This is a genomic window from Micromonospora sp. NPDC005710 (assembly GCF_040630995.1).
GTDB lineage: Bacteria > Actinomycetota > Actinomycetes > Mycobacteriales > Micromonosporaceae > Micromonospora.
In genome coordinates this window covers 1-57,088 of the sequence record NZ_JBEXYP010000008.1, presented here as the reverse complement: position 1 = coordinate 57,088, position 57,088 = coordinate 1, and the positions used below count along the sequence as shown (strand labels likewise).

Here is a 57,088-nt window from a genome sequence, read left to right as displayed (position 1 = left end):
TATGGACCCCTCGGACGCCGTCGGTTTGGCTCTGCCCATCGGACCATTGTGGCAGCAGAGTGAGCAGCAGTCAGAGCTGCCCACTCGCCCGGAGGATCGTCGTGACCATTCCGTTCCTGATCACCACGCTGATCGTGGTGGTCACCCCCGGCACCGGCGTGATCTTCACGCTCTCCGCCGGCCTGTCCCGCGGTGCGCGGGCCGGGGTGCTTGCCGCGTTCGCCTGCACGCTCGGCACGTTGCCGCACCTGCTGGCGGCGATGACCGGGCTGGCCGCGCTGATGCAGACGAGCGCCACGGCGTTCGAGACCGTCCGCTACCTCGGCGTGGGCTACCTGCTCTACCTGGCCTGGTCCATGGCACGGGACCGCGACGCCTTCGCGGTGACCACCGACGCGCCACCCCGCTCGGCGATCCGGGTGATCGTCTCCGGGGTACTGGTCAACCTGCTCAACCCGAAGCCGACGATGTTCTTCGTCGCGTTCCTGCCCCAGTTCGTGGACACCACGGCGCCGGGTTCGACCCGGGCGATGCTCGGCTGCGGCGCGGTGTTCATGCTGCTCACCTTCGTGGTGTTCAGCGGCTACGGCATCTTCGCGGCCCGCGTCCGCGACCGGGTGCTGACCCGCCCCCGGGTGACCGACTGGCTGCGCCGATCCGCGGCCGGCACGTTCGTCGCGCTCGGCGTGACCCTCGCCCTCGCCGAACGATAGGGACCACGGTGCAGGTCGACCGGGCTCCGCGACGCGCCCAGGGGGTCGTGGTCAGGCGGTGTCGCCGGGCATTAGGTGACGGTAGCCGGGGATCGTCTCGGCGAACCAGCCGGCGACACTGGCCAGACCACGGTCGTTGAGCTGAGCGTCGTGGATCGGGTACGCCGCCTCCGCGCCCACGGCCCCGGCGAACCGGATCGCCTCGTCGAGGCGCAACCAGGAGCCCTGCGCCGGGACGAGCAGGGTGCCCACCGGCTCGTCCGGCACGTGCAGAGCGTCACCCGGGTGGTAGAGCTCACCGCCGATCAGATAACCGAGGTTCGGGCAGTCGGGCTGCCCCGCGTGGATCGCGGCGTGTCGGCCGCCGTGCGCGCTGACCGGGATGCCGGCCGCCGTGAAGCGTTGCCCCGGGCGGACCCGGATCACCGGCAGTGCAACGAGATCCGGCAGTCGGGCGCCAACCGGTGCGTACACGGGGACACCGAGACCGGCGAGCCGCAACACGTCCACGTGGTCGGTGTGCTCGTGGGTGACCAGAACGGCGTCCGCGCCGAGCAGGGCCCGCGGCTCGCTCCACGTCCCGGGGTCGACGACAAGCACCCCACCGTCGTGTTCCACCCGCACGCACGAGTGGGTGAATCGGGTGATCAGCACCAGGCGACGGTACGCCGCCGGTGGGCTCTCAGCGCATCCGTGCGGCCGACGTCCGGACGATGTACGCGAACTGCACACCGGACGCCACCACCGCGACCAGCACCCCGATCACCACCGTCACCCCGACACCGACGCCGACGCTGGTGGCCAGCAGCGCGATGCCGAGCCCGCTCAGTACCGCGTTGACCGCCCCCACGAGGGCGGCGGTGGTCAACAGGAACTCCCACCGCCCCGGACGCGTGCCGACCATGTTCCAGGCCGTGCTCATGTCATCGTCGGCCGCCACGGCGTCGGCGAAGAAGTCGTGCTCACCGGCGAGTTGACTGTGGTAAAAAGCCCGGATCCGCTGGATGCGCAGCAGGTCCAACGCGTTCTCCACGGTGGTCTCCACCAGCCGCAGGAACGTCAGCACCCCGATGATGACCAGGGTCGGCAGCACCGCGGCCAGGTACGGCCGGACGACCTTGTCGTTGCTGGCGACGAAGCCGAGACCGATGAGCGCCGCCGACAGGACGGACAGGAAAATGGTGGCGCGGCCGGTGGCCTCGGCGATGGTGCCGGCCCGGGACGTCTGCAACGCGTAGTGCTCGGTGGTCAGGACGGTGAGAAGCGCCTGCTCGCGTTCACTCTCGTCCACCCGCCACCCTCCGTGCTCGCCTGACTCCGTTACCGTCACCCTATGAGCGGCGGAGCGGGTTCGGGCGGCGAACCGACCGCTCGGAGAACGGGACAGCGCCCGGCAAAGCGGGCAGATATCCTCCGAACTCCGGTGCTCAGCAAGCGGCGGTGGGGCAGACCGACGGCGTAAAGGGGACCGGATGTCCGGGTGGGCTGGTCGGGGCGGGCGGCAACGGCGCGCCTTCGTCGTCGGCGGGGCGCTGTTCGCGATCGCCGTCGTCATGCTGCTGGCCGCCTGGCGCAGCACCGGGTTCCTCAGCGACCTGCTGCTCAACCTCGGGGCCAGCGTGGTCCTCGCGGCCATCTCGTACCTCATCTTCGACCCGTTGTTCGAGGAGGCCCGCAAGGCGCGGGTGCAGGAGCACCTCAGCTTCGACCAGCAGGCGTTCGTGACGCGGCTGCACCGCTCCGGACGCCGGGTGCGCATCCTCGACACCTGGACGATCCTGCTGGAGCAACGGCACCGCGAGGAGACCCTGAGCGCGGTGCGAGCGGCACTCGCCAACGGCGCCCAGGTGCAGTTGCTGCTGCTCGACCCCGACTGCACCGCCGCCCAGCAACGCTCCGAGGAGCTGGAACGACAACGGGTGGACGTGCCCCGGCAGATCCGCACCAACCTGCGCCACCTGGCCGCGTTCGCCGAAGCGCTCGACGCCCCACTGCGACACCGCCTACAGGTCCGGCTCTACGACGCGTCCCCGTCGATCCAGCTCTACCAGTGGGACGGGCGAGCACTGATCTCGTTCTTCCCGATCGGGAAGCTGTCGTTCAACGTGCCGCAGCTCGAGGTGGACATGGACAGCCCGTGGGGCGGCTTCGTGCACGCCCGGTTCGAGGAGCTGTGGGAGCACGAGCAGGCCACCCTCGACCTGGAGCGGTACTGGTCGGTCATGGTGACGCTGCGCCACGACGAGTCAGACGTGGTCGAGGTCCGCGTGCCGTACGTGACTGTGGACGGGCAGCACTACGTCGACTGTCGGGGGTTCCGGGTCACCGGGCCGCTCACCGTGCGCGCCGTGCTGCCGCCCCGCGCGCACGGGGCCGCCCCGGGCGTGTTCGCCTTGGCCGAGCCCGCCGACGGGGACCGCACCCCGGCCGCCGTGGTGAAACGGCACTTCGACCAGAAGTACGGGCACGGCGACGGCGAGCGGGACATCCGCCGACTGGTGCCGCCGCCGGGCGACGCCCGTACCCCGGCACCACGCCCCGCGACGGCCGGCGACACGCACGCACGGTGACCCCCGCACGGAGCACCGGATCGGCCCGGGAAACAATTGAGGTCCACCCCTGACCACCGGGAGGACCGTCGACGTGTCGGACCGCACCGCACCGCCGTCCGGGTCGGCGCAGCTTCGCGCCGACTGCGGGCGCTGCTTCGGGCTGTGCTGCGTGGTGCCCGCCTTCGCCGCCTCGACGGACTTCGCCATCGACAAACCGGCCGGCTCACCCTGCCCGAACCTGCGCCCCGACCACCGCTGCGGCATCCACACCGAGCTGCGGCAGCGGGGGTTTCCCGGCTGCACGGTGTTCGACTGCTTCGGGGCCGGTCAGCAGGTCGCCCAGGTGACCTTCGGCGGGAGGGACTGGCGGGACGCGCCGGAGACGTTGCCGGCGATGGCGGAGGCGTTCGCGGTGCTGCGACCGCTGCACGAACTGCTCTGGTACCTCACCGAGGCGGTGGCGCTGGGCCCGCCGGCCGACCTACGCGCCGAGCTGGAGCGCGCCAGCGCCGAGACGCTGACGCTCACCGAGGGTGACCCGACGCGGCTGCGCGCGGTGGACGTCGCCGGCCACCGGATGCGGGTCAACCCGCTGCTGTCCCGGGCCAGCGACGCGGCCCGCGCCCCCGGCGGTGCCGACCGGCGGGGAGCGCACCTGCTCGGGGTGGACCTGCGTCGTGTCGACCTGCGCCGGGCCAACCTGCGCGGGGCGCTGCTCATCGGCGCCGACCTACGCGGAGCGGACCTCGGCCTGGCCGACGTCACCGGCGCGGACCTGCGCGGGGCCGACCTGCGGGGCGCGGACCTGCGGGGCACCCTCTTCCTGCACCAGACCCAACTGGACGCCGCCCGGGGCGACACCCGCACCGCGCTGCCACACACGCTCACCCGGCCGGCGCACTGGACGGCGCTGCCGCTCACCCCGGTCCGCCAGCCGGACCGGGCCCCGGCCCGTCAGCGCCGCCGCCGCTGAGGTTCCGGCCAAAGCCGGCCGCGAGGTTGAGGTCGCCACCGCTGCGGTTTCGACCGCCGCCGCCGACCGTGCGGTCGGGGCCGCCGCCGCTGACCGCGAGGTTTCGGCCGGGACGGCGCCGGGTAGCCAGCGCCGACGCGGACCGGCATCGACGGGAGGCACGGCATGGGCTACCGAAAGCGCGACGGTGAGCTGCCGGGCGACCCGCAGCACAGCGAGGACGAGGCCGGCCAGGTGCCACTGGTGCAGGTCGAGGCGGACACCGAGGTACCCGCGCCGGCGGACACCGACGTCCGGCCGGACATCGTGACCGAGCCCGACAACTCGGGCGTCGCCGGTGGTTCGTCAGGCAGCAGCGGCGGCGGCTCCAGCATGCCGGGGCACCCCGACGCGTCCCGCTGACCCGGGCTCAGCGGCTGGTCAGCGCGCCCCGCGCCTCGGTCATCCCCTTGTTGGCAAGCCGGTCGGCCCGCTCGTTCTCCGGGTGCCCGTTGTGCCCCTTGACCCACAGCCAGGTGACCTCGTGTCGTTCGCAGGCCGCCTCCAGCCGCTGCCACAGGTCGGCGTTCTTCACCGGCTGCTTCGCGGCGGTCCGCCAACCGTTGCGCTTCCACGACGCCAACCAACTGGTGATGCCGTTGCGGACGTACGTGCTGTCGGTGTGCAGTTCCACGGTGACCGGCCGGTTCAGGCTCTCCAACGCCTGGATGGCCGCCATCAGCTCCATCCGGTTGTTGGTGGTGGGTGTGGCCTCACCGCCGCACAGCTCGCGCTCGTGATCGCCGTACCGCAGCAGCGCACCCCACCCACCCGGCCCGGGGTTGCCACTGCACGCCCCGTCCGTCCAGATCTGCACGCCCCTGCCGGCCGCCGCGTCCACCATGCCCGGCAACCTACCGGGCGCGGACGTCGTCCTCCCCGGTCGGGGGGCCGCCGCGCCGAGCCGTCGGAGCCGCACCCACCACCGCGGGTGGGATGGCCGGCACCGGACGGGTGGGGCGCAGCCGGTCACGGACCCGGTGTACGGCGTCACCGGCGGTCGCGGCGATCATCGGCACCAGCCGGGTCGAATTCATGATCGCGACCTCCTCGGCCGGGGTGGTGCCGCCGTCGAGGAAGCGCAGCACCCGCTCGGCCGGGTTGCGGTCGAAGAGCCTGTCGAAGAACTCGGGACCACCCACCCCGCCCCGGTCCAGCGCCCGCAACGCCACCGCGTCCATCCAGCGGTGCCGGCGCGGGTACGCCGGCGCGGGCACCGGCGCGCCTCCCGCGGCGAGGGCGCGGGCCACCTGGTCGGCCTGGCGGTACATGGCGGAGAAGGTGAAGCCGGTGGAGGGGCGGGTCGCGCCACCGGCCGTGCCGAGCCGGACCACGCGGGGGGTGGGCCGGGCCGGGAACGGCGCGTCGGTCATCGGGATAACCCCGTTCTCCACCTCGCGTACCCGCAGCCCGGACGGATCCAGCCCGAGCAGATCCCGGTAACCGGCCAGCGCCGCGTCGTACCCGGCGTCGGTGAGCAGGTCCGGCGAGAACTCGGTGTACTCGACGAGCGCGTAGCGGTCGCTGACCGGCAGCACGTACCCGAAGGAGACACCCCGGGGCGGCTGCGGGGTGCGGAAATCCATCAGCACCGCCCGCGTCGGGTCGAACACCGGCCGATCCGCCTCCAGCCACCACCCCCGAAAGTGCTGCAACCAGGTGGTACGCCCCGGGCGCGCCGGCGGGCGGGGGCGGGAGTCGAGCACCCACCCGGCCCGTATGCCGCGCCCGTCGCCGGTGCTCACGAGCACCCGGGTGCCGTCGTCACGCACCGTTTCGGCGGGCGCGACGATCCGGGTGGCGTCGAGGCGACGCTCGGCATCGGCAGCCCGGTCGTAGACCGGGCCCGAGCGGAGCATGGCGTACCTCAGCGGGGTGAGATCCAGGACGCGGCGTCGCGCCGCCGTGGCCACCTCGACCTGTTGCCAGCTCGCGCTGAGCAACGGGTCCAGGTCGCTGTCGGGGTGGCCCCAGAACGCCCAGGTGCGGTCCTGGCCGCGTCGGCGCACCGGGTCGACGATGGCGATCCGCAGGTCCCGGACGTTGTGCCGGTCCAGTGCGGCGAGCAGCAACGACGCCGCGCCGCCGCCACCGAGCAGCGCGAGGTCGACGTCGAGCGGCGCGGAGTCGGTCACCCGCACCACGCTGCCACACGACCCGGCCGGCCTGCGCGCCGCCACCGGGTCGGGTGGACGGCGCTCAGGCCACCGGGTGGGCGACGCGACATCCGCGCCGTCGCCGGCAATACCTCACCATCGGCCCAGCGGCGACAGCCCGCAGCTCACCCCGCCTTCGGGTGGACACGTGACGGCAACGAGGATTTCTCATTTTCACCTGATCGAGGACCCAACCCACCTAGTGTTGGGCACACCGGTGCTAGTCACGGAGTTGGCCACCCGAACGACGTCCCACGCAGTCAGCGGACGAAAAGTGAGGGAAGACGCGTATGAAGGTCTCAACAGCACTCTGCTCGGCGGCGCTCGGCGTGGGCCTCGGCACGCTCCTGCTGCCAGGCGCCGCACTGGCCGACACCACAGTGTCACCGGCCACCACCCCGGTCGGTGGGACCGTCGTGCTCACCGCGACGACCTGCAACCCGAAGTCGGGTGACGCCATCTTCCGGGTCACCGGCCCCAACCGCGACCAGAACGTCCGCTCCACCACGGCCGCCGCCGGCGGCGGGCTGAGCGCCGAACTGTTCACCGCCGGATTCACCCTGGGCACGTACACGGTGGCGGCGACCTGCGGCGACGGCAGCTCGGCCGGCACCGCCACGTTCGCCGTCACCCCGATCGGTGGCGCGCCCGCCGGCTCCGGCGGCGACAACAGTGACACCGGCGCTCTCGCCGCCGGCGGCACGCTGCTCGGCACCGCCCTCGCCGGCGCGGTGATCCTGATCCGCCGGCGCCGTCCGGTCTCCACTGTCGCCTGATCGGCGACCGTTCCATCCCTGAGACGGGTGCCCGCGCCGGTGACACCGGTGCGGGCACCCCGACGATCCGGCACGGAGGTGCAGACGTGTGGTGGCGGCGGACCCTACCGGCAGTGGTCGCCCTGCTCGGCGTGACCGGGCTCGGGCTGATCACCGTCGGCCTCACCGCCGACCCGGCGCGCCCACCACTACCGTCCGCCGACGCGCCGACCCGCACCCACCCCGCCCCGGACCTGGCACCGCTGCCACCCGCCACGCCCGTCCGGGTGCAGATCCCCGCCATCGACGTACGCGCCGACATCATCCCCGTCGGCGCCGACGCCTCCGGGGTGCTGGAGGTGCCGCCGCTGGACCGGCCCACCCTCGCCGGCTGGTACCGGCACGGCGTCAGCCCCGGCGAGACCGGCAACGCCGTCCTGGTGGGACACGTCGACGCACCATCCGGGCCGGCGGTCTTCTTCGACCTCGGTCGGCTCCGCGCCGGGCAACAGGTGCAGGTCACCCGCGCCGACGCACGGGTCGCCACGTTCACTGTGGACGACGTCCGCGCGTACCCCAAGGAGCACTTTCCCACCGCCCTGGTCTACGGCCCGGCGGACGCCGCCGGGCTGCGCCTGATCACCTGCGGCGGGCGGTTCGACGCGGCGACCGGCAATTACGTCGACAACGTCGTCGTCTTCGCCACCCGCACCGCCTGAACCGAGCCGCCAGTCAGCGGCCAGCCGCAAACCCCGCGTCGCCCGCGCCACCGCCCCGCTGTCGGGAGCCGGACCCTGCTCGGCAGAATGCGGTGGCACCATCCCCTGATCGGGACGGGACGCCGGCGACGGGGAGGCACGCGGTGGATCAGCGACCGGCACGGGACCGGGCCGGGCGGGGCGTACTCGCCCTGGCCCGCCGACTGCTCGGACGGGTCGAGGACGGCTCCCCCACCCCCCGCCGGTCCAACCCGGACGCCGTCGTCGACTGCGCCGTCTACGTCAACGGCCACCGGGAACCCGGTCGACCGCACTACGCCGACGCGTACGCCCGGGCGCGGCACCGCCGCGACGCCTTCGTCTGGCTGGGACTGCACGACCCCGGCCCGGCCGTACTCGCCGCCGTCGGCCAGACCTTCGGCCTCGACGAGCTGACAGTCGAACAGGCGCTCGCCGACGGGCACCGGCCCACCGTGCAACGCCACGGACCGGTCACGCTGCTGGTCCTGCGCACCGCCGGCTACGTCGAGCACGACGAGCTGACCGACACCTCCGAGGTGATCGACACCGGGGACGTCATGGTGCTGCTCGGTGACCGCTTCGCCATCACGGTGCGACACGGAGCCGCCGGGGCGCTCGGCAGCGTCCGCGCCGACATCGAACGCCGCCCCGCACTGCTGGCCGCCGGCCCGTGGGCGGTGGCGTACGCGGTCTGCGCCCGCATGGTCGACACCTACCTGGAGGTGGCCGGGCACGTGGAACGGGACCTGGAACGGGTCGAGGAGGCGGTGTTCGCCCGCGACCGCACCGCCGACATCCAGCACATCTACCAGCTCAAACGGGAGGTGGTGGAGTTCAAGCGGGCGGTCCTGCCGTTGCAGGCGCCGATGCGTAGGCTCCTCGAACCCGACGGCCCGCCGCGCGCCCTGCACCGCTGGTTCATCGACGTCGACGGGCGGCTCAGCCGGGCGGTGGACCGGGTGGCCGCGTACGACGACCTGCTCACCTCGATCGTCCAGTCGCGACTGGCACAACTCGCCGTGGAACAGAACAACGACATGCGCAAGATCGCCGCCTGGGCGGCCATCGCTGCCACCCAGACCGGCATCGCCGGCATCTACGGCATGAACTTCGACCACATGCCCGAGCTGGCCTGGCGCTACGGCTACCTGGGGGCCCTCACCCTGATGGCAGCGGCGGCCCTGTTCCTGCACCGCCTGTTCCGCCGCTCCGGCTGGCTCTAAGCAAGATCGACGAAAGCTGAGGCGGGAGCGAAGGCCGGGGCGGGAAGGGCTGAGGCGAGGGCGGGGAGGGCTGGGGCGGGGCAGGCTGGGGCGGTGCGGGAGGATGGGGGCGTGGGTAAGGGTGGGGGGCGTCGGCGGGGGAACGTGACGACGGGGAAGGTGTGCCCGTGCGGCTCCGGCCGGGCGTACGCGGACTGCTGCGCCCCGGCGCACGGGGGTGACGCCCCGGCGACGGCCGAGGCTCTGATGCGCTCCCGGTTCAGCGCCTTCGCCCTCGGTGACACTGGTTACCTGCTGCGGACCTGGCACTCGTCGACCCGGCCCGACTCCCTGGAACTCGACCCGGGGCAGCGGTGGACCCGACTGGAGATCGTGGAGACCGAGCGGGGCGGCCTTCTCGACGCCGCCGGCACTGTGACCTTCCACGCCCACTACCGGGACGCGGGCCGGCCCGGCACCTTGACCGAACACAGCCGGTTCGTCCGCGAGGACGGTCGCTGGGTCTACCTCGACGGTGACCAGCCCTGAGGGCTGTGGTGGCACAGGGTGACCTTCCCGGCCGACTGGGCCCGGTGGCCCCACCCGGATCGTCGTCGGCATCGACGCTGTCGGCGAGTCGAAGGCCCGGGTGAACGTCGTGCACGAGAAGCTGACCGGAGCGGAGCGGCCGCGGAGCTGACGTCGTACTGGCGGGAACGCCTCGCCGCGCTGAAGGCGCTTCTCGAGTCGGACGGAGACCACCGATGACCATCACGTTCATCAACCTGCCGGTGCGCGACCTGACCACCGCCACCGAGTTCTACCGGGCGATCGGCTTCACCAGCGACCAGGCCGAGCCGGACGGCGACAGCATGGTGCTCACCGTTTCCGACACCACCCGGTTGGTGCTGCATCTCCGCGCGGGCTTCGAGGCGTACACCGGGGTCGCCGCGACGGACCCGGCGACCAGCCGGGAGGTCATCGTCGGGTTGTCGGCGTCGAGCCGCGAGCAGGTCGACGAACGTGTCGACCGGGCGGCGGTCGCCGGTGGGGAGTCGCTCGGCCCGGGGATGGCCAACGGGCCGATGTACATGCGCGGCTTCCGGGACCTCGACGGCCACCAGTGGTCGTTCCTCCACCTGGCCGGTTGAGCGTGCCGCCCGGCGGCGGCCTCCTCGGGCCGCCGCCGGGCCCCTGTCAATCCGGGGCGGTCGTCACCACCGCGACGACGCCGGCCGGTGCGGCCGTCCGACGCCGTCTGGTCAGCAGCACCAACGCCACCACGAGGTACGCCCCAGCGGTCAGCGCGAACGCCACCGCGTTGCCGGCCGCCGTGGCGAGCAGGCCGTAGCCGGCGTACGTCACGATGATCAGCACGTCGGTGGCCATTCCGGCCAGCGAGGTGACGGTGGCGCGGCTGGTGCCCGTGATCCGCGCCTGGAGCCTCGCGTCGGCCAGCACGGTGGCCAACTGCGCCGCGCCGAAGGCCACCGCGAGCAGCACGAACCCCGCCGGGTGCCGGAGCAGGGCACCGCCGGCCAGCGCGACCCCGACCAGACCCAGCAGTGCGGCGTACCCTCGGCCGCCCAGTCGCTCCCCCGCCGGGGCGAGCAGCCCGCCGACGGTCACCCCGGCCCAGAGCACCAGGAGCAACAGGGGTACGGCCTGCGCGCCGACGCCGGTGTCCAGGGCCAACAGCGGCGTGTACTCGTCCAGGGCACCCCAGTCGGCGGCGACCACTGCCACCAGCAGCACTGCCGACCGGACCGGCGGGCGGGTGCGGACCTCGGTCACCCCGGCCCGCAGCGTCTCCCACCACCCCCGGTCACCATCGTCGTCCGGGTGCACGGGTGGGGCGGCGTCCGACTGGTCCGGGCGCGGTGGTGCGGTATCGACGGACCGAGCGGCCGACGCCGGCCCGGCGAACGGAACGCGCGCGGAGGCTGGCGCGCGGTGCTCCGGGAACCGGGTGGCGACGATCGTGGCGAGCAGGCAGGCGAGCACGCTCGCCGCGCCGACCGCCGGGTACCCGCCGGCAGCGAGCACCGGGCCGGCGAGCACTCCGGAGAGCACGACGCCCAGCACGCCCGCCGTCCGGGCCCGGCCGAGCACCCGCGCGTACCGGCCGACCGCGCCGAGCTGGTCCAACTCGGTCCAGACCAACGCCTCCAGGGCGCCGGAGACCAGTGCGCCGCCGGCGCCCCAGAGCAGGAAACCGACAGCGAACGCCGGGTACGACGGCAGCAGCACCCAGAGCGCGAACCCGGCGGCGGCGACCAGTGGGGCGAGGCACAGCAGCAGTCGACGGGACAGCACGTCGGCCCAGGCGCCGGAGGGCACCTCGAACAGGATGCCGGCGGCCGACCAGATGACGAAGAGCGACGCGATCTGCCCCACCGACAGCCCGGTATCGGCGAAGAACACCACGTACAGCGGGTAGAGCAGGACAAGGTCACTGAGGAACGTGTACCCGTAGAGGGTCGCCGTCAGCCGACGGACCCTCGGGTCGGGCACACGCGAGGCGATGGGGATCATGGGGCCTTCCCGTGGGAGTGGGTCACGGACACCGGACGTGCGGTGCCCGTGGAGGCCCACGGGATCGGCTGATGCTGCTGGATCAATGTCGCCAGGTCATGCCCGCGATGCTAGACAACCGGCGCGGCGGCGGCCAGCGCTTTCGGCGTGCCGGGCGAACGAGGGTGCCGGGGGCAAACGAGGCGTGCCGGGCGAACGAGGCGGGGGCGAGCGAAACGCGGCGCGGGGCGGGATCAGCTCGATCCCGCCCCGCGCCGTACCGCTGGTGTCAGCGCCGGTCCACCGGCGGAATGACAGTGGTGGTCTCACCGTCGTCGCTGGTGCGCTGACCGGGCACCGCGCGGTCGGTGCCACCCGAGACCACCTGGGTCGCATCGGGGTCGACACTGTTCGCCTGCGTGACGTCCGAACCGGCCGAGCCGCTGACGATCTGGGTCGTGTCGTCGGTCGCCGAGGGCCGGACCGGCGTCGGCGACGTGTCGTCGTCGAGGGTGCCGCGGTCGACCACCTGGGTGGTGTCGGAGCTGACCGGGAAGTGGACGACCTGGGTGGCGTCCGGGTCGGCCGGCCGGGTCACCACCTGGGTGGCCTCCACGTCGGCCGGCCGGGTCACCACCTGGGTGGCCTCGGCGTCGGCGGGCTGGGTGACCACGTGGCTGGCCTGTGGTTCGCTGGTGGTGGTCGACCGGCGGGCCAGCTCGGCCTCGGCGTCGCGGCGACTTGCCCGGTACGCCTGGGCGTGCTCGGCGATCAGCTGCGACTCCTGCTCGGCACGGGTCAGCCACGACTCCCAGCGGTTCTGCATGGGACGGATCAGACCACCACCGACTCCGACGACGAGGATGCCACCGATCGTGGCCAGCACGGCGATCAGCACCGGCGTGGTGACCGCGGTGGCCACGCCGATCTGGTTCAACGCGGCGATCACACCGAGGCCGAGGATGAACACCGAGGCGATGGTGGCCAGCACCCGACCGTACGACAGACCACCGAGCGCGCCGCTGATGATGTCCTTCACCGCGTTGGCGATGGCGGCGGCGACCACGACGATGACGATCGCGACGAAGGCGCGGGGCAGCCATGAGATGACCGCGCCGAGCAGGTCGGAGATCGGGTTCGGCCCCCAGATGCCGAAGGCGAGCTGAAGGGTGAACAGCAGCACCGCGTAGTAGGCGAGCTTCGCGACGATGTCGCTGGCGTCGTACCGGGAGCGGCTCAGCGCGCGGCGGATGCCGCCGCGTTCGACGGCGCGGTCGAAGCCCACCCGTTCGAGGACCTTTTCCACGATCTTCAGTACGGCCTTGGCGATCAGCCATCCGGCCACCAGGATCGCCAGGAAGGCGACGGCCTTGGGCAGGAAGAGCATCACCGAGCGGAGAGCGTCGCCCACCGCGTCGCTGACGTTGTCACTCATCTGGTCATTCCTTAAGGGGCTGCCGGAACGGTCAGCCCCGGACCTACCCTCGACCCGCCGCGCGGAAACGCCGACCAGGCGGGGTCACCCTTCGGGCGGGTGCCCGTCGGGGGGTCGGGCGCCCCCTGGCGCGGGACGTGTCTTGGCAATATTCTCCGGAGTACGTGCGGCCACTGGAGCTACTTTTCATCCCCCCGCCGTCGGCCGCAGGAGGAGATGCAATGCACGTCGACCATTCCGAAGTGGATCGCCGGACGCTGCTGCGAGCCGGTCTCGGCGCCGCCACTGTCGCTGTCGTCGGGAGCGAACTCGCCTTCCCGGGTGCGGCGCAGGCCGCGCCGGGCACCGACCTGGACTGGATCATCAGCTGCGACGAGTGGGCAGCCCGCCCGCCGAAGGACCCGCTGTCGGTGAGTGCCATCGCCACCAACAAGATCATCGTGCACCACATGGCGTTCCCGAACGTCACCGACTACTCCCAGGAGCAGGCGGTCAAGCTGGCCCACGACTGCCAGGACCTGCACATGGACGGCAACGGCTGGTCGGACACCGGCCAGCACTTCACCGTCAGCCGCGGCGGCTACGTGCTGGAAGGCCGCCGGGGCAGCCTGGAACGACTGGAGGCCGGCGACCGGCAGATGATCTCGGCGCACTGCCCGGGTGAGAACGGCCGGGCCATCGGCATCGAGAACGAGGGCACCTACGTCACCGAGACGCCGCCGAAGGCGCTCACCGACTCGCTGGTGAAACTCTGCGTCGCCGTCTGCCGCCAGTACGGGCTGCACGCGTACGACATCTTCGGCCACTGGGACTTCCGCACCACCGAGTGTCCGGGCGCCGCTTTCTACAGTCAGTTCCCGGAGCTGCGGCGGCGGGTGCACGCCGCCCTGGGCACCGCGCTCGGTGACGTGCCGGCCCGTCGCTGGCCGGACCTGTGGCGCTTCGTCAACTCTCCCTCGGTCCGGGTGGTGCAGCACCTGCTCGCCTACCGGGGCTACCCGGTGACCGTCAGTGGCACGTTCGACGCCGCGACCGTCACGGCGGTGCAGGACTGGCAGGCCCGCAACGGCATCCCGGTGGACGTGGACGCCACCCTCACCACGCCGACCTGGGAGACCCTGGCCCCGGAACTGGACCAGCACGCCGCCGGAGCGCCGGTCACGGCCGTGCAGGAAATCCTCGCCACCAAGGGGTACGCGGTCACCGTCACCGGGGCGTACGACCACGACACCCGCAAGGCGGTGCAGGACCTCCAGGCCCTGCACGGGCTGCCCCGCAACGGCAAGCTCAGCACGAGCACGTGGTGCGCGGTGGTCGGCGGATCGGTGCGCGAGTCGTTCCGGCACCGCTGAGTCAGATGGTGGCGGTGCGGGGCGCACCCGCACCGCCGCCAGCCAGCTCACCGGTTTGATCCGCCGTCCGGGCGGAAAGAATCCGGGCATGACCTGGGCCCGTCGAGCCGTACCCGCTGTCGCCGCCGCCGTCGCGGCCCTCGCCGCGCGGGATCTGATCCAGCGCGACCACGCGCTGCTGCGCAACTTCCCGGTCCTGGGCCGCGCCCGCTACCTGCTGGAGAAGATCGGGCCGGAGCTTCGGCAGTACATCGTGGCCGGCAACGACGAGGAGCGGCCGTTCACCCGGGACCAGCGCCGCTGGGTGTACGCGTCGGCCAAGCAGGAGAACAACTACTTCGGTTTCGGTACGGACAACGACATCGAGTACACCCCCGGTTATCCGATCATCAAGCACCGCACGTTCGGTCGCGCCGTGCCACCGTCGTCGCCGACCGCCGGGCACGACGTGCGGTTGCCCTGCGCCAAGGTGCTCGGTGCGGCACGGGGTCGCGCCCGGGCGTTCCGGCCGGAGTCGGTCGTCAACATCTCCGGGATGAGCTTCGGTTCGCTCTCCGGCAACGCGATCACCGCGCTCAACAAGGGTGCGGCGCTCGCCGGCTGCCTGCAGAACACCGGCGAGGGCGGCCTGTCGCCGTACCACCGCAACGGCGGTGACCTGGTCTTCCAACTCGGCACCGCGTACTTCGGCTGCCGCGACGAGCACGGCCGGTTCAGCCTCGAACGGCTGAAGGACCTGGTCGCCGGCGCCCCGGTACGGGCACTGGAGGTCAAGCTGAGCCAGGGCGCCAAGCCGAGCCTCGGTGGGCTGCTGCCCGGGGCGAAGGTCTCCGCCGAGATCGCCGCCACCCGGGGCATCCCCGCCGGTCAGGACTGTGTCAGCCCGTCCCGGCACGCCGAGTTCTCCGACTGCGACAGCCTGCTGGACTGGGTGGAGTTGCTGGCCGCCGAGACGGGACTCCCGGTGGGCATCAAGTCGGCGGTCGGCGACCTCAGCTTCTGGCAGGAACTGGCCACCCTGATGCGGGACACCGGCCGAGGGGTGGACTTCGTGACGATCGACGGTGGCGAGGGCGGCACCGGCGCCGCGCCACTGATCTTCACCGACTCGGTGTCGCTCCCGTTCCAGCAGGGCTTCTCCCGGGTGTACAAGATCTTCGCCGAGCACGATCTGCACGAGCAGGTGGTATTCGTCGGCGGCGGCAAGCTCGGCCTGCCGGACAACGCCATCGTGGCGTTCGCGCTCGGCTGCGACATGGTGAACGTCGGCCGGGAGGCGATGCTGTCGATCGGCTGCATCCAGGCCCAGAAGTGCCACACCGACACCTGCCCCACCGGCGTCGCCACCCAGAACGCGTGGCTCGCCCGGGGCCTGGACCCGACGCTGAAGTCGGTCCGCGCGGCCAACTACCTGCGGACGCTGCGCCGCGACCTGACCAAGGTCGCCGAGGCCTGCGGCGTCGAACACCCCGGCCTGATCGGCACCGACGCCGTGGAGATCCTGGACGGCCGCACCGGCTCCACCCCACTGCACGAGGTGTACGGCTACCGGCCCGAATGGGGGCTTCCCTCGCCCGCCGACCGAGCGGAGATCATCCGGTTGATGACCCCGGAGGCGCCCCGGGGCGGTAGCGCCCCGCCCTCCGCCACCGCCGTCGGCTGAGATAACGCCCGGGTCTGCGGCACGGGCCAACGCGCGGACCGGGGAGGTCCCAGGCCCGTACCGCGGGGAAGTGCGTGATGACTGGAAGACATCCTGATGACTCACAGACATCACGCATTCCCCGCAGGGGCCGCCGGGTACAGGCACACCCGCCCGTCCGGCGCGCCCCGCCATGTCCGCGAAGGTCCACCCCCAGGCCATCACGCCCGCCGGCCGCCACGACTGCGAGGCACGACGAACGCCGGCAGACGGGGGCCCGCGACAAACGCGTGGAGCCGGCGACTCACCGCGTCTATGGTGGCGCGGTGCTGATCAGACGTGAAACACCCGCCGACGTCGACGCCATTCGGGCGGTGCACTCCGCAGCCTTCGCCACTGCCGACGGTGGCGGTGGCGCGCCGGTCGAGGCGACCCTCGTCGACGCGCTGCGCGTCGACGAGGGCTGGCTGCCCACGTACTCCCTGGTGGCGACCGATTCGGACGGCCAGGTGGTCGGGCACGTGGTGGCCACCCGCGGCCTGGTGGGCGGTGCGCCGGTGGCGTTGTGCCTGGGGCCGCTGGGCGTGCTGCCCGACTGGCAGCGGCGCGGCGTCGGCAGCGCGTTCCGCTACGCCGGCCCGTTCGACGACCTGTGATCCCACCGCGCATCCGCCGCCGCCGCGCCACCGACATCGACGGGTGCGTCGCGGCGCTCGCCGAGGTCCACCGGGTCGACAGGTACCCGCTGAACTGGCCCGCCGACCCGCACCGCTGGCTGCGCGAGCCGCACCCGGCGCGAGCCTGGGTCGCCGTCGACGCCGACGCCGTGATTGTCGGGCACGTCGCGGTGCAGCGGATCCCCGACCAGGTGGACGGACCGCCCGGCCGACCGAGGGCCGAGGTGGCTCGTCTCTTCGTGGCCCCGAGAGCCCGGGGGTTGGCGCTGGGCAGCACGCTGCTGGGTCGGGCCCGCCAGTGGGCGGACAAACGGGAAACAGACCTGGTGCTGGAGTTGGCCGCCGGTGGCACCGCGGCCGCTGCGCTGTATGAACGCGCGGGATGGCGGTGTGTCGGCACCAGCACGGCACCCTGGGTCGCCCCCGACGGCAGCCCGGTGTCGCTGCGTCACTACGTGCTGCATCACCGCGCGCCGGGCTCCGCCGTCGCCCCGGCCAGCACCGCGAGACGACGGGCGAGCCGGCCGGCGGCCTCGCGCAGCTCGGGAGGTTCCAGCACCTCCATGTCGTGATCGAGGCGAGCGAGGTGCGCGGCGAGCCAGTCCAGGTTGTCGCCGCCGACGACCAGCAGGCACCACCCGTCGCTGTCGTCCTCGACCCGGCCCACCTGGGGCGGGACCACCTCGCGCACCCGCTCGGCCGGCGCGTGCACCCGCACCCGGGCGAGGTACCGGTACGGCGCTCCGGTCACGGCCCGCTGCACGAAGGCGGCCGGCTCCGGGTGCTCACGCTCCGGGAAACGCCAGGTCGTCGCGACGACCGCCCGCATCCGGTCCAGCCGGAACGTCCGCCAGTCGTCGCGGTCGACGTCCCAGGCCATCAGGTACCAGCGGCGGCCGGTCGTGACCATCCGGATCGGCTCGACGGTCCGTTCCCGCTCCCCGGCGTTCCGGTCGGGGTAGTGGAATCGAACCCGTACTCCGTCTCGACAGGCCCGGGCGAGTGTCACCAGAACCTCCGCGTCGATCTCGGCGACCGGGCCGATGAGGGTGTCGGTGGAGCCGTGCACCGCCCGCACCTCGGCGCGCAGCCGCGACGGCATCACCTGGTCGAGCTTCGCGAGTGCCCGCAGCGCCGCCTCACCCGCCCCGGCGACGGTGCCCCCGGCCGCGAGCCGCAGCGACACCACGGTGGCGATCGCCTCCTCGTCATCCAGGGGCAGAGGCGGCAGCCGGGTGCCCGCTCCCAGGTGATAGCCACCGCCGACGCCCGACACCGCGTGCACGGGATAGCCGAGCGCCCGCAGCCGCTGCACGTCGCGGCGTACGCAACGGCCGGTGACCCCCAGCTCGGTGGCGAGTTCGGCGGCCGTCCAGGACAGTCGTCGTTGCAGCAGCGTCAGCAGGCGCAGCACCCGCTCGGTCGTCGCCTCGACTGTCACCCGCCGATCGTTTCACGAGTAGCGGAACGTTCCTGTCCGCTATCGAGGAGAGGCTGGGACCATGACCGACCAGCTCAGGAAGCAGGGACCCACAGTGACCCGCGACGTCCAGATCACGTTCGACTGCGCCGACCCCGCCGGGTTGGCCACCTTCTGGGCCGAGGCCCTCGGCTACCAGGTGCAGGCCCCGCCCGGCAACTTCGCGTCCTGGGACGAGGCATTGGAGGCGATGGGTGTACCGCCGGAGAACCGCAACGACGCGTCGGCGGTGGTCGATCCCGAGGGCTCACGACCACGGCTGTTCTTCCAGCGGGTGCCGGAGCACAAGCAGGTGAAGAACCGCGTCCACCTCGACGTCCGCGCGGCCCCCGGGCTGGAGGGCGACGAACGGATGACGGCCCTGGAGGCGGAGGCCGACCGGCTCGTCTCGCACGGGGCCAAGCGTCTGGGTCGGCACGAGCCCGCTCCCCCGCTCGGCGCCGGTCATCTCGTCATGGCCGACCCCGAGGGCAACGAGTTCTGCCTCGACTGATCGAACGTTCGCCCAGCTCACTGCCGTTCCAGCCGGACGTCGGTTCCGATCTGGACGCTGGTGCCGACGCGGTCCGCGACCGGTTCGGATCAGCGGCGCTCACCCGTGCGGTGTGCGACCAGAGACACATCACAGCAGGTCGGCGGTTTAGCCGGCGGCTGACGGGTGACCCTTGAGGGGTACAGCCTGACGAGGGGGGCCCACGATGTCCGACGACACGAGCAACCGACCGAGCCGCACCACCGAGCGCCCGCACGACGTGACCGACCCACTGCTGTGGCAGTTGGCGATCGACGTGCTGAGCGCCCACGAGCCGGACGACGAGGGCCACTGCCAGAACCTCCAGTGCGCCGGGCAGTCGTGGCCGTGCACGGCCCGCACCGGCGCCGAGCACTCACTGCGACTGGCCCGTAGCACGTCCCGCTCCACCGAGATGACAGTTGACGGCACCGACAGCGAGTACGCCGACACGGACGGGCGTCGTGGCGCCGCGGTACCCAATCCGCGCTGGGGCTGGAACGCCGGCCCGGTGACGTCGCACCGAGGGTCGAAGGCCGCCTCGGCGGCGTGATTCGACCCTCCTCCCGCGCCGCAGGGACACGAACGCTCGGCCGGTGATCCGGCCGAGCGTTCGCAATTGACGTTCGAGCAGGAATTCGTAGATCGATGGTCGCGATGCTTCAGGGCACACGGGGTCGCCCCCGGTAGCCCATCCTCTGGAGGAGAGCATGCCGATCCATCGAAGCAACCTCGGTCGCCGCAGCGCCGCCGCCATTCTCGCGACGGTGCTCGCCAGCGCCGGCCTGGCCCTGGCCGCGCCGACCGCCGCGCAGGCCGCCACCACCTGCACCAGCCTGACCTACTACAAGGTCGGTGGTTACCCGGGTGACATGCACGTGCCCACCGTCGGCTGGCAGGACGGCAACAAGACCTGCTACCTGAAGTACGGCAACTCCAACAGCGCCGTCAAGGTGTTGCAGGAGGCGCTGAACAACTGCTACTCCCAGTCCCTGCGGCTCGACGGCCAGTACGGCACCAACACCCGCAACGCGGTCCGGTACGCACAGGGCGTGATCAACGACACCTGGTCGTGGGCGAACATCGCCGAGGACGGCGAGTACGGCCCGCAGACCCGGGCGTGGATGGGCTTCGCGACCTTCGGGGTCAACGGTGGTCCGGTCATCCCGAACGTCTGCTACTACCCGGGCTGACCCGAGCGACGGCGCCGGTCGGAATCCCCCGTCGGATTCCGGCCGGCGCCGTCGTGGCGTCGCCGGTTCCCCTCCCGCACCGGAGACGCCGGCCCTCGGCAGAACCGTGTTTCGCACGTGCGTGACCTCTGGATCTGGTCATGACCGAGGCGGCAGTGAGTCGAGTTGCCGACATCGCATTGAGAGATGTCGTCGTGCCTACGATGATCTGCGCGGTAGGTCGATGGATTCCTGCCGGAACCTCAATCCGGTCGTGCCGGCCGGCTTGGCCGACCGGCGGCACGGGGGCGGCGGCGGTTCATGGAGATTCGGGTCCTCGGGCCAGTCGAGGTGTGGGCGGACGGCCAGCTGATCGACGCGGGAGCGGCCCGGCAACGCGCCGTCCTCGCCGCGCTGGCGGTCGACGTGGGCCGGCCGGTTCGCGTGGAGTCCCTCGTGGACCGGGTCTGGGGTGACTCCCCGCCGCCGCGGGTTCGGCACAACCTGCACGTATACCTCGCTCGGATCCGCCGGGTGCTGGCCGCCGCCGGGGCTCCGGACGCGCTGGTCCGCCGCTCCGGCGGGTACCTGCTGGACCTGCCGCCGGAGACGGTCGACGGCAGGCACTTCGACGCGCTGCGGCGGCGGGCCGAGGAGTTGGCCGAGGACGACCCGGAGCGGGCGGAGCTACTACGCCGGGCGATGGCTCTGTGGCGCGGCGAGCCGCTGGCCGGCCTGCCGGGTGAGTGGGCCGCCCGGATCCGGCAGGACTGGGACCGTCGGCACATCGACACGGTCGTCCAGTGGGCCCGCGGTCTGCTGCGCCGGGGTGAACCGGACGCCGTCATCGACCCGTTGACCCGGCTCGCCGACGACCACCCGCTCGACGAACGGGTCGCCGCCGCGTTGGTGCACGCGTTGGCGGCCGACGGACGGGGCGCCCAGGCGCTGGCGCACTACGCCCGCTTGCGGGAGCGGTTGGCCGACGCGCTCGGCGCGGACCCGAGCGCGGAACTTCGCCACCTGCACCAGGCCATCCTGCGCGGTGAGGTCAGCGCGCCGACGTCCCGCGCCGAGCCCACCCCGGCACCCGGCGTGGCCGGTCCCGTCGCGCGGCCCACCCCCACCCACCCGGTCCCGGCGCAGTTGCCCTCGGACGTTCGAGGCTTCGCGGGACGAGGGGCGGAGCTGGTCCGACTGGACGCCCTGCTGGCGAATGCCGAGGCGCATCCCGGCGCGGTGCCGGTGGCGGTGCTCTCCGGATTGGCCGGGGTGGGCAAGACGGCGCTGGCCGTGCACTGGGCGCACCGGGTGGTCGAGAGCTTCCCCGACGGGCAGCTCTACGCCAATCTGGAGGGCTACAGCCACAGCGGCGTGATGCGAAGCGCCGAGCAGGTGGTGCGCGGCTTTCTGACGGCGCTCGGTGTGTCGCCCCGGGAACTGCCGTTCGACCCGCAGGAGCAGACAGCGCTGTATCGCAGCCTGCTGGCCGGCCGACGGATGCTGGTGTTGCTGGACAACGCCCGCGACGCCGCGCAGGTCCGGCCGCTGTTACCCGGGTCCGCCCACTGCCTGGTGCTGGTGACGAGCCGGGACCGGCTGACCGGCCTGGTGGCCACCGAGGGTGCCGAGCCATTGGTGCTGGATCTTCTCACCGCCGGGGACGCGGCGGCGCTGCTGCACGCGCGGATCGGGGTGCGGGCCGAGAGAGAACGGGAGGCCGTCGGCGAGTTGGTCGGGCTGTGTGACCGGCTGCCGTTGGCGCTGGTCGTGGTGGCGGCCCGGGCGGCGGTCCGGCCGCAGCTCTCCCTGACGGAGCTGGGTGAGCAGTTGCGCACCGACGGAGGGCTGGACGGGCTGGACGCCGGCGACCACGCCAGCAGCGTGCGGACGGCGCTGTCCTGGTCGTACCGCCTGCTGACCGAGTCGACGGCCCGGCTCTTCCGGTTGGTCGGCGGCAGCACGGACGTGACGCTCAGTACGGCGGCCGGGGCCAGCCTCGTCGGCGTCGAGCGCCGCCAGGTCCGTACGGCGTTCGCCGAACTCGCCGACGCGCACCTGGTGCTCGAGCGTGGCCCGGACCGGTACGGGATGCACGACCTGCTGCGGGCCTTCGCTGCCGAACTCTCCGCTGAGCGGGACCCGACCGGCGACCGGGCCGCGGCGCGGGGTCGGCTCTTCGACCACTACCTGCACAGCGCGCACGCGGCTGCCGTGCTGCTGCACCCGCACTGGGATCCGATCGCGCTGCCGCCGGCCGTCAGCGGGGTCCGGGCGGAGAAGATCAGCGACCACGACGAGGCGGCGGCGTGGTTCACCCGGGAACGTGAGGTGCTCATCGCGCTCGTCGAGCGGTGCGCGGCGAGCGGGTTCGAACGGCACGCCTGGCAGCTGGCCTGGAGTTTGACCATTTTTCTGGACCGTCAGGGCGGCTGGCACGACCAGTTGGCGGTGCAGCGCACGGCGCTTGTCGCCGCGCGCCGCAGCGGCGACGCCGTCGGGCAGGCGCACGCGCACCGCAGTCTGGCCCGGGCCCAGGCCCGGCTGGGCCGGCTCGACGAGGCACCCGGTCAGCTCCAGCGTGCGCTGGAGCTGTTCCAGGGCCTCGACGACCTGGCCAACCAGGCGCACACCTGTCTGGACCTGGCCGAGATGGCCGACCGGCAGGGCCGGCGCGCGGAGGTGGTCAAGCACGCGGAGGTGGCCCTGGCGTTGTACCGGATGGCCGGGCACCGGTACGGGCAGGCGATGGCGTTGAACGCGATCGGTTGGTACCGCGCCCAACTGAGTGAGCACGACGCGGCGATCGAGGCGTGTCGGCAGGGCCTGGCGCTGTTGCGGGAGTTCGACGACCACCAGGGTGAGGCAGCGACCTGGGACACCCTCGGGTACGCCCAGCACCGCGCCGGGCGGCCGGCGGAGGCGGTGGGCTCGTACCGGCACGCGGTGGAGCTGTACCGGGAGTTCCGGGACCGGTACTACGAGGCGGACACGCTCGGGCACCTGGCCGAGGCGCAGGCGGAGGCCGGTGACGAGGCCGGGGCGGCCGAGAGCTGGCGGACCGCGTTGAGCCTTCTCGAGGACCTCGGGCACCCGGACGCGGAACGCATCCGTCGTCGGCTCACCAACAACGACGGACCGTGACGCGACCGGCCGGCGGGCCCGCTGCTCGGGCGGCCCGCCGGCCGGGGTTACGTCAGTTACAGGGTGCGCGCCAGCCGGTCGGCGAGCGTGCGGGTGAAGCGGGCCGGGTCGGTCAGCTCGCCACCCTCGGCGAGCACCGCCAGACCGTAGAGCAGCTCCGCGGTCTCGGTCAGGGCGGTGGTGTCGCCGCCCTGCTCGTGGGCCTTGCGCAGGCCGGACACGAGCGGGTGACCGGGGTTGATCTCCAGGATCCGCTTGGTCGCCGGGATCTCGTGCCCCATCGCCCGGTACATCTTCTCCAGGGTCGGGGTCAGGTCGTGGGCGTCGCCGACGACGCAGGCCGGTGAGGTGGTCAACCGGGACGACAGGCGAACCTCCCGGACGCTGTCGGTGAGGGTGGTCCCCAGCCAGTCGAGCAGCCCGGCGAACTCCTGTCGTTGCTGCTCGCGCTCGGCCTCGGCCTGCTGCTTCTCCTCGTCGGTGTCCAGGTCGATCTCACCCTTGGCGATCGACCGCAGCGGACGACCGTCGTACGTGCCGACGCGCTCGACCCACACCTCGTCGACCTGGTCGGTGAGGAGCAGCACCTCGTGCCCCTTGGCCCGGAACGCCTCCAGGTGCGGGGAGTTCTCGATGGCCGCCCGGGACTCGCCGGTGGCGTACCAGATGTCGCTCTGGCCGTCCTTCATCCGCGACACGTAGCCGGCCAGGTCGGTGGGTTCGGCCGGGTCGTTCGTGGAGGCCACCGACAGGATCTCCAACAGGGTGTCCCGGTTGTCGGTGTCGTCGATGAGCCCTTCCTTGACCACAGCGCCGAACTCGGTCCAGAAGGTGCGGTAGCGCTCGGCGTGGTTGGCCTTGAGGTCCTTGACCGTGGCGAGGACCTTCTTGACCAGGCGGCGACGGACGATCTGGATCTGCCGGTCCTGCTGGAGGATCTCCCGGGAGATGTTCAGCGACAGGTCGTGCGCGTCGACCACACCCTTGACGAAGCGCAGGTAGGTCGGGACCAGCGCCTCGCAGTCGTCCATGATGAAGACGCGCTTGACGTAGAGCTGCACACCCCGGCGGCCCTGCGGGGAGAACAGGTCCAGTGGGGCGTGGCTTGGCAGGAACAGCAGCGCCTCGTACTCGAAGGTGCCCTCGCCCTTCATGTGCACGACTTCGAGCGGGTCGGCCCAGTCGTGGCTGACGTGCTTGTAGAACTCGTTGTACTCGGCGGCGTCGACCTCGTCGCGGGACCGCGCCCAGAGCGCCTTCATCGAGTTGAGGGTCTGCACCTCGCTCGTCGCGGGCTCGCCCTCGGCGCCGGCACGTTCGACAGTCATCCGGATCGGCCAGGCGATGAAGTCGGAGTAGCGCTTGACGATGTCGCGGACGGTCCACTCGGCGGTGTAGTCGTGCAGGTTGTCCTCGGTGTCGGCCGGCTTGAGGTGCAGGGTCACAGTGGTCCCCTGCGGTGCCTCGTCGACCGCCTCGATCGAGTACGTGCCCTCGCCGGTGGACTCCCAGCGGGTGCCGCCGGTCTCGCCGGCCTTGCGGGTCAGCAGGGTGACCCGGTCGGCGACCATGAACGCGGCGTAGAAGCCGACGCCGAACTGGCCGATGAGATCCTGCTTGGCGTGGGCGTCGGCGGACTCGCGCAGCTGACGCAGCAGCTCGGCGGTGCCCGACTTGGCGATCGTGCCGATGAGCTGGACGACCTCGTCGCGGGTCATTCCGATGCCGTTGTCCCGAACGGTGAGGGTGCGGGCGTCCCGGTCGATCTCGAGGGCCACGTGCAGGTCGTCGGTGTCGGCGACGAGGTCCTTGTCGACGAGGGTGGCCAGCCGGAGCTTGTCCAGTGCGTCGGACGCGTTCGAGATGAGTTCCCGCAGGAAGACGTCCTTGTTCGAATAGATCGAGTGGACCACCAACTGGAGGAGCTGACGCGCCTCGGCCTGGAACTCCAACGTTTCGGCCTGGTTGCTCACACCGTCTCCCATCTCGGCTCGTACGGAGGTTCGCAGAAAGGATACGAGTCGTCACCGATCCGGCTGTGGCCGCGTCCGGGTCGTATTCCCGATCTGCCGGCCCACCTCGGTGACATAGCTGACTTTGCCTAACAGAAGTCAGCTCGGATAGCGTGACGGCCATGAAGATCGCAGGAAGCACCGCACTCGTCACCGGCGCCAACCGTGGCCTCGGCCGACACCTGGCCGCCGAACTCCTCGCCCGGGGCGCCACCGTCTACGCCGGCGCCCGCAACCCCGACAGCGTCGACCTGCCCGGCGTGACGCCGGTGCGCCTCGACATCACCGACCCCGCCTCGGTGGCCGCCGCCGCGAAGCTGGCCGGCGACGTGAACCTCCTGATCAACAACGCCGGCATCGACACCCGGACCGACCTCCTCGACGGCGACCTGGACCTCGTCCGACTGGAGCTGGAGACCCACTACATCGGCACCCTGTCGACAGTCCGGGCGTTCGCTCCGGTCATCGCCGGCAACGGCGGCGGAACGATCCTCAACGTGCTCTCCGTGCTGTCCTGGTTCGGCTCCCCGACCCATGGTGCGTACAGCGTCGCCAAGTCCGCAGAGTGGGCGATGACGAACGTGCTGCGCGTCCAACTCGCCGACCGGGGCGTCCGGGTCTCCGGCCTGCACGTCGGCTACCTGGACACCGACATGGCCGCCGACGTCACCGGCCCGAAGTCCGACCCGGCGGCGATCGCCACGATCGGCGTGGACGGCATCGAGGCCGACGCGTACGAGATCCTCGCCGACGAGACCAGCCGCCAGGTGCAGGCCGGGCTGGCCGGGGGCGTCGCCGCGCTCTACCCCCAGCTCCCCTGACCCACGACGCGACGAGCCGCCGCCGGACACCACCGGCGGCGGCTCACCCACAGGGGTACGGGGTCAGCTGGCCTGCAACGTCACGTCGTCGACCACGAAGCTGGTCTGCAACGACGAGTCCTCGGTGCCGGTGAACCGCAGCGTCACCGTCTGCCCGGCGAACCCGGCGACGTTGAAGCTGCGCTGGACGTAGCCCGAGGCGGCGTTCAGGTTCGAGTACGTCGCTAGCGTTGTCGAACCCAGCTGCACGGTGAGTCGGTCGTACGCCGTCGAGCTGGTGGTCTCGGCGGTGTCGATGTGCAGCCAGAACGACAGCGTGTACGTGGCACAGCCGGCCGGCACTGTCACCGACTGGTACACGCTCTCGGTGCGGGTGGTGCCGTTGCCGCCCAGCCACGCCTTGTACGACCCGGTCCGGGCCGGTTGGCTGCTGGAACTGGTGATCACGCCGGAGGTCGCGGTCCACGGCGTGCTGCCGCTCTCGAAGCCTCCGTTTCCGACCACCTGACCGCCCGTGCAGGACGGGGTGCCCCCGCCGACGGCGAGCTGCCAGAGGGCGTACGCGACACCGTCGGCCGCCCGGTTCAGCACCGTGGCACTGACGTTGGCGGTGGTGTCACAGGACCGGTGGTAACACGGGTCGTACGCGGAGTTCGCGGTGCCGCCCCACTTGGCCGCCTGGGAGCTGGTCTTGCGGGCGCTCGCGCCGGCCGCGTAGCCCGAGGTGGGGATGCCGGCCTGCTGGAAGTAGTAGTCGTCGGAGCGGCCCTGACCCTCGACGTTCTCCTCCGGTTGCAGGCCCAACGAGTCCCAGTACGCCTTCAGCGGCGCTGCGGTGGTCGAGCTGACCCGGTTGATGAAGTATCCGGCGTTGGTCGAACCGACCATGTCGAAGTTGTAGTAGCCCTTGATGTAGCCGCGCTGGGTGGAGGTGAGCGAGTTGACGTAGAACCGGGAGCCGTTGAGCCCCTGCTCCTCGTCGGTCCACCAGGCGAACCGCACCCGCTTGGTCACCGTCGGGTTCTGCGCGGCCAGGACCAGCGCGTTCTCCAGCAGGGTCGACGAGCCGGTGGCGTTGTCGTTGATGCCCGGACCGGCCGAGACGCCGTCCAGGTGCGCGCCGAACATGACCACCTGGTCGGCCGGGCCGCCGGGCCACTCGGCGATGAGGTTGTTCGAGGGGTACGTGCAGCTGGAGCAGTACTGCTCGGTGACTGTGTAGCCGGCCGCCTGGAGCCTGGTCTTGACGTAGTTGAGCGAGGCGGTGTAGCCGGCGGAGCCGGCCCGTCGGTTGCCACCGTTGCTTGTGGCGATGGCGTTGAACTGGGTCAGGTGCGCCTGGACATTCGTGACGGAGATGTCCGGTGCGGCCAACGCGGCGGCGGTCGCGGCGATCGGCCGGGTCACCGCCGTCGTCGCGGTCGACTGTGACGCGGTCGCCGGCTGGGTGGCCAGCGTCACCGTCATCCCGGCGAACACGGCAAGCGCGATTCCCGCGCTCAGCGTTCTGCCTCTCATGGGGGCTCCTCGGGGTTGGAGAGATACCCGAGAGACTTACAGATATCTATTTCATGAGCATCGGTCGTTCGTCCCGAACCGTCGCCGGTTCGACGGTGGGTACCGGCGTCGGCACAGGTGAGTAGAGGTGTCAGGATGGGTAGGTAACACGGCAGGGGTCGTCGGGCCCGGATCGGGGGCTTGCCATGGGGTCGGATCGAGCGTGACGCGACCCAGCACCGACCTGTTCCTCGGCGGCGGCGACACCGGGCGGTTGATGGCACAGCTGGACTGGGCCGGCACCCCCCTCGGCCCGGTCGGCGGCTGGCCGCAGAGCCTGCGGGCCGCCGTCCGGATGGTGCTCTCCTCGCGGTACCCCATGCTGCTGCTCTGGGGCGACAGCTACTCCCAGCTCTACAACGACGCGTACTCCGCGCTGATCGGCGACAAGCACCCCGCGGCGCTCGGCGGCGACGTACGGGTGACCCTGGCCGAGGGCTGGGACGTGCTCGCCCCGCTGATCGAGCAGGCCATGGCGACCGGGGTGGCCAGTTGGGTGCCGGCGCTGCAACTGCTTCTCGAACGGGCCGGCTACCGCGAGGAGGCGTACTTCAGCGTCTCGCACGCCCCCGCCCGCGACGACGACGGCCGCACCGTCGGCGTGCTGACGGTGTGCAGCGAGGTCACCGAGCAGGTGGTCGGCGAACGCCGGCTCCGTCTGCTGCGCGACCTGTCGGTGCTCGGCGACGGACGCACCGTCGACATGGACGCCACCAGCGCTCGGCTGATCGACGTGATCGGCGGCCACCCCCTGGACGTGCCGTTCGCCGCCATCTACCTGCGCGACGGCACCACACTGCGGCTGGTCGCCCGCACCGGCGGAAACCGGGAGCACGAAACGGCCCTGCCCAGCGCCGTCGAGCTGACCGACCCGACCCCACCCGCGTACGCCTGGGGGCTGGCGGACGCCGCCGAGGGCCAGGCGACGGACGTCACCGACGTCACCGACCGGCTGCCGCTGCCCGCCGGCCCGTGGGACGACCCGGTCCGCACCGCGTTGGCGCTGCCACTGCCCTCCGCCGACGAGGATCAGCCGCTCGGCGTCCTGCTCGCCGGGGTCAGCCCCAGCAGAGGGCTCGACGAGGCCTACCGCTCCTTCCACCAACTGCTCGCCCAGCAGATCTCCGTGGCGTTGCGCAACGCCCACGAGTACGAGGAGGAGCGGCGCCGGGTCGAGGCGATGGCGGAACTGGACCGGGTCAAGACCGACTTCTTCGCCAACGTCAGCCACGAGTTCCGTACCCCGTTGACCCTGATCCTCGGCCCGCTGACCGACGCCCTCACCGACGCCGGCGCGCCGCTGGCGGCGGTGCAGCGGGAGCGGGTGGAGACCGCCTGGCGTAACGCCACCCGACTGTTGACACTCGTCAACAGCCTGCTCACCTTCTCCAGCCTGGAGGCCGGGCGCGCGCGCAGCGACGCCCGGGTGGTCGACCTGGCCGCGCTGACCGCCGAACTCGCCGGGGTGTTCCGGGCCGCCGTCGAGCGGGCCGGGCTGACGCTCGAGGTGAACTGCCCACCGCTGCCCCGGCCGGTCTCGGTCGACCCGGTCAACTGGGAACGCATCGTCACGAACCTCCTCTCCAACGCGCTGAAGTACACGTTCATCGGCCGGATCCGGGTCACCCTCGACGCCGATGACGAGGAGGTGCGCCTCACCGTCGCGGACACCGGCATCGGCATCGCGGAACGGGACCTGCCGAAGCTCTTCGAACGCTTCCACCGGGTGCCGGGCGGCCGCTCGCGCAGCCACGAGGGCACTGGCATCGGGCTGGCCCTGGTGCAAGAGTTGGCCCGGCTCGAGGGCGGCGACGTGCGAGTGACGAGCCAGGTGGGCGTCGGTAGCAGGTTCACCGTGACGCTGCCCTGGTCGGCGGCACACCGCAGCGCGGTCACCGGGCCGGCAATGAACGGGCGGGGTGACGCGGCCCGCGCCGCCGTCGAGGAGGCCATGGGCTGGCTGACCGAGACGGGCGACGCGGTGACCGAGCCCGATCCCGCGTCCGGGTCGGCCACGGACGAGCTGCGCGGGGCCCGCATCCTGCTCGCCGACGACAACGCCGACATGCGGGCCTATCTCACCCGACTGCTTGCCGGGCAGGGCTGGCGGGTCCGGGCCGTCACCGACGGTCGGCAGGCCCTCGACGAGATCCACCGCGACCCGCCCGACCTGGTCCTGACCGACGTGATGATGCCGGTACTGGACGGCTTCGACCTTCTGCGCCGTCTCCGCGCCGACCCGGCGACCCGAGGGCTGCCGGTGCTGGTGCTCTCCGCCCGGGCGGGCGGGGAGGCGAGCGTGGAGGGCCTGGGCCTGGGCGCCGACGACTACCTCGTGAAACCGTTCGCCGCCACCGAGTTGATCGCCCGGATCCGGGCCGGCATCCGCCGCGTCCGCGACCGGACCCCCGCTGCCGCAGCCGGCGGCGACCCGGCGACTGTCGCCGGCGCGACGCCGTCGCCCCGCCCCGCCCCGATCGGCGCCGTTCCGCAGGCCCCGGTGGTCGACACCGTTCCCGACGCGTCAGTGGTCGTGGCAGTTCCCGCCGACCCGGACGGGCTCGGTGAGGCGCTGGACGTCGGGTGGACGTACCCGTCCGCGCCCACCTCCGCCGCCGCCATGCGGCAGGACGTCCGAGGGGCGCTGGGCAACCTGGCCGTCGACCCGGACGTGCTGGAGGATCTCCTGCTCGCCGCCTCCGAGGCCATGAACAACGCCGTCGAGCACGCGCAGCAGCCCAGCCGTCCGGAGGTGCGGGTGCGCGTCCAGGTGGGTGGCGGGCTGGTCCGGATCTCAGTACGGGACTTCGGCACCTGGCGGGACCGCCGGCCGGCGATGGACCGGGGACGCGGCGCGCTGCTGATGAACGCCTACGGTGACGTGCGGCTGGTCTCCACCGCCGAGGGGACGACGGTGACCATCGAGCGTCGACTGGTCTGAGCCTCCGCCGCGCGTCAGAGTAGGCGGCCGTCGCCGTCGCGGGCGATGATGCCGTCCAGCCGCTCCCCCGGGGTGAGCCGCGCCGGGTCGAACCAGAAGATCACCACCTGCTTGTCGGCACTCCATCGCGCCACCCGGGCGTCGACCTGCCGACCGTCGACGGTGCCGATGATCCGGTTGGCGGGGCCGACGAAGTAGCCGAAGGTGGGCACCGGCGCGGCAGCACCGGTGCCCTCGTCGTAGCCGATCTGGTGGAACCCGGCCCTGCGGTCGCTGCCCATCACGTCGTTCACCAGAAAATCCGTCGTCAACGCGCCGTCCGGAGCCTGGCGACCGGCCGCCAGCCCGATGGTCACCTTGGGTTCGCCGGGCACCGACACCGGGACGAAGTAGTAGACCCGCCGATCGGTGCCGTGCCGCACCCCGGTGTCGACGATCTGGCCCATCGGCTTCGGCGGTGGCTCGTCCCGAGCCATCGTCGGCAGTGGTGTGGGCTCCAGCGACTGTCCCGCCCACGGTGAGACACCGACCGACGGCGGAGCGACGGCGACCGGCGGCGGTTGCTCGGCCGGCACCGGATCGCCAGGGCCGGGCGCGCCGACCGCCACCACCACGACCACGGCGGCCAGGCCGGTCGCCAGCGTCGCCGCCCCGGCTCCGGCGACACGTCGACGGGTACGCAACCGACGTCCCTCGCGCATCACGGCGGCCAGGTCGAGCACGGTGTCGGGGCGCTCGGTCTCCCGCATCGCGTGGCGGAGCCGGTCCAGCTCGCTCATCGGCGCGCCTCCTCGTCGGCCGTGCGGTGGGTGACGCCGCGCAACTTCTCCAGCGCTCGTGAGCTGGTGCTCTTGACAGTGCCGACGGACACGGCGAGTTCCCGGGCCACCTGCGCCTCCGGCAGGTCGAAGTAGTAGCGCAGGACGACTATCGCGCGTTCCCGAGGGTTGAGCGCACCAAGGATGGTGATCAACCAGCGCCGGGTGGCCACCTCGTCGGCCACGTCGCCCCGCCGCTGCTCCGGCACGTCGGCGCTCGGGTACTCGCGCATCGGCCGCCGCCACCCGTCGATCAGGTGGTTCACGAGCGTGCGGCGGGCGTACCCGTAGGCGTCGTCGTCCTGGATCCGCGACCACGAGGCGTAGGTCCGGACCAGGGCGGTCTGCGCGGCGTCCTCGGCCTGGTGGTGGTCGCCGGTCATCAGGTACGCGGCGTGCACGAGTCGCGCGGACGCAGCCCGCGCGAACTCGACGAATTCCGCATCCCCCCGCGCCACCGCGTACCCCTCCCGTGCCACAGAGCTACCGACGGGCGGGGCCGGCAAAAGGTTGAGCGGTGGGTCACATCAACTTTTCGCCACTGTCACCCGTCTTCTCCTCCGCGCCGCCGCCCAGCGACGCGCGAGGGGAGAGACATGTCGACGAAGGCTACCCGCCGCTGGGGTACCGCCTCGGTGGCGTCGCTGCTGGTGGTGGCACTGCTCACCGGGTGCGGCCTGCCGGCCGCCGGGCAACCCGCCACCGACCCGGTCGCCGCCGACCCGCTGCCCGGCGCGGCGGTGTCAGCTACCGCTCGGCCGACGGCTACCACCGAGGTCCGGCCCGACACCCCGCCCGTCATCCCGGTCAGCTACCCCGCCAGAGGCGGGAACAGCTGGTCGGTCGCTCCCGCCGAGACCACGCCCGGACGCGCGACGAACGGTCGATTGCTGCGCTACCGGGTCGCCGTGGAGCGCGACATCAGGGGTCTGCCGGCGATAGACATCGCCACGGCGATCACCACGACCCTCAACGACCCACGTGGGTGGACGGCGGGCGGGGCGTGGCGGCTGCGCCGGGTCGGTGCCGGCGAACCGACCGACTTCACCATCTACCTGGCGACCCCCGGCACCCGCGACGCCCTCTGCCAGGACGTGCCGGACGCCTACACCTCGTGCCGCAACGGTGGACGGGTGGTGCTCAACGTGGCGCGATGGGTCAAGGGGGTCCCGGGTTACGGCACGAGCCTGGACACCTACCGGCAGTACATGGTCAACCACGAGGTGGGGCACAAGCTCGGGTACGGCCACGAGCGGTGCCCCGGCCGGGGTCGGGCGGCACCGGTGATGCAGCAGCAGACGCTGGGCCTGCACGGCTGCACCACTAACGCGTGGCCGTACCCGAAGGGCAAGACCCGCTACAGCGGGCCGGTCGGGGCGTACGACGACGGAATCCCCCGGCGTGAGGGCGCCTACTCGGCAGCCTGAGACCGCCGGCGGGGGGCGGAGGTCGCCTGTCGCGCGTCCTCCGCCCACGGCATCCGAGCTGGTCAGACGGGCAGGCCACCGACCTGGGTGCTGATCCAGAAGCGGATCGACGGCAGGTCGACGTCGGTGGCCGGTCGGCCGCCGACCACCGTCGGGCCGATGTCCGAGGCGCCGTTCCACGTGTACGTCGTACTGGCGGGCGCGGCCAGGGTGCCGGCGAACAGCGAGTTCACCCGGCTCGCCTCGGTGGCGCTGGGGTTCGCGTTGCGGCAGGAGACGGGTGCGCTGCTGCCGGACATCAGGTCGGTGCAGAGGCCGGTGCGCCGGTCGGGCAGGCCCAGGATGTGACCGAGTTCGTGGGCGGCGATGCGGTTGCGGTCGTACCCCTGGTTGACAGCGGTGCGGCCCATCCAGATCCGGCCCGAGCCGAGGCCTGTCGGTTGCGCGCGGGGCCAGCCGTCGTCGACGTAGATGGTGATGCTGGCCGGGGTGCCGGCCAGGAGTCGGACGTTGCTGACCCGACTGTTCCAGATCTGCGCCGCCTGGTCGAAGTTGGTGCGGAACTCGCCGGTCCGGCTCGCGTCGTAGTAGACGGTGCGGACGGCGGCGGCCGGCGTGCCGGTGGCGAGCTGCATCCCGGTTGCCGCCAGGGCCGCCACCAGCATGGCCATCGCCGCACGTCTCAGTTGTCGTCGGAACATCGGGTACTCCCCTACGCTCGTCCGGCGACCACCGGCCGCCGGTCATCGATGTATGCCGATGTTAATGTGACGGCTTTCGATGTTCGGCATAGCGGAAGCGTCATACCGGCGACCGCGATCTCCGGCTCGCCCCGATCCGACCGGCCCAACCCACCTGCTGTTACTCGGCGGTTACGTCTCGGCGAAGTGCCTGTGCCGGGGCCGGGCGACGGTGGCGGCAGAGGGTCACCGGCAGCACCGCCGCGACGTGGCCCGAACATCGATCGGAGGAACCACGATGAGGATCAGGAGCGCACTCACCGCGTTGGCGGTGGTCCTCGCCGGGCTGGTCGCCAGCGCCGGCAGCGGCACTGCCGCCGGCACCACGACCACTGCGGCGTCCTGCGGGATCACCTGGGGCAGCGCGGAGAAGTCGGCCGGGGAGTTGAGCGACGCCCCGTTGACCGAGGTACGGACCGGCCGGCAGGACTGCTACGACCGGGTGGTGTTCGAGTTCGCCGGCCCGGTCGACGGCTACGCGGTCGGTTACGGCGAGACGTGGACCGAGGGCGAAGGTGTGGCGCTGTCGCCGTACACCGCCGGAGGTGCCCTGCTGCGGGTCTCACTGCGGGCCCCGGCGTACGACGACGACCACCTGGGCACGCTGCCCTATGCGGTCGGCGAGCACGTGGCGAACCTGCTGCGCTACCCGACGCTGCGCGACGTCGTCTTCGGCGGCAGCTTCGAGGGCTACAGCACGTTCGCCGTCGGTGTACGGGCCCGGTTGCCGTTCCGCGTGCTTGTGCTCGCCGGCCCCGGTACCCACAGCCGGGTGGTGCTCGACGTCGCCCACCAGTGGTGAGCGGAGCCGGGTGAGTGCGGATGGCCAAGCCACGCACTCTCCCGGCGTCAGTCAGACGTGCACTGTGGGCCGGTAGACGAGTTCCTGGGTGCGCCCGTCGAGGGTGCGGCTCTCGATCAGCTCCAGGTCGAAGTCGGCCGCGCCTCCGAAGATCGGCTCGGTGCCGGTTTGTCCGGTGATCACCGGGAAGATCGTCACCTGGACGAAGTCGACCAGCCCGGCGGCCATCAGCGCCCGGTTCAACGACAGGCTGCCGTGCGACCGCAGAGGTACGTCGGACTCCTCCTTGAGCCGAGCGATGACATCGACGGCGTCGCCGCGCAGGACTGTCGCGTCCGGCCAGTCGAGGGGACCTTCCAGCGTGTGCGACACCACTGTCGCCGGAAGGCTCCTCATCCGGGTCACCCAGGCGTCCCGGACGTCGGAGTCCTCGGTGCTCGCCGCCAGCATCTGCGCGAACAATCGGTACGTGCCGGCCCCGAACACCATGCGCTGCTCCGCGCTGTAGACCGACAGGCGGTGCGCGAGCAGTTCGGGGCCCTGCTTACCCCAGTATCCGCCCCAGTTTCCGCTCGTGCTGCCGAAGCCGTCGAGGCTGGAGAAGACGTCAACGGTGTAGCTGGCAGTCATGATGGTCCCCGTTCACCTGTGAGTCGTGGCGGACGAGCCCGACGACTGATTCTCGCAGCTCGACCGGCCGGTGGCACCGCACGCCGCTGAGCCCGCGGTGCCACCGGCCGGGTCGTCAGTAGTTCACGTACGCGGTCACGGCGCGGTGCTCGGAGTATTCGCCGCCGGCCATCGACGGCGTGATGGTAGCGGCGTTGCTGAAGCCGTTGCCGCTCTTCACCAGCAGGAAGTCGATCCGCCGACTGCCGTTGGTGTCGTACGCGGAGGAGCAGTCGCGGCTGCCGCACTTCTCGGCGATCGGGTCGCGGTACCCGTCGGCCTTGCCGTCGTTCCACCAGCCGGCGTCCTCGGGCTCGGCGTTGGCGTCACCTGCGACGATCTTCAGGGCGCCGCCGAGGCGGTCCATCGCCTCGTCGGCCTCCTTGATGTTCTCGTCGGCGCAGAGGGGCCCGTGCCAGGTGTTGGTCGGCCAGTGGATCGAGGTGACCGACACCTTGTCGTTGCGGAGGGTGTCGTGCAGCCGGACGGCGATGTTGTGGACGCGGTCCTGGCTGCTGCGGGTGGGTTCGAGGTTCTGGCACCCGCCGGTGCCGGCGTCGTAGTCGGCGGGAGCGTCGGATCGCCAGCGGGTGGCGGCCTCGTAGGTGAACCGGTCCGAGCGGTAGATGACGGCGTTCGTCTGCTGGTTCTTCAGCTTGCCGCAGGTGCTGGTGTAACCCATCGAACCGGGGCTCGCGATCGCGATCTGTCCGGCGTACGTGCCGGGCAGTTCGTCGGTGAGGCGCTGCGTCAGGGTGGTGAGCTGCGTCTGGTTGGACACCTGCTGCACGGTGAAGATGTCCGGACTCAACGGCCGGCCCTTCAGGTAGGTGATCAGCCGGTCCCAGTTGTACCCGTCCGAGCAGGAACTCGGAAGCCAGTTCTCGATGTTGTTGTTGTAGACCACCAGGTAACTCGTCGAGGTGTTCACTGCGGCCTGGGCCCCGGTCGAAGCGGCGACGCTCACCGCGGCGGTCGTCAGGACCGTGGTGAGCACCGCGACTGCGCTGCGCAGGAAACGGCTACTACGGATGGACAACGTCACTCCTCTGCACGCCGAACAACTGTCGTCGAAACACGTGAACCGGTGCGCCTCAGAGCGTGCGCTGGTACTCCTCCCAGGTCCGCTTCGGGCTGACCGCCGGACCATCGTCGGCTCCCCGGTTGGCCAGGCCGTTACGACCGAGGTAATAGTCGCCCGCCTGGTTCTGCGCACCTGTCGACTGGTCGGTGTCGGCGAGCGCGACGGCGTGGATGTGGTAGCCCCAGTCCCCCTGGGCGGGGGTCCGCAGCCAGGCGGCAAAGCCCACGGTGCGCAGTCGGCGCAGCGCGTCCGTCCGGTCCGCCGAGGAGAGACCGCTGACCGAGAGGTCGAGGGCGCCGCCGCCGTCGTGCGTGCCGGCGGAGGCGCCCACACCGCTGCTGTACGAGCCCTGCGTGATGCTGAACTGGCGGCCGAACAGGCGTTCGGCCTCGAACAACATGGACCTGGTACGCGTGTTGACCTGCACATCGCGCACTGTCACCACGCTGCCGGGCGAGATCGCCCGGACCACCGTGTACCGCCCCTCGCCGAGGGACCGCAGCGACGACGGGCCGGGGAGACCCGTCGCGTCGAGACCTGTGTAGCCGAGGGATCGCTGGTACGCGGCGTACGCGGCGATCGTGCTCGTGCCGAAGTGACCGTCGACGTACGCCGACGAGAGCAGCCCTTTCGCCTGGAGTGCGCGCTCCACCAGCAGGACGCTGTCCTTGGCTCCCTCGGTCAACGCGGTGTCCGGCCGACGCGGGTCGATCTGCGCGGCCTTGATCAGTGACTCCATGTCCAGCTGCGGCAACGCGGCGGTGGCCGAGCCGGCCAGCGGTACGGCGCCGACCACTGCCGCACCGGCGGCGACGAGCAGGTTCCTTCTGGTGAGCACGCTTCCTCCGTAAGAATCTGACCGATCCACGCGAACGGATGAAGCTAGTCTTCAATCTCTGCGCCGGGTTGTCACCCCCACGGGGACACACAAAGTCGACCAAGCACTGTGGACGGCCCGGGCCCGGCGGCATCGACCGTCCGACGGGCGTCCCATCCGACCGGCCTCCCGGTCGGATGGGCCACCGTCCCGGCTCCGATTCAGCTGGCCGCGGAGCCCTGCGTCGGGTCGGGCGCCTGCTCGGCAGCCTCGTCGGTCAGGTGCCAGATCTCGCGCATCGAGGCCCACCACTCGCCCGACCCGGGCTCGGCGATCGACTCCTGACACGGGTCGGTCAGCTTCCACCACTCCTGCGTCTGCGGGTCGGCGGCGATGAACCGCGAGTCGGCCTCGTAGTCGTCGCCGACGTACTCGTAGTAGCCGAAGAGCAGGTCGTCGTGGAGAAAGATCGTGTAGTTACGGAAGTTCGCCTCGCGCAGCGTCTTCTCGACGCTCGGCCAGACCGCGGCGTGTAGCCGCAGGTAGGTCTCTCGCTGCTCGGGGCGGAGTCGGATCACGCAGCCATGACGTTGCACGTCGTGCCCTTTCGTGTGAGCTGGCCCAGGGGTGCCGAAGGCACCTGACCGTAGCGGTTGGACAGCGCCGGCAGGGGGCCAGCCGGCCGTGGACGTCGACCGTTCCGCCAGGACTACGCACTGTGGCGTCGGGTCTACCCTCGGATGATGGAGGGCCGCGTGCTGGTGGTCGAGGACGACTTCTCGATCCGGGAGGTCACCGCCCTCGGCCTGCGCCGCGCCGGCTTCCGGGTCGACACCGCCGTCGACGGGCGGCAGGCCCTGGCCGCGTTCCGCGCCCGCCCGGTCGACCTCATCGTGCTCGACGTGATGCTGCCGGGGCTGGACGGTCTGGAGGTCTGCCGGGAGATCCGGCGGACCAGTCAGGTGCCGATCCTGATGCTCACCGCGCGCACCGACACCATCGACGTGGTGGTGGGGCTCGAGTGCGGCGCGGACGACTACCTGCGCAAGCCCTTCGACCTGCCGGAGCTGGTGGCCCGGGTCCGCTCGGTGCTGCGCCGGGTCAGCGTGCCGACCCCGTCGACGGTCATCGAGATCGACGACCTGGAGATCGACCCGGGCAGCTTCGTGGTCCGCCGGCACGGCCGGGAGGTGGCGCTCACCGCCACCGAGTTCCGCCTGCTGCTGGAGCTGGCCCGCCGGCCCGGTCAGGTCTTCACCCGACAACTGCTGCTGGACCTGGTCTGGAACCACGACTTCCTCGGTGACTCCCGGCTCGTCGACGTGGCGGTGCAGCGGTTACGCGCCAAGATCGAGGACGACCCGGCGCAGCCTCGGCTGATCCGGACCGTGCGCGGCGCCGGCTACAAGTTGTCGATGGGCTGACGGGAGGCGGCGATGGCCGGACGCACCGTGTTTCCCGGCCGCCTGCGGCACCGGCTGACGATCGCGTTCGTCCTGGTCGCCGGCGTCTCGGCCGGGCTGCTCGCCGGCGGGACCGGGCTGCTGCTACGACAGTCCTGGTTGGACGCGTCGCTGCGCGAGGCGGCCGCCGACGCCCGCTACCAACTGGCGCTCGCAGGGCAGTTCCTCCCGCTGACCGAGCAGCGCGGCACCGAACTGCTCACCAGCTTCGAGGCCAGCGGCCGGCACGTGCTGCTCGTCGACGGTCCGACCCGGGCCTCACACCCCGCGTACGCCCCGGTGCTCGGCAGCCGGCTGCGGGAGGTCGTCGCGGACGGGCGACTGGGCTACCAGCGCTCCGCGCCGACGGAGCGGCCCCGGCTGCTGGTGATCGGGGGGCGCATTCCCGGCTCGACCGCCGAGCTGTACGTCCTGACCATGGAGGACGACGTGGCCACCGACCTGGTTCAGCTACGGAACGCGCTGCTGGCCGGCTGGGTGCTCGTGGTGTTGCTCGCCGCGGCGGTGGGCCACGCGCTGGCCCGCCGCACGTTGGAGCCGGTGGGCCGGGCCAGCCGGGCGGCCCGGGCGCTCACCGAGGGCCTGCTCGACACCCGCCTGCCGGTACGCGGGCGCGACGAGTTCAGCGCCTGGGCGGCGACGTTCAACGAGATGGCCGAGGCACTGGAGGCGAAGATCGCGGAGCTGTGGGCCGCACAGGCCCGCGAGCGGCAGTTCACCGCCGACGTCGCGCACGAGCTGCGTACCCCGGTGACCGCGTTGGTGGCGGCGGCGTCGCTGCTGCGCGAACACCTCGACCAACTGCCGGAGGACGCCCGACCGGCCGCCCGGCTGCTGGTCGGTGACGTGGTCCGGCTGCGCCGGCTGGTCGAGGACCTGATGGAGATCTCCCGACTGGACGCCGGGCGGGAGCGGTTGGCCGTCGGGCCGGTCGAGGCGGTGGCGCTGCTGGACGGCATCGTGGCGGCGCGCGGCTGGTCGCCACGGGTGCGGGTCACCGGTGAGCCGATCACTGTGCGCACCGACGGGCGTCGGCTGGAGCGGGTGCTGGCCAACCTGGTCGCCAACGCTGTCGAGCACGGCGGCGGGGAGATCACGGCCAGCGTGGTGGGCGCGGGCCGGCTGGTCGTCTTCGAGGTCACCGACCAGGGGCCCGGCATCCCGGCCGAGCACCTGACCCGCGTGTTCGACAGGTTCCACCAGGTCGACGGGCCCCGCTCCGCGCCGGGCAGCGGGCTGGGGCTGGCCATCGCGCGCGAACACGCCGAGCTGCTCGGCGGCGCGCTCAGCGTACGCAGCGAACCGGGCGAGGGCACCCGGTTCCGGCTGGAACTGCCAGTGGACGGTCCCGCCGGCGTGCCGCGCCCGGACGACAGCGCCGACCCGGGACGGGGTCAGCGCACCGCCGGCCCGGCGGGCGGCGCGGGATGAGCCGCCGGCTGGTCGTACCGGTGCTGGTAGCGCTGCTCCTGCTCGCCGGTTGCGGCACTCCCCGCTCCGGTGACCTGGGCCCGGCGCCCACCGCGCCGCCGACGAGCGGCGCACCCACCGACAGTCCCGAACCCACCACGACCCGGGCCGCGGTGCCGACGCCGCCACCCACGAACCGGCCGCCGCGTCCGTCGGCGGCCGTGTCCGCGAGCACCCGCCGGCCGGATCCGGTGAGCATCGAGCTGTGGTACGTCCGAGGCGGCCACCTCGTGCCGACCCGACGCACCCGGCCCGCGACCGTCGCGACGTCCCGGCTGGCGCTCACCGAGCTGGCCATCGGGCCGAGCCCGGCCGAGACCGCCACCGGGATGACCACGCTGCTGCCGGCTGGTGTCGAGGTCACCCGCATCGCCGACGGTGTGGCGACGCTGCGGGTGCCGTCCGCCGGTGACCCGGCCACCCGGCGGCTGCGCGAGGCGCAGGTGGTGTGGACGCTCACCCAGTTCCCCACCGTGCGTCACGTCCACCTCGACGGCGCGGCCCCGGTCGGTCGGGCGGACTACGCGGACCTGCTGGCACCGATAGTGGTGACCGGCCCGATTCCCGGCGAGCGCGTCGCGGCTCCGCTCGTGGTCACCGGCACCGCCACCGTGTTCGAGGCCACTGTCAGCGTCCGGGTGCTGGACGCCGCCGGCCGGCAGGTGGCCGTCGGGTTCGGCACCGCCAGTTGCGGCAGTGGCTGCCGGGGCGGCTACCGGGTGGTGATCGGCTGGCGCACCGCCCGCGAACAGAAGGGCACCGTCGAGGTGTACGAGGTGTCGGCCCGCGACGGCTCGCGGATCAACACGGTGGCAGTGCCGGTGGTGCTGGCCCGCGGCGGCTGACCACCCCGTTCACCCGCCGGACGCCTGCCGGAAACGCGATCGTTTCGTCGCTTCGGTGCGAGGCAACTCACGAAAGCCTGCACGATCAGCCATTCGCGAACTAGGGTCAGTACGACATCGTTTCGCGGGGGGTACGGGATGCTGGGTGGTCAGCAGGTGGGCGCGGGTGCCGGGGTTCCGGCAGCCCGGGGTCCGCGCTGCACCGACGGCGACCTGTTCACCGTCGTCATCGACACACTGCGCGAGGTCGGCTTCGACCGGATGACGATCGACGCCGTCGCCGCCCGCGCCCACGTCAGCAAGGCCACCATCTACCGACGCTGGGACGGCAAGGCGGAGCTGGTCGTCGCCGCCCTGCGCGACAGGCACGTGGGTGTGCACAACCCGCCCGACACCGGCTCCCTGCGCGGGGACCTGATCGAGTTGCTCCGGGCCACCGCCGCGATCTGCACCGCCGACTGCGACCTGATGCAGGCGTTGACCTTCGCCATGCGGACCAACCCCGAACTGGAACGCCTGGTACGTCACCAGGTGCTGCCGGCCGGTCGGGTCGCCAGCACCGCCATCCTGATCCGGGCCGCCGCCCGTGGGGAGATCCCACCGGAGGCCGGCGAGCGGGAGTTGTTCCACGATCTGGCCCCCGCGCTCACCATGTCCCGCATCGTCGCGCACGGCCTACCCGCCGATGACGCGTTCCTCACCCAGGTCGTCGACCAGGTGCTGATCCCGGTCCTCCGCTATCAGCACGACCGTCCGTCTCCGGCCTGACTCACCGAATATTCGCAACACGGAAGGCTTCACCATGCCCGGAACCACCTCGACCGCGCCCGGCGCGCACAACGCGGGGGCGCCGACCGGCGCACCGCACCCGCGGCGCTGGATCGCCCTGGCGGTCATCGCGGTCTCACAGCTGATGGTCGTCCTGGACGCCACCATCGTGAACATCGCGCTGCCGAAGGCCCAGGCCGACCTGGGGATCACCGACGCGAACCGGCAGTGGGTGATCACCGCGTACACGCTGGCCTTCGGTGGTCTGCTGCTGCTCGGCGGGCGCATCGCCGACTACTGGGGGCGCAAGCGCACCTTCCTGGTCGGCATGACCGGTTTCGCGCTCGCCTCCGCCCTGGGCGGTCTGGCCACGACGGGCGGGATGCTCTTCGCCGCCCGCGCGTTGCAGGGCGCCTTCGGCGCACTGCTCGCCCCGGCCGCGTTGGCGCTGCTCACCGTTCTCTTCACCGAGGCCACCGAGCGGGCCAAGGCCTTCGCCGTGTACGGCGCGATCGCCGGCGGTGGCTCGGCCGTCGGTCTGCTGCTCGGCGGGGTGCTCACCGAGTACGCCAACTGGCGCTGGTGCCTGCTGGTGAACATCCCGGTCGCCGCCATCGCCATCGCCTTCGCGCTGCCGCTGGTGCCGGAGAGCCGGGCCCACGGCAACACCCGTTACGACGTACCCGGTGCGGTAGTGGTGACCGCCGGCCTGGTCTCCCTGGTGTACGGCTTCACCAAGGCCGCCGAGGACGGCTGGGACGCCACCGCGACGCTCGGTTTCATCGCCGCGGGCGTGGTGCTGCTCGCCGCCTTCGTGGTGATCGAGCTGCGCTCCAGCCACCCGCTGCTGCCGCTGCGGATCCTGCTGGACCGCAACCGGGGCGGGGCGTTCCTCACCTCGACGCTCATCGGCGCCGGCCTGTTCGGGGCGTTCCTCTTCCTGACCTTCTACTTCCAGGTCGTGTTGCAGTACAAGCCCCTCGAAGCCGGTCTCGCGTCCCTGCCGGTCACCGTCGGCGTGCTGATCGCCGCCGGTGGCGCCAGCCAGCTGATGCCCCGGTTGGGTGCCAAGCCGCTGATGGTCGCCGGTGCGGTGCTCGCCGCCCTGGGCATGCTGGTGCTGACCCAGATCGACGTGGACACCCCGTTCCTCACCCACCTGCTGCCCGCGCAGGTCATCCTGGGCCTGGGGCTGGGCTTCACCTTCGTCCCGCTGTCCAGCCTCGCCCTGGTCGGGGTGCCGGAGCACGACGCCGGTGCGGCGAGCGCGACGCTCAACGCCACCCAGCAGATCGGTGGCTCGCTCGGCACCGCGCTGCTGAACACCTTCTACACGAGCGCTGTCGCCGCCTACCTGGTCGGCCGGGCGCCGAACCCGGTCAACCAGGTCGAGGCGCTGGTGCACGGCTACCGGGTGGCCTTCGCCTGGGGCGCCGCACTGATCGTGCTCGCCGGACTCGCGACGCTGGTCCTGGTGAAGGTCCGCAAGGAGGACATCCCGACCGGCAACACAGTGCACATGGGCTGAGCCGGGTGACGTGGCCACCGGCCGGAGACTCCCGACAGTGGGGTGGGCCGGCCGGCGGCCACGTCCGGTAGCGTCCCGACCATCGTCGAAAGTTCCGTTTGAGGAGATCCATGTCGACCCCTGCTGACCCGATCATCACCGCTCTGCGCGCGGGCCACGAGGAGCTCGCCGCGCTCGTCCGGGACCTCAAGGACGACGACCTGCTCCGGCCGTCGGGGGCCAGCGAGTGGCAGGTGTCCCAGGTGCTCAGCCACCTGGGCAGCGGCGCCGAGATCAACCTGGCGACGCTGGACGCCGCCCGTTCCGGCGCACCCGGCCCGGACGGGGACTTCAACCGTGGCGTCTGGGCGCGCTGGGACGCCATGCCCCCGGCCGAGCACGCCGCCGGGTTCCTCGCCGCCAACGAGCGGCTGGTCGAGGCGTACGAGGCGCTGGATGCCGAGACCCGGGCGTCGATGCGGATCGACCTCGGGTTCCTGCCGGAGCCGGTCGACGTGGCCACTGCGGCCCGGTTCCGGCTCAGCGAGTTCGCCCTGCACCAGTGGGACGCCGAGGTGGCGTTCAACTCCTTCGCGGCCGTGACGCCGGGTGCCGTGGCGCTGCTGCTCGACCAGATCGGCGGCATGCTGGCCTGGACCAGCCGGCCGCAGGAGCTGGCGGGGCGGGAGGCCACACTGCTGGTCCGGCTGCACGCGCCCGAGCGGACGTTCGGGCTGCGGCTGGGCGAGAAGATCGAGGTCGTCGACGCGCCGGAGCGTCCCGACGGCGAGTTGGTGGCACCGGCCGAGGCGTGGTTGCGTCTGGCCACCGGACGGCTCGGCGCCCAGCACACCCCCGACGGGGTCCAGGTGACCGGCCCGGTGACGGTCGACGACCTGCGTCGGGTCTTCGTCGGCTTCTGACGCGGTGCCGCGCGGGCCGGTGACCCGGCCCGCGCGGCCTCTCAACCCTTGACGCAGACCACCTGCTTGAGGTGCGCGACCACCTCGACCAGGTCCTCCTGCTGAGCCATCACCTCGGTGATGTCCTTGTACGCGCCGGGGATCTCGTCAACCACCCCGGCGTCCTTGCGGCACTCCACCCCGGCGGTCTGCGTGGCCAGATCCTCAGTGCTGAACGTCCGCTTGGCCTGCGCCCGGGACATCCGACGCCCCGCCCCGTGCGACGCCGAGCAGTACGCATCCGGGTTTCCCCGCCCCCGCACGACGTACGACCCGGTGCCCATCGACCCGGGGATGATGCCCAGGTCACCCCGACCGGCCCGGATGGCGCCCTTGCGGGTGACCAGCACCTCCACCCCGTCGTAGGTCTCCTCGGACACGTAGTTGTGGTGGCAGCTGATGGGCTCGTCGTAGCCGACCTGCGGGAAGTGCTCGCGTACCACGCCGCAGAGCAGCGCCAGCATGACCGCCCGGTTGCGCCGCGCGTACTCCTGCGCCCACCACAGATCCCGCCGGTACGCGTCCATCTCCGGCGTGCCGGCGAGGAAGACGGCCAGGTCCCGGTCCGGAAGGTCGGCGTTGTGCGGCAGCCCCCGGGCCACCCCGATGTGCCGCTCGGCCAGCTCCTTGCCGATGTTGCGGGACCCGGAGTGCAGCATCAGCCAGACCCGCCCCTCGTCGGCGCCGCCCTGCTCCAGGCAGACCTCGATGAAGTGGTTGCCCCCGCCGAGGGTGCCGATCTGCCGCTGCGCCCGCGTCTCCAGTTGTGCCACCCGACGGTCCAGGCTGGCGAACCGGGCCCAGAAGTCGTCCCAGCCGGCCTGCTCCAGGCCCCGGATCCGACGCGTGTCGACGGAGTCCTTGCGCTGGGCGAAGCCGACCGGGATGGTGGCCTCGATCGCGGCGCGCAGCCCGGCCAGGTCGTCCGGCAGGTCGGCGGCGGTCAGCGAGGTACGCACCGCCGACATTCCGCAGCCGATGTCGACGCCGACCGCGGCCGGCGAGACGGCCTGCCGCATCGCGATCACCGAGCCGACTGTGGCGCCCTTGCCGAAGTGCACGTCGGGCATGACGGCGACGCCCTGCACCCACTGCAGCGCGCCGATGTTACGCAGTTGCTGGGCGGCCTGCGGCTCGATGGCGTACGGGTCGGTCCAGACCCGGACCGGTGCCCGGGTGCCGGCGAGGGGGGTGAATCCCATTGTGGGCTCCTTCAGTCGTGCGGTGACCGTCAATGATCAGAGGGTGGTGGTCTGCGGAGGTGCGTGGACACGAAAAGGCCGCCGATCCCGGTGGGATGGGCGGCCGGCGGACGCGTCAGCGTCGGCGTCAGTCGCGCCACCCCGGCTCGTCCCGCCGCGATGGACGGCAGGCACGGGTTTTGGCGGTGATCCGCAGAGTGGCACCGGCGGGGAGCAGACACCAGCGGGCGGCGGCACGGACGCGTTGCGACATGGCGTACTCCCTTCGGGGTCGATTGGTTCACGGTGCACCGACGAGATTAGGAGGCCCGCCGCGCGTCCGCAATGGATATCCGGTCCGCACTACAGCGCCCGCCCGGCGCCGGGGTGAGTCGCGGCTCACCCCGGCGCGGACGTGGCGGTAAGGCTATGACTGCGGCACCAGCCGGAAGGACTGCGCCGCGGTGCCGTTGCAGGTGTACTGGATGAGCTGGATGCTGTCCGCGGTGGACGCTCCCGGCACGTCCAGGCACTTGCCACTGGCACGGTTGACCAGGCGGTAGTAGCCGCCGCCCTCGGACTCGGCCCGCCACTGCTGGTTGTTGCCGCCGCTGTAGGACCAGAGCTGGATGGGTGCCGAGTCGGCCGTCGACCGGTCGGTCACGTCGATCACCTGGGCGCTGTTGTTGCGGTTGTTGACGCGCAGGTAGCCGCCGCTGGTCGGCACGAACTGGTACTGCTGCGCGGTGCTGCTGTTGCAGGTGTACTGCTGGATGGCGGTGCCGTTCGCGCTGGCCGCGGCCCGCGCGTCCACGCACTTGCCGTTGCCCCGGTTGACCACCGTGTGCCAGGCGGTCGGCGAGATGCCGTCCGAGGGCGGAGGCGTCGTCGGAGGCGTGGTGCCGACACCGGCGAGCCAGTGCAGTCCGTCGATGAGCAGTTGGTTCTGCTGCGCGCTGTCGAAGGTGGAGGACAGCCCGGTGTTGGTGCTGTAGTTCATCGCGTTGTGGCCGAAGTTGGCGTACAGCATCTTGTACTGCCGGTTGCTCCAGACGAGCGGGTAGTAGCCGCCGTACCAGGACTGGTTGGGGTCCGTGCCCACCGGGAAGCTGGACGGGTCGACCGAGGCGAGGATGTCGATGTTGGGGTTCTGCCGCAGGTCGTTGCTCCAGGAGTACCACTCGCTGATCGACGACGGGAAGGTCGCCGGGAGGTTCCGGGAGGCCGGGTGGGTGCGGTTGTCGGCGCGCATGGTGACCCGGGTGGGTCCCCAGGTGTTGGTCTGGAACGAGCCGGTGCCGAGGAAGGTGTTGTAGTACCAGCTCCAGCTCGACGGGTTCGTGGTGAACGCGCTGACGTGGAAGCCCAGCCACCCCCCGCCGTTCTGCACGTACTGCTGGAACGCGGGCCGCTGCGCGGCGGGCGGCGCGTCGTCCAGGAACATGACGACCTTGTACTGGGCCAGGTTGGAGGTGTTGAGCAGGCTCCAGTTGTTGGTGGCCTCCCAGGAGAAGCCGTACTGGGCGGCGGCCTGCGGGAACCAGGCCCGGGCGTCCTTGACGAAGTCGATGTGCGCGGCGTCCCAGGTGCCGTTGTAGAAGGCCAGGACCTTGAACGTCGGCGCGGCCTGGGCGCTGCGTGCGGCGCTGACCGTGACACCGGCGGTCAGAGCGACGACCAGAGCGACGAACAACGACAGGATTCGTCTGGTACGGGAGGAAAGTTCTGCGATCACCTGATCGTCCCTTCGGTGGGAACGCGCGCCGCCGCGTCGAGATACATTTGTTCACAAGGTTTACAGATAGACGAAAGGTTATTCCTCTGACCTGATCGCGTCAATCGCCGATGGCCCGAACGGGTGGGATTCCTGCGACAGCGGGTACCCCGGCCCGGTGACCAGCCCGGATGCCGTCGACGTCGACCAACCGCTCGCCGTGGACGAGGCCGCAGCGCCGCACGACGCCAGCGGCGAGCGGGTGCCGACCCGCGACCTGGCCGGGCTCGCGCCGCCGGCCCGGCCCGCCCGCCGCTGGACCCCGAGCCGGGTGGTGGCCACCCCCGCCGCGCTCGACCACCCGCACGGCCACCGCATCGTCGAGCGGGTGCGGGCCCTCGGCATCGAGGTGGAACCGCTGCGCGCCAACCGGCTCACCGGGGTACGCGGGCAGACCGACCGGGAAACCTACGCCCGGGCCAAGTCGACGATGGCGATAGTGGTGAGCCCACCCTCGCGGCGCGTGCTGCAACCCATCGCGCCCAGCGCCGACTGGCGGGTCGACCTCGCCGAGGGCTGCCCGGCGCACTGCCAGTACTGCTACCTCGCCGGATCGCTGTCCGGCCCACCGGTGACCCGGGTGTACGCCGACCTCGACGACATCCTCGCCGGGCTGGCCGCGTACGCCGGACGCGGAACGGTGACCAGCCGCAACGCCCGACGCGCCGACGAGGGAACCACCTTCGAGGCGTCCTGCTACACCGACCCGCTCGCCCTGGAACACCTCACCGGCAGTTGGCAGCACGCGGTCCGGCACTTCGCCGACTGGGACGCCCCCGTGCAGTTGCGCTGGACGACGAAGTACGCCGATGTGGACACCTTCGTCGGGTTGCCGCACGCCGGCCGGACCCGGGTCCGCTTCAGCGTCAACTGCGCCCCGGTCAGCGTTCGGTTCGAGGGCGGCACCGCCCGGGTGCCGGACCGGCTGGCCGCGCTGCGCCGGCTCGCCCTGGACGGCTACCCGGTCGGGCTGACCATCGCGCCGATCATCGCACTGCCGGACTGGCGGGAGCGCTACGGCGAGTTGCTCGACCAGGTCCGCGCGGCGGTCGACGGGGTGCCGGACCTGGACCTGACCGCCGAGCTGATCACCCACCGGTTCACGCCGGGCAGCAAGGAGGTGCTGCTCGGGTGGTACCCGCGCACCCGGCTGGAGATGGACGAGGAGTCCCGCACCCGCAAGCACGGCAAGTTCGGCGCGGTGAAGTACGTCTACCCCCGTGAGCAGATGGCCGAGCTGCGCGACTGGTTCACCGCCGAGCTGACCGCGCGCGTCCCGGCCTGCCGGATCCTCTACTGGACGTGACCGCCCCCGGCGGAATCAGCCGACCGAGGATCGGGCGACCGGGGCGGCGAAGAACGTGTCCGGGTACGGCTCGTCGCGCAGGCTGTAGTGCCACCACTCCCGGTCGTAGTTGACGAACCCGGCGTCGGTCATCAGCCGCTGCAACAACCGACGGTTGTCCCGGGCCGTCCCGCTGACTCCGGGGTCGGCGGTGTGCGCCAGGGGGTCGAAGCAGTCGAAGCCCGTACCCATGTCGATGCTGTTGTCGGCGAAGCGCTGCCCGCGCGGCGCGGTACAGGCGACAAGCGGTTGCCCGACCCGGTACGAGGGTTGGCCGGCGGCCGGCTCGTCGACCAGTGTCAGGTCCAGGGTGCTGCCGCGGCTGTGCGCGGTGGGCGCGCCGATGTAACCGTCCGCGAAGAGCCGGTTCTTGGCCAGGTCCGGGTAGAACTCAGCCTTGGTCTGTTGCTCACCGGGGCGCTTCGACCAGGCGACGAAGTCGTCCACCGCCGGCTGCGGGCGGTAGCAGTCGTACACCTTGAGGCTGTGCCCACCGGCCAGCGCGGCGTTCTGCACGCGGCGCAGCGCCTCGGCGGCCTGCCGGGTGAGCAGGCAGAGCGGCTCGTGGTAGCCGGTGATTGGGCGGCCGACGAAGTTGTGCGGTGTGGCGTAGCGGATGTCGGAGTGGATGCGGGGGTCGCTGTCGGTGAGCACCACGAACCCCGGCAGCGGGGCCGCCGCGGGCGGCGCCGGCGCGGGTGTGGGGCTCGCCGACGTCGGCTGCGGCGCGGCCGGCGCGGGGCGGGGCTCCGCCCGCGAGCAGCCGCCGAGCAGCGCGGCGAGCACGAGCACGACGGCCAGGCGGGAGCGCACGAGTCCTGTCTATCAGCCCAGCTGGGGCCGCCATCCCAGGTTCCGCCGGCTTCGCCGAAAGTCGGCCCGTTCCCCGGCCGCCGGACACACCCGAGGTCGGAGAAGTCGAATCGATCGAGGGCCGTCGACCGCGTCGGTGAGCGAAAGTGACCGAAAAATCTCCGGAACTTTTCCGCAAACGTAGCGAAGCTTCGGCGGGCCGAGCATGTCGTCAACCCCCATCGGTGAGGCAAGATGACCCGTGGAACGGGCATCGCCGTTTCGGGACACACGGTGGGCGACGTGTTGTGGGTCGACCCTCCGGCTCGGTGAAGGAGACGCGTGTGGGCGCGGACGACGGACGCAGGGTGACCATCACCGCGATCGCACGGGAGGCCGGAGTGTCGGTGCCGACCGTGTCACGGGTGCTCAACGGTCGCTCCGATGTGGCCCCGGACACCCGGGAACGGGTCGAGGAGTTGTTGCGCCACCACGGCTACCGGCGTCGCACGAGCCGCAGCGTTCGCCGTGCCGGGCTCGTCGACCTGGTCTTCAACGACCTGGACAGCCCCTGGGCAGTGGAGATCATCCGGGGCGTCGAGGACGTCGGGCACGGCGCCGGGGTCGGCACCGTGGTCTCCGCGATCCACCGGCAGCCCACAGCGGCCCGGCAGTGGCTGCAGAACCTGCGCACCCGGGCCACCGACGGCGTCATCTTCGTGACCTCGCACCTGAGCCCGCCACTGCACGCGCAACTGCGTCGCCTCAACGTGCCGGTGGTGGTCGTCGATCCGGCCGGGGTGCCGGCCATGGACGTGCCCACGATCGGCGCCACCAACTGGGCCGGCGGGCTCGCCGCGACCGAACACCTGCTCGCTGTCGGGCACCGGCGCATCGGATTCGTGGCCGGGCCGACCCACCTGCTGTGCAGCCGGGCCCGGCTCGACGGTTACCGGGCCGGGCTGGAGGCCGCCGGGGTGCCGGTGGACGACACGCTGATCTACCCGGGCGACTTCTACCACGCCTCCGGATTCTCCGGCGGGACGGCGCTGCTCGACCTCGCGGACCCGCCGACCGGCATCTTCGCCGCCAGCGACCAGATGGCCTTCGGCGTCTACGAGGCCATTCGACGTCGCGGGCTGCGCGTCCCGGACGACGTGAGCGTGGTGGGTTTCGACGACCTGCCGGAGGCCCGCTGGGCCTCACCGCCACTGACCACAGTGCGCCAACCGTTGGTCGAGATGGGACGGTTGGCCGCCCGGACCGTGCTGCGCCTCGCCCAGGGCGAGGGCATCGACTCCCCCCGGGTGGAACTCGCCACCGAGATGGTCGTTCGGGACAGCACCGCCGCCCCGCCGACCGGGTCGCCCACCTCGGCGTGACGGCCGGAACTGCGCCGGAAACCGGTTGGACCGGTTCCGGTCGGATCCCGGAAGTTCCGGCCGGGCGCGACCATCGGGCGCGGTGAGTGACCGACGGTCACCCACCGCGCCGTACGGTCAGTGGTGGTGGTGCGAGCGGACCGCCTTCTTGATGGTCACCGGCAGCGCGGGCGCGCCGTCGACAGGGGCGGGGTCCTCGGGGGTCGGCGCCACTCCCCCGGCGGCGATCCGGTCCAGGGTGGCCAGGCCGGCCGAGTCGACCTCGCCGAAGATCGTGTAGTTGGGGCGCAGCGCCGAGTTGGCGTAGACCAGGAAGAACTGGCTGCCGTTGGTGTCCGGGCCGGCGTTGGCCATCGCGAGGACGCCCCGGGCGTACACCCGGCGCTCCCCGGTCGGGTCGGTGGGCGCGGGCGGCAGGTCGGTCGGCAGTTCGTCGCCGTACCGGTAGCCCGGACCGCCCTCACCGGTGCCGGACGGGTCACCGCACTGCAGCACGCTCAGCGTCGGGTACGCGGTCAGCCGGTGGCACGGGGTGCGGTCGTAGAAACGCTTGCCAACCAGGTGCAGGAAGCTCTGCACTGTGCACGGCGCGGCAGCCCGGTCCAGTGTCAACCCGATCGGCCCGTGGTTCGTCGCCAGCGTCACCCGCACAGTGCCCCGGGCCGGGGTGCGCCGGGGGTCCGGCGGCAGCGGCACCGGCCGGGCGGCGGGCTCCTCCGGGGTCTCGGTGTACGCGCACGGGCCGTGGGTGGTGCGCGGCGGCCGGTTCGCGGCGTCCGAGACGGTGGACGCCGCGGCGGTAGCGTTGCGAACGTCGGCCGGCGCGGCGACCGCGCTTGCGGACGCGCCGACGACAAGCGCACCGGCGAGCACTGTCACCCCCGCGAGGCGGGTCAGGGCGCGCACCGGCCGGCGGGGTGCCGCCACTGCGGGGCGCGGTTCGAGTTCACTCGACACAGGGATCCTCCTGGACTGGTGGTGCCAGAAAGACCGGAGTCTATGGAGGGCAGCGCCCGATGTCGATCCGTCAGGGCATCCGACGGCGGCGCCGCCACAGCAGGCCGCCCCACAACGCCACCACCGTCGCGCCGCTCACCACGATCACCGACCAGAGCCACCCCGAGCCGGTACGCGCGGGTCCGCTCGCCGCCGCCGGCCGGGGCGCACCGGGTGCCGCCAGCGCGGACGGCGCCGCCGACGGGGTCGCGGTCAGCTCGCCGGGCTCGACCAGCCGGCCGACGGCGGCGTCCCGGGGCAGCGTGAAACCCCAGTCCAGGAGGGCCGCGCCCTGCTCCCAGCCGCGCACCGGTGCCGATTCGGCGCCCAACAGGGTCACCACCAGACGCCGCCCGCCACGCTCCGCGGCCCCCACGTAGGTGTGCCGGGCCAGGTCGGTGAAGCCGGTCTTGCCGCCGAGCGCTCCCGGGTACCGGTAGATGAGCTGGTTCTCGTTCTGGATCTCGAAGCCCTTCGTGCGTTGCGCCGGCTGGACCGGAATCGACGTCTGCTCGGTCAGCGCGTACCGGCGGAAGGCCGGCTCGGCGAAGCAGGCCCGGGCGATCAGCGCCAGGTCGTACGCGCTGGTGAACTGCCCCTTGCCGTCCAGCCCGGACGGGGTGACCGCGTGCGTCTGGAGCGCGCCGAGGTGGTGCGCGTGCTCGTTCATCGCGCGGACACCGGCGGCGCTGTCGGTGCCGCTGCCGAGTCGGGCCAACGCGTTGGCGGCCTCGTTGCCGGAGTTGAGCAGCAACCCGAGCCAGATCGTCTCGATCGTGTACCGGCCGCCGGCGACCAGGCCCACGGCCGAGGACCCGGGTTCGATGTTCATGTCCTCGTCGGTGACGGTGACCGTCTGCTTCGGATCGAGCCGGGGCAGCATGGTGGCCGCCAGCAGGAGTTTCTGCACACTCGCCGGGGTGCCGTACTCGTGGGGGCCGCAGCCGCCGAGCACCTGGCCGCTGTCCAGGTCGGCGACCAGCCACGACGTGGCGGTGACCTTCGGTGGCACGGCGACTCCGGTCGGCACGACCAGGCCGGCCGTGTCGAGTGCCGCGCCGCCCACCACGCGCTGCTCGGGAACTGCGGGCGGGGGCGACGGCCGGGGTGGACGGGACATCGCCGGCGCCGCGACCCGGGGGCAGCGCACCGTCGACGCGGCCGACGCTCCTGTCGCACCGATCGGCACGGGAGCGAGCAGGACGACGGACGCCGTGGCCGCCAGCAGCACAGCTCTCATGTGCCCGACCCTAGTCAGGAGGATCGTCCGGCGGGACGGGATGCCCGTCAACTCGCGTCGCCACGAGCGAGCAGGTAGTCGTGCAGGGCGGCACTCCCCCGCAGCCGGCGCAGGCTGCGGGTGTGCAACTCCTGCTCGCGGCGGGCCAGCTCGGCGCGGACCCGCTGCGGGCTGCCGGTGGTCCGCAGCTCGCTCAGCACCGCGTCGATGATCTCGAACGGGTACGCACCCCGGCGCAGCAACGCGATGACCTGCGCGGCGCGTAGCTCGGCCTCGTCGTACACCCGGTAGTTGGTGCCCGGGGTGCGGCCCGGCCGCAGCAGCTCGCGCTCCTCCCAGAGCCGCAGCTGCGAGGTCCGGACCCCGACCAGGGCGGCGACCTCACCGATGCGGGCGCCGTGGCGTGGTGCGGGCCGGGCCGCTGGTGGGCTGGCCAGCACTGTCTCGAAGGCACCGAGCACCCGGCGGATCTCGGCGCGCTCCCGGTCCAGCTCGGCATGGCCGCCGTCGAGCGCCGCCAGGGCCGCCGGCACGTCACCGGAGTGCACCGCCGCCATGATCTCCCGGGTACGCATCCAGCCGTGCCCCTCGGCCAACCGCCGCGCCACTGTCAGCGCCCGGGCGTGCTCGGTGGTGAAGATCCGGTAGCCGCTCCCGGTGCGGCGCACCGGCGGCAACACCCCCAGGTCGACGTAGTTGCGCACCTGCTGCACCGAGATCCCGACGGTGGCCGCCAGGTCCACGGCGCGCAGCCGATCGTTCGAGGCGACGTCCACCCGAGCCACCGTACCGCTTACGACGTGATTTGAGACTTTCCCGGACGAGCCGCCGGAGCTGGCGCTGCAATCTCGGCGAAAGTCTCTACTTGGGGATGAATGAGACAATGGAACCCGCCAGTGCTCGGCGGGGCAAAGTCCCGCCACGATTCTGTGAAGGGTTCGCATGTCGCAGCCAGCATGGTCCGCCGCCGACAGCCACGACATGATCGAGGTACGCGGAGCGCGGGAGAACAACCTCGCGGACGTCTCGGTCGACATCCCCAAACGCCGGCTGACCGTCTTCACCGGCGTCTCCGGGTCGGGCAAGTCGTCGCTGGTCTTCGGCACCATCGCCGCCGAGTCCCAGCGCATGATCAACGAGACCTACAGCGCGTTCCTCCAGTCGTTCATGCCGAACCTCAACCGGCCGGACGTCGACTCACTGCGCAACCTCAGCGCCGCCATCGTCGTCGACCAGGAACGGATGGGGGTCAACTCCCGCTCCACGGTCGGCACCGCCACCGACGCGTACGCCATGCTGCGGATCCTCTTCAGCCGACTCGGCCAACCGTCCATCGGTGGCGCCGGGGCGTTCAGCTTCAACCTCCCCGAGGGCATGTGCCTCACCTGTGAAGGACTGGGCCGGGTCTCCGACCTCGACATCAACGAGCTGGTCGACGTCGAGCGCTCCCTCAACGACGGAGCGATCACAGTGCCCAACTTCGCCGTCGACTCCTGGTACTGGCAGACGATCGTCGGCTCCGGCCTGTTCGACCCCGACGTCAAACTCCAGGACTTCACCGCCCAACAGTGGGAGGACTTCCTGCACAAACCCGCCACGAAGATCAAAGTGGGCAGCAACAACTGGACGTACGAGGGCCTGGCGGTCAAGGTCAAACGGCTCCTCCTGGCCAAGGACCGCGAGTCGATGCAACCGCACATCCGCGCCTTCGTCGACCGGGCGGTCACCTTCACCACCTGCGGCGACTGCGGCGGCACCCGCCTCAACGCGGCAGCCCTGTCGTCACGGATCGCCGGACACACCATCGCCGCCTGCTCGGCCATGCAGATCAGCGACCTGGCCACCTTCATCCAGGCCATCGACGACCCGGGGGCCGCGCCACTCGTCGCCAACCTCCGCGACCTGCTCGACTCCCTGGTCGAGATCGGCCTCGGCTACCTCAGCCTGGACCGTGAGTCGGCGACCCTCTCCGGCGGTGAGGCGCAACGGGTGAAAATGGTCCGACACCTCGGCTCCAGCCTCTCCGACGTCACGTACGTCTTCGACGAACCCACAGTCGGCCTGCACCCCCACGACATCGCCCGGATGAACGACCTGCTGCTGCGGCTACGCGACAAGGGCAACACGGTGCTGGTGGTGGAACACAAACCGGAAACCATCGCCATCGCCGACCACGTCGTCGACCTCGGACCAGGCGCCGGCACCGACGGAGGTCGGATCTGCTTCACCGGCGACATCCCCGGCCTGCGCCGCTCCGACACCCTCACCGGGCGACACCTCGACCACCGCGTGACACTGCGTGACGCGGTACGCCAACCCACCGGGCACCTCGCCATCCGCCAAGCCGACCTGCACAACCTGCACGACGTCGACGTCGACATCCCGCTCGGGGTGCTCACAGTGGTCACCGGCGTAGCCGGCTCCGGCAAGAGCTCACTGATCCACGGGTCGCTGCGCGGCCGGTCCGGGGTCGTCATCGTCGACCAGTCCCCGATCCGGGGATCCCGACGCAGCAACCCGGCCACCTACAGCGGGCTGCTCGACCCGATCCGCACCGCCTTCGCCAAGGCCAACGGAGTCAAGGCCGCACTGTTCAGCGCCAACTCCGCAGGTGCCTGCCCGACCTGCAAGGGGATCGGTCTCATCTACACCGACCTGGCGATGATGGCCGGCGTCGCCAGCGTCTGCGAACGGTGCGAAGGGCGCCGCTTCACCGACGAAGTGCTCACGTACACGCTGCGCGGCAAGAACATCAGCGAGGTGCTGGCCATGTCCGTCACCGAGGCGTACGCGTTCTTCCCGCACCCCATCCTCAGTCGCCTGGTCGACGTCGGGTTGGGCTACCTCAGCCTCGGCCAGCCCTTGACCACCCTGTCCGGCGGGGAGCGGCAACGACTCAAACTCGCCATCCACCTCGCCGAGAAGACCACCACGTACGTCCTCGACGAGCCAACCACCGGCCTGCACCTTGCCGACGTGGACCAACTCCTGGCCCTGCTCGACCGGATGGTCGACGCCGGCAACACCGTGATCGTCATCGAGCACCACCAGGCGGTCATGGCACACGCCGACTGGCTCATCGACCTCGGCCCCGGCGCCGGCCACGACGGCGGCCGCATCGTCTTCACCGGCACACCCGCCGAACTGGTCGCCGCCGGCGACACCCTCACCGCCACCCACCTCCACGAGTACGTCACCGACCAGGCGGCGGTCGCCCACGGCTGACACCACCGCCCCGACGCTGACCGGCACCCGGCGCGGCCGGTAGCCGCGGCGGGGCCGGTAGCCGCGGCGAGGCCGGCAGCCGCGGCGGGGCCGGTAGCCCCGGCGAGGCCGGTAGCCCCGGCGGGGCCGGTAGCCCCGGCGGGGCCGGTAGCCCCGGCGGGGCCGGTAGCCCCGGCGGGGCCCGTTGCCGCGCGGCGAGGCCCGCTGATCAAGGGGTTTGCGTCATTTTCGGAGCGGATCCTGACGCAAACCTCTTGATCAACCTCGGCCGGCGGTGCTTCGGCAGTGGTCAGCGGTCACCTGACGCGGCGCAGCCAGCGCCGCTGCCAGGGTGTCTCCACCGCCTTCGGGTGGTAGCCGGCCCGAACCCACGGCACCGCCCGTTCGACCGACAGACCGTCGAGGATCGCCAGCGCGGCCAGGGCCGTCCCCGTGCGACCCACCGCACCCCGGCACGCCACCTCGACGCGTTCCCCGTCGTGCGCCCGCCGCAGCGCCTCCCGCAGGGCGTCGAGGGCGTCGACGCGGTCGAGCGGAATCCAGAAGTCGGGCCACCGGACCCGACGGTGCGGCCACGCCGGCTCCGGACCAGGGGCCAGCAGCACGGCGAAGTCGGCGGGCGAGGTCGCCGCAGCGACGCGGCGTCCGCGCACCGTCGCCCCACTGGGGAGTACCAGCACACCCGATTGCTCGGACCACGGCTGCGCGTCAGTCACCCGCCCATTGTGCCGGTTCCGCTATGGACGAGTACTGACAGCGCCGCCCCCGGCCGGTGAGCCGGGGGCGGCGCTGGTGTCGGTGTGCAGGTCGCCTCTCGGCGAGTGGCACGACGCGGCTCCAGCCGAACGGTATTCCGCGAGGGCAATATTAGGTGAGGCCCGGGGACACTGAGTCACACCGACACTGTGCACAACCAGCCCTACCTCGATGTTGTTCCCGCACCGCGCCCCCGATTGGCCGCCCCGCCCCGCCCCCATCGCCTCGTCGGCTCTGCGCTCCCACCCCACGCGCCGCGGCCGCGCCATCGAGCGGTGGTCGAGGCCGATGGCCGAGGGTAGGTCCCCCGGTCTGCGGTCGCCGGTTGCCGATTGCTGGTGCGGTCCAGCCGCACCGCCTGTCGCCTCACGGCCATTACCCACCCACCGTCGCGCCAGGTTCCGGTCCGGTGCCGCGAGATCTTGGACAGTTTCCGTCAGCGCAACACGGAAACTTTCCAAGATCTGCGGGCAGCCACCGATCGAGTCGTGCCTCATCCCGCTTGCGCCGTGCACCGGGCGCGCTGTGCGCGGGCTCCGTCGTCGGTCGGTGACCGGCGTGCCAGACGCCTGGCGTGCGGGAACGGATGTGCCGCTGGCCGGCACCCGGGTTGCGGGTGCCGGCCAGCCGGGGGTGG

Annotated in this window: 53 protein-coding genes and 1 pseudogene (1 of these 54 cut by a window edge); 30 read left to right on the top strand and 24 right to left on the bottom strand. The window is 71.8% G+C overall.

The window, feature by feature from the left end:
• Positions 1-39: the beginning of a PLP-dependent aminotransferase family protein gene (locus tag ABZ406_RS13090; protein ID WP_357759911.1), read on the bottom strand. It extends 1,503 nt beyond the left edge of the window; the window shows 39 of its 1,542 coding nt (coding positions 1-39); it begins with the start codon at positions 37-39; its stop codon lies off the left edge, out of view.
• A 62-nt stretch (positions 40-101) separates the two neighbouring features.
• Between ABZ406_RS13090 and ABZ406_RS13085 the strand changes: the two genes are divergently transcribed.
• Positions 102-713, top strand: coding sequence for a LysE family translocator (locus ABZ406_RS13085; protein ID WP_357759908.1), 612 nt, complete (start codon positions 102-104; stop codon positions 711-713).
• 51 nt (positions 714-764) lie between these two features.
• Here ABZ406_RS13085 and ABZ406_RS13080 read toward each other — a convergent pair whose 3' ends face one another.
• Together ABZ406_RS13080 and ABZ406_RS13075 are read right to left on the bottom strand one after the other, a co-directional pair.
• Positions 765-1,367 (bottom strand): MBL fold metallo-hydrolase, encoded by a 603-nt coding sequence (locus ABZ406_RS13080; RefSeq protein ID WP_357759905.1) that lies wholly within the window; start codon positions 1,365-1,367, stop codon positions 765-767.
• Between the two features lie 28 nt (positions 1,368-1,395).
• Positions 1,396-2,004, bottom strand: a complete 609-nt coding sequence (locus ABZ406_RS13075; RefSeq protein ID WP_357759902.1) for a hypothetical protein — start codon at positions 2,002-2,004, stop codon at positions 1,396-1,398.
• A gap of 181 nt (positions 2,005-2,185) precedes the next feature.
• On the opposite strand from ABZ406_RS13075, the gene ABZ406_RS13070 reads away from it, so the two are divergent.
• From ABZ406_RS13070 to ABZ406_RS13060, 3 genes are all read left to right on the top strand, one after another.
• Entirely contained in the window at positions 2,186-3,283 is a 1,098-nt protein-coding gene (locus ABZ406_RS13070) for a DUF5919 domain-containing protein (protein WP_357759899.1), read from the top strand.
• A gap of 73 nt (positions 3,284-3,356) precedes the next feature.
• Entirely contained in the window at positions 3,357-4,238 is an 882-nt protein-coding gene (locus ABZ406_RS13065) for a pentapeptide repeat-containing protein (RefSeq protein WP_357759896.1), read from the top strand.
• 165 nt (positions 4,239-4,403) lie between these two features.
• Positions 4,404-4,640, top strand: coding sequence for a preprotein translocase YidC (locus tag ABZ406_RS13060; protein ID WP_357374616.1), 237 nt, complete (start codon positions 4,404-4,406; stop codon positions 4,638-4,640).
• Between the two features lie 7 nt (positions 4,641-4,647).
• On the opposite strand, the gene rnhA is transcribed toward ABZ406_RS13060, so the two are convergent.
• Together rnhA and ABZ406_RS13050 are read right to left on the bottom strand one after the other, a co-directional pair.
• A complete protein-coding gene (gene rnhA, locus ABZ406_RS13055; protein ID WP_238670758.1) occupies positions 4,648-5,121 on the bottom strand; it encodes a ribonuclease HI in 474 nt (157 codons plus the stop codon).
• Positions 5,122-5,131: 10 nt separating this feature from the next.
• Positions 5,132-6,412 carry a lycopene cyclase family protein gene (locus ABZ406_RS13050; protein WP_357759892.1) on the bottom strand — a complete coding sequence of 427 codons (1,281 nt, stop codon included), beginning with the start codon at positions 6,410-6,412 and terminating at the stop codon, positions 5,132-5,134.
• Positions 6,413-6,723: 311 nt separating this feature from the next.
• On the opposite strand from ABZ406_RS13050, the gene ABZ406_RS13045 reads away from it, so the two are divergent.
• From ABZ406_RS13045 to ABZ406_RS13025, 5 genes are all read left to right on the top strand, one after another.
• Entirely contained in the window at positions 6,724-7,209 is a 486-nt protein-coding gene (locus tag ABZ406_RS13045; protein ID WP_238678961.1) for a hypothetical protein, read from the top strand.
• 86 nt (positions 7,210-7,295) lie between these two features.
• Complete coding sequence (locus ABZ406_RS13040; protein WP_357759889.1) at positions 7,296-7,907, top strand: class F sortase; 612 nt, start codon at positions 7,296-7,298, stop codon at positions 7,905-7,907.
• 143 nt (positions 7,908-8,050) lie between these two features.
• On the top strand, positions 8,051-9,151 hold the full coding sequence (locus ABZ406_RS13035; protein WP_357759886.1) for a magnesium and cobalt transport protein CorA: 1,101 nt from the start codon (positions 8,051-8,053) through the stop codon (positions 9,149-9,151).
• 144 nt (positions 9,152-9,295) lie between these two features.
• Positions 9,296-9,679 carry a YchJ family protein gene (locus ABZ406_RS13030; RefSeq protein ID WP_357759884.1) on the top strand — a complete coding sequence of 128 codons (384 nt, stop codon included), beginning with the start codon at positions 9,296-9,298 and terminating at the stop codon, positions 9,677-9,679.
• A 215-nt stretch (positions 9,680-9,894) separates the two neighbouring features.
• Positions 9,895-10,281: a VOC family protein gene (locus tag ABZ406_RS13025; protein ID WP_357759881.1), complete on the top strand. Its 387-nt coding sequence runs from the start codon at positions 9,895-9,897 to the stop codon at positions 10,279-10,281.
• Positions 10,282-10,327: 46 nt separating this feature from the next.
• On the opposite strand, the gene ABZ406_RS13020 is transcribed toward ABZ406_RS13025, so the two are convergent.
• Both ABZ406_RS13020 and ABZ406_RS13015 read right to left on the bottom strand, forming a co-directional pair.
• Positions 10,328-11,665: an MFS transporter gene (locus ABZ406_RS13020; protein WP_357759878.1), complete on the bottom strand. Its 1,338-nt coding sequence runs from the start codon at positions 11,663-11,665 to the stop codon at positions 10,328-10,330.
• Positions 11,666-11,933: 268 nt separating this feature from the next.
• Positions 11,934-13,079, bottom strand: coding sequence for a hypothetical protein (locus tag ABZ406_RS13015; RefSeq protein WP_357759876.1), 1,146 nt, complete (start codon positions 13,077-13,079; stop codon positions 11,934-11,936).
• A 221-nt stretch (positions 13,080-13,300) separates the two neighbouring features.
• Here ABZ406_RS13015 and ABZ406_RS13010 point away from each other — a divergent pair, with 221 nt between their 5' ends.
• From ABZ406_RS13010 to ABZ406_RS12995, 4 genes are all read left to right on the top strand, one after another.
• Positions 13,301-14,431 carry an N-acetylmuramoyl-L-alanine amidase gene (locus ABZ406_RS13010; protein ID WP_357759874.1) on the top strand — a complete coding sequence of 377 codons (1,131 nt, stop codon included), beginning with the start codon at positions 13,301-13,303 and terminating at the stop codon, positions 14,429-14,431.
• Between the two features lie 88 nt (positions 14,432-14,519).
• Entirely contained in the window at positions 14,520-16,094 is a 1,575-nt protein-coding gene (locus ABZ406_RS13005) for an FMN-binding glutamate synthase family protein (protein ID WP_357759871.1), read from the top strand.
• Positions 16,095-16,399: 305 nt separating this feature from the next.
• The gene (locus ABZ406_RS13000; protein WP_357759868.1) at positions 16,400-16,729 is read left to right on the top strand and encodes an N-acetyltransferase; all 330 of its coding nucleotides are present in this window, start codon (positions 16,400-16,402) and stop codon (positions 16,727-16,729) included.
• Positions 16,726-17,322, top strand: a complete 597-nt coding sequence (locus ABZ406_RS12995) for a GNAT family N-acetyltransferase (RefSeq protein ID WP_357759866.1) — start codon at positions 16,726-16,728, stop codon at positions 17,320-17,322. Before ABZ406_RS13000 ends, ABZ406_RS12995 begins: the two co-directional genes overlap by 4 nt.
• Here the strand turns inward: ABZ406_RS12995 and ABZ406_RS12990 are convergent.
• The gene (locus ABZ406_RS12990) at positions 17,214-18,191 is read right to left on the bottom strand and encodes a YafY family protein (RefSeq protein WP_357759863.1); all 978 of its coding nucleotides are present in this window, start codon (positions 18,189-18,191) and stop codon (positions 17,214-17,216) included. The genes ABZ406_RS12995 and ABZ406_RS12990 overlap by 109 nt on opposite strands.
• Before the next feature lie 61 nt (positions 18,192-18,252).
• On the opposite strand from ABZ406_RS12990, the gene ABZ406_RS12985 reads away from it, so the two are divergent.
• The 4 genes from ABZ406_RS12985 (at position 18,253) to ABZ406_RS12970 (ending at position 23,057) form a co-directional block, all read left to right on the top strand.
• Positions 18,253-18,723: a VOC family protein gene (locus ABZ406_RS12985; protein ID WP_357759860.1), complete on the top strand. Its 471-nt coding sequence runs from the start codon at positions 18,253-18,255 to the stop codon at positions 18,721-18,723.
• A gap of 205 nt (positions 18,724-18,928) precedes the next feature.
• On the top strand, positions 18,929-19,294 hold the full coding sequence (locus ABZ406_RS12980) for a hypothetical protein (protein ID WP_357759858.1): 366 nt from the start codon (positions 18,929-18,931) through the stop codon (positions 19,292-19,294).
• A 157-nt stretch (positions 19,295-19,451) separates the two neighbouring features.
• Positions 19,452-19,934: a peptidoglycan-binding domain-containing protein gene (locus ABZ406_RS12975; protein WP_357759855.1), complete on the top strand. Its 483-nt coding sequence runs from the start codon at positions 19,452-19,454 to the stop codon at positions 19,932-19,934.
• A gap of 300 nt (positions 19,935-20,234) precedes the next feature.
• Positions 20,235-23,057: a BTAD domain-containing putative transcriptional regulator gene (locus ABZ406_RS12970; protein WP_357759852.1), complete on the top strand. Its 2,823-nt coding sequence runs from the start codon at positions 20,235-20,237 to the stop codon at positions 23,055-23,057.
• 56 nt (positions 23,058-23,113) lie between these two features.
• Here ABZ406_RS12970 and htpG read toward each other — a convergent pair whose 3' ends face one another.
• Entirely contained in the window at positions 23,114-25,042 is a 1,929-nt protein-coding gene (gene htpG / locus ABZ406_RS12965; protein ID WP_357759849.1) for a molecular chaperone HtpG, read from the bottom strand.
• Positions 25,043-25,191: 149 nt separating this feature from the next.
• Between htpG and ABZ406_RS12960 the strand changes: the two genes are divergently transcribed.
• A complete protein-coding gene (locus ABZ406_RS12960) occupies positions 25,192-25,890 on the top strand; it encodes an SDR family oxidoreductase (protein ID WP_357759847.1) in 699 nt (232 codons plus the stop codon).
• A gap of 63 nt (positions 25,891-25,953) precedes the next feature.
• Here the strand turns inward: ABZ406_RS12960 and ABZ406_RS12955 are convergent, their stop codons facing one another.
• A complete protein-coding gene (locus ABZ406_RS12955; protein WP_357759844.1) occupies positions 25,954-27,408 on the bottom strand; it encodes a M28 family peptidase in 1,455 nt (484 codons plus the stop codon).
• A gap of 202 nt (positions 27,409-27,610) precedes the next feature.
• Between ABZ406_RS12955 and ABZ406_RS12950 the strand changes: the two genes are divergently transcribed.
• The gene (locus ABZ406_RS12950) at positions 27,611-30,388 is read left to right on the top strand and encodes an ATP-binding protein (protein ID WP_357759842.1); all 2,778 of its coding nucleotides are present in this window, start codon (positions 27,611-27,613) and stop codon (positions 30,386-30,388) included.
• Positions 30,389-30,402: 14 nt separating this feature from the next.
• Here the strand turns inward: ABZ406_RS12950 and ABZ406_RS12945 are convergent, their stop codons facing one another.
• Positions 30,403-31,167, bottom strand: a complete 765-nt coding sequence (locus tag ABZ406_RS12945) for a hypothetical protein (protein ID WP_357759839.1) — start codon at positions 31,165-31,167, stop codon at positions 30,403-30,405.
• Positions 31,164-31,664 carry a SigE family RNA polymerase sigma factor gene (locus tag ABZ406_RS12940; protein ID WP_357759837.1) on the bottom strand — a complete coding sequence of 167 codons (501 nt, stop codon included), beginning with the start codon at positions 31,662-31,664 and terminating at the stop codon, positions 31,164-31,166. The genes ABZ406_RS12945 and ABZ406_RS12940 overlap by 4 nt, the downstream gene beginning before the upstream one ends.
• Before the next feature lie 138 nt (positions 31,665-31,802).
• Between ABZ406_RS12940 and ABZ406_RS12935 the strand changes: the two genes are divergently transcribed.
• A complete protein-coding gene (locus tag ABZ406_RS12935) occupies positions 31,803-32,633 on the top strand; it encodes a DUF3152 domain-containing protein (RefSeq protein ID WP_357759834.1) in 831 nt (276 codons plus the stop codon).
• Positions 32,634-32,755: 122 nt separating this feature from the next.
• On the opposite strand, the pseudogene ABZ406_RS12930 reads toward ABZ406_RS12935, so the two are convergent.
• Positions 32,756-33,334: pseudogene (locus tag ABZ406_RS12930) on the bottom strand (snapalysin family zinc-dependent metalloprotease); the annotation flags it as partial.
• A gap of 277 nt (positions 33,335-33,611) precedes the next feature.
• Here ABZ406_RS12930 and ABZ406_RS12925 point away from each other — a divergent pair.
• Entirely contained in the window at positions 33,612-34,175 is a 564-nt protein-coding gene (locus tag ABZ406_RS12925) for a hypothetical protein (RefSeq protein ID WP_357759831.1), read from the top strand.
• A gap of 51 nt (positions 34,176-34,226) precedes the next feature.
• Here the strand turns inward: ABZ406_RS12925 and ABZ406_RS12920 are convergent, their stop codons facing one another.
• The 4 genes from ABZ406_RS12920 to ABZ406_RS12905 all read right to left on the bottom strand — a co-directional run bounded on the left by ABZ406_RS12920 (position 34,227) and on the right by ABZ406_RS12905 (position 37,323).
• Entirely contained in the window at positions 34,227-34,805 is a 579-nt protein-coding gene (locus tag ABZ406_RS12920; RefSeq protein WP_357759827.1) for a dihydrofolate reductase family protein, read from the bottom strand.
• 115 nt (positions 34,806-34,920) lie between these two features.
• A complete protein-coding gene (locus ABZ406_RS12915; RefSeq protein WP_357759825.1) occupies positions 34,921-35,883 on the bottom strand; it encodes a hypothetical protein in 963 nt (320 codons plus the stop codon).
• A gap of 55 nt (positions 35,884-35,938) precedes the next feature.
• Entirely contained in the window at positions 35,939-36,766 is an 828-nt protein-coding gene (locus ABZ406_RS12910) for a peptidoglycan-binding domain-containing protein (RefSeq protein ID WP_357759823.1), read from the bottom strand.
• A 200-nt stretch (positions 36,767-36,966) separates the two neighbouring features.
• Positions 36,967-37,323 (bottom strand): L-rhamnose mutarotase, encoded by a 357-nt coding sequence (locus ABZ406_RS12905; protein WP_357759820.1) that lies wholly within the window; start codon positions 37,321-37,323, stop codon positions 36,967-36,969.
• Positions 37,324-37,488: 165 nt separating this feature from the next.
• Between ABZ406_RS12905 and ABZ406_RS12900 the strand changes: the two genes are divergently transcribed.
• From ABZ406_RS12900 to ABZ406_RS12875, 6 genes are all read left to right on the top strand, one after another.
• Positions 37,489-38,169, top strand: a complete 681-nt coding sequence (locus ABZ406_RS12900) for a response regulator transcription factor (RefSeq protein WP_357759818.1) — start codon at positions 37,489-37,491, stop codon at positions 38,167-38,169.
• 12 nt (positions 38,170-38,181) lie between these two features.
• Positions 38,182-39,639 (top strand): HAMP domain-containing sensor histidine kinase, encoded by a 1,458-nt coding sequence (locus ABZ406_RS12895; RefSeq protein ID WP_357759815.1) that lies wholly within the window; start codon positions 38,182-38,184, stop codon positions 39,637-39,639.
• The gene (locus ABZ406_RS12890) at positions 39,636-40,523 is read left to right on the top strand and encodes a Gmad2 immunoglobulin-like domain-containing protein (RefSeq protein ID WP_357759812.1); all 888 of its coding nucleotides are present in this window, start codon (positions 39,636-39,638) and stop codon (positions 40,521-40,523) included. The genes ABZ406_RS12895 and ABZ406_RS12890 overlap by 4 nt, the downstream gene beginning before the upstream one ends.
• A 138-nt stretch (positions 40,524-40,661) precedes the next feature.
• Positions 40,662-41,291 (top strand): TetR/AcrR family transcriptional regulator, encoded by a 630-nt coding sequence (locus ABZ406_RS12885; RefSeq protein WP_357759809.1) that lies wholly within the window; start codon positions 40,662-40,664, stop codon positions 41,289-41,291.
• A 34-nt stretch (positions 41,292-41,325) separates the two neighbouring features.
• On the top strand, positions 41,326-42,819 hold the full coding sequence (locus ABZ406_RS12880; RefSeq protein ID WP_357759807.1) for an MFS transporter: 1,494 nt from the start codon (positions 41,326-41,328) through the stop codon (positions 42,817-42,819).
• A gap of 110 nt (positions 42,820-42,929) precedes the next feature.
• A complete protein-coding gene (locus tag ABZ406_RS12875; protein ID WP_357759804.1) occupies positions 42,930-43,721 on the top strand; it encodes a maleylpyruvate isomerase family mycothiol-dependent enzyme in 792 nt (263 codons plus the stop codon).
• A gap of 41 nt (positions 43,722-43,762) precedes the next feature.
• On the opposite strand, the gene ABZ406_RS12870 is transcribed toward ABZ406_RS12875, so the two are convergent.
• Positions 43,763-44,962 (bottom strand): RtcB family protein, encoded by a 1,200-nt coding sequence (locus tag ABZ406_RS12870; protein ID WP_357759802.1) that lies wholly within the window; start codon positions 44,960-44,962, stop codon positions 43,763-43,765.
• 406 nt (positions 44,963-45,368) lie between these two features.
• Positions 45,369-46,676: an RICIN domain-containing protein gene (locus ABZ406_RS12865; RefSeq protein ID WP_357759800.1), complete on the bottom strand. Its 1,308-nt coding sequence runs from the start codon at positions 46,674-46,676 to the stop codon at positions 45,369-45,371.
• Between the two features lie 157 nt (positions 46,677-46,833).
• Between ABZ406_RS12865 and ABZ406_RS12860 the strand changes: the two genes are divergently transcribed.
• Complete coding sequence (locus ABZ406_RS12860; protein ID WP_357759797.1) at positions 46,834-48,021, top strand: spore photoproduct lyase family protein; 1,188 nt, start codon at positions 46,834-46,836, stop codon at positions 48,019-48,021.
• 15 nt (positions 48,022-48,036) lie between these two features.
• On the opposite strand, the gene ABZ406_RS12855 is transcribed toward ABZ406_RS12860, so the two are convergent.
• Positions 48,037-48,873 (bottom strand): M15 family metallopeptidase, encoded by an 837-nt coding sequence (locus ABZ406_RS12855; RefSeq protein WP_357759794.1) that lies wholly within the window; start codon positions 48,871-48,873, stop codon positions 48,037-48,039.
• A 323-nt stretch (positions 48,874-49,196) separates the two neighbouring features.
• Here ABZ406_RS12855 and ABZ406_RS12850 point away from each other — a divergent pair, with 323 nt between their 5' ends.
• Entirely contained in the window at positions 49,197-50,234 is a 1,038-nt protein-coding gene (locus ABZ406_RS12850; RefSeq protein WP_357760463.1) for a LacI family DNA-binding transcriptional regulator, read from the top strand.
• A 117-nt stretch (positions 50,235-50,351) separates the two neighbouring features.
• On the opposite strand, the gene ABZ406_RS12845 is transcribed toward ABZ406_RS12850, so the two are convergent.
• The 3 genes from ABZ406_RS12845 to ABZ406_RS12835 all read right to left on the bottom strand — a co-directional run bounded on the left by ABZ406_RS12845 (position 50,352) and on the right by ABZ406_RS12835 (position 53,246).
• Positions 50,352-51,191 (bottom strand): peptidylprolyl isomerase, encoded by an 840-nt coding sequence (locus tag ABZ406_RS12845; RefSeq protein WP_357759792.1) that lies wholly within the window; start codon positions 51,189-51,191, stop codon positions 50,352-50,354.
• A gap of 70 nt (positions 51,192-51,261) precedes the next feature.
• Positions 51,262-52,470, bottom strand: a complete 1,209-nt coding sequence (locus tag ABZ406_RS12840; protein WP_357759789.1) for a D-alanyl-D-alanine carboxypeptidase — start codon at positions 52,468-52,470, stop codon at positions 51,262-51,264.
• A gap of 47 nt (positions 52,471-52,517) precedes the next feature.
• Positions 52,518-53,246: a MerR family transcriptional regulator gene (locus tag ABZ406_RS12835; RefSeq protein ID WP_357759786.1), complete on the bottom strand. Its 729-nt coding sequence runs from the start codon at positions 53,244-53,246 to the stop codon at positions 52,518-52,520.
• Between the two features lie 166 nt (positions 53,247-53,412).
• On the opposite strand from ABZ406_RS12835, the gene ABZ406_RS12830 reads away from it, so the two are divergent.
• The gene (locus tag ABZ406_RS12830; RefSeq protein ID WP_357759783.1) at positions 53,413-55,695 is read left to right on the top strand and encodes an excinuclease ABC subunit UvrA; all 2,283 of its coding nucleotides are present in this window, start codon (positions 53,413-53,415) and stop codon (positions 55,693-55,695) included.
• Positions 55,696-55,991: 296 nt separating this feature from the next.
• Here the strand turns inward: ABZ406_RS12830 and ABZ406_RS12825 are convergent, their stop codons facing one another.
• Positions 55,992-56,411 (bottom strand): protein phosphatase, encoded by a 420-nt coding sequence (locus ABZ406_RS12825; RefSeq protein WP_357759780.1) that lies wholly within the window; start codon positions 56,409-56,411, stop codon positions 55,992-55,994.
• Positions 56,412-57,088 lie beyond the last annotated feature (677 nt).

Coding starts and splice junctions, on each gene's coding strand:
- ABZ406_RS13070 (WP_357759899.1), top strand. CDS start 2,186: ATGTCCGGGTGGGCTGGTCGGGGCGGGCGGCAACGGCGCGCCTTCGTC.
- ABZ406_RS13060 (WP_357374616.1), top strand. CDS start 4,404: ATGGGCTACCGAAAGCGCGACGGTGAGCTGCCGGGCGACCCGCAGCAC.
- rnhA (WP_238670758.1), bottom strand. CDS start 5,121: ATGGTGGACGCGGCGGCCGGCAGGGGCGTGCAGATCTGGACGGACGGG.
- ABZ406_RS13045 (WP_238678961.1), top strand. CDS start 6,724: ATGAAGGTCTCAACAGCACTCTGCTCGGCGGCGCTCGGCGTGGGCCTC.
- ABZ406_RS13025 (WP_357759881.1), top strand. CDS start 9,895: ATGACCATCACGTTCATCAACCTGCCGGTGCGCGACCTGACCACCGCC.
- ABZ406_RS13020 (WP_357759878.1), bottom strand. CDS start 11,665: ATGATCCCCATCGCCTCGCGTGTGCCCGACCCGAGGGTCCGTCGGCTG.
- ABZ406_RS13015 (WP_357759876.1), bottom strand. CDS start 13,079: ATGAGTGACAACGTCAGCGACGCGGTGGGCGACGCTCTCCGCTCGGTG.
- ABZ406_RS13010 (WP_357759874.1), top strand. CDS start 13,301: ATGCACGTCGACCATTCCGAAGTGGATCGCCGGACGCTGCTGCGAGCC.
- ABZ406_RS13005 (WP_357759871.1), top strand. CDS start 14,520: ATGACCTGGGCCCGTCGAGCCGTACCCGCTGTCGCCGCCGCCGTCGCG.
- ABZ406_RS12985 (WP_357759860.1), top strand. CDS start 18,253: ATGACCGACCAGCTCAGGAAGCAGGGACCCACAGTGACCCGCGACGTC.
- ABZ406_RS12980 (WP_357759858.1), top strand. CDS start 18,929: ATGTCCGACGACACGAGCAACCGACCGAGCCGCACCACCGAGCGCCCG.
- ABZ406_RS12975 (WP_357759855.1), top strand. CDS start 19,452: ATGCCGATCCATCGAAGCAACCTCGGTCGCCGCAGCGCCGCCGCCATT.
- ABZ406_RS12970 (WP_357759852.1), top strand. CDS start 20,235: ATGGAGATTCGGGTCCTCGGGCCAGTCGAGGTGTGGGCGGACGGCCAG.
- htpG (WP_357759849.1), bottom strand. CDS start 25,042: ATGGGAGACGGTGTGAGCAACCAGGCCGAAACGTTGGAGTTCCAGGCC.
- ABZ406_RS12960 (WP_357759847.1), top strand. CDS start 25,192: ATGAAGATCGCAGGAAGCACCGCACTCGTCACCGGCGCCAACCGTGGC.
- ABZ406_RS12955 (WP_357759844.1), bottom strand. CDS start 27,408: ATGAGAGGCAGAACGCTGAGCGCGGGAATCGCGCTTGCCGTGTTCGCC.
- ABZ406_RS12945 (WP_357759839.1), bottom strand. CDS start 31,167: ATGAGCGAGCTGGACCGGCTCCGCCACGCGATGCGGGAGACCGAGCGC.
- ABZ406_RS12935 (WP_357759834.1), top strand. CDS start 31,803: ATGTCGACGAAGGCTACCCGCCGCTGGGGTACCGCCTCGGTGGCGTCG.
- ABZ406_RS12925 (WP_357759831.1), top strand. CDS start 33,612: ATGAGGATCAGGAGCGCACTCACCGCGTTGGCGGTGGTCCTCGCCGGG.
- ABZ406_RS12920 (WP_357759827.1), bottom strand. CDS start 34,805: ATGACTGCCAGCTACACCGTTGACGTCTTCTCCAGCCTCGACGGCTTC.
- ABZ406_RS12900 (WP_357759818.1), top strand. CDS start 37,489: ATGGAGGGCCGCGTGCTGGTGGTCGAGGACGACTTCTCGATCCGGGAG.
- ABZ406_RS12895 (WP_357759815.1), top strand. CDS start 38,182: ATGGCCGGACGCACCGTGTTTCCCGGCCGCCTGCGGCACCGGCTGACG.
- ABZ406_RS12890 (WP_357759812.1), top strand. CDS start 39,636: ATGAGCCGCCGGCTGGTCGTACCGGTGCTGGTAGCGCTGCTCCTGCTC.
- ABZ406_RS12885 (WP_357759809.1), top strand. CDS start 40,662: ATGCTGGGTGGTCAGCAGGTGGGCGCGGGTGCCGGGGTTCCGGCAGCC.
- ABZ406_RS12880 (WP_357759807.1), top strand. CDS start 41,326: ATGCCCGGAACCACCTCGACCGCGCCCGGCGCGCACAACGCGGGGGCG.
- ABZ406_RS12875 (WP_357759804.1), top strand. CDS start 42,930: ATGTCGACCCCTGCTGACCCGATCATCACCGCTCTGCGCGCGGGCCAC.
- ABZ406_RS12870 (WP_357759802.1), bottom strand. CDS start 44,962: ATGGGATTCACCCCCCTCGCCGGCACCCGGGCACCGGTCCGGGTCTGG.
- ABZ406_RS12840 (WP_357759789.1), bottom strand. CDS start 52,470: ATGAGAGCTGTGCTGCTGGCGGCCACGGCGTCCGTCGTCCTGCTCGCT.
- ABZ406_RS12830 (WP_357759783.1), top strand. CDS start 53,413: ATGTCGCAGCCAGCATGGTCCGCCGCCGACAGCCACGACATGATCGAG.